At 57.3% G+C, this 51,873-nt stretch carries 51 protein-coding genes and 1 pseudogene; 14 read left to right on the top strand and 38 right to left on the bottom strand.

The window, feature by feature from the left end; all coding sequences use genetic code 11:
* Positions 1 to 137 precede the first annotated feature (137 nt).
* The 4 genes from C0039_RS19175 to C0039_RS19160 all read right to left on the bottom strand — a co-directional run bounded on the left by C0039_RS19175 (position 138) and on the right by C0039_RS19160 (position 3,303).
* Positions 138 to 794: an OmpW/AlkL family protein gene (locus C0039_RS19175; protein WP_101518992.1), complete on the bottom strand. Its 657-nt coding sequence runs from the start codon at positions 792 to 794 to the stop codon at positions 138 to 140.
* A gap of 140 nt (positions 795 to 934) precedes the next feature.
* The gene (locus tag C0039_RS19170) at positions 935 to 1,621 is read right to left on the bottom strand and encodes a COG3650 family protein (protein ID WP_101518991.1); all 687 of its coding nucleotides are present in this window, start codon (positions 1,619 to 1,621) and stop codon (positions 935 to 937) included.
* Positions 1,622 to 1,657: 36 nt separating this feature from the next.
* Complete coding sequence (gene rarD / locus C0039_RS19165) at positions 1,658 to 2,557, bottom strand: EamA family transporter RarD (protein WP_165787194.1); 900 nt, start codon at positions 2,555 to 2,557, stop codon at positions 1,658 to 1,660.
* A 23-nt stretch (positions 2,558 to 2,580) separates the two neighbouring features.
* On the bottom strand, positions 2,581 to 3,303 hold the full coding sequence (locus tag C0039_RS19160; protein ID WP_101518989.1) for a sulfite exporter TauE/SafE family protein: 723 nt from the start codon (positions 3,301 to 3,303) through the stop codon (positions 2,581 to 2,583).
* 80 nt (positions 3,304 to 3,383) lie between these two features.
* Here C0039_RS19160 and C0039_RS19155 point away from each other — a divergent pair, with 80 nt between their 5' ends.
* Entirely contained in the window at positions 3,384 to 4,121 is a 738-nt protein-coding gene (locus C0039_RS19155) for an SDR family NAD(P)-dependent oxidoreductase (protein ID WP_076000729.1), read from the top strand.
* A gap of 76 nt (positions 4,122 to 4,197) precedes the next feature.
* Here the strand turns inward: C0039_RS19155 and C0039_RS19150 are convergent, their stop codons facing one another.
* The 14 genes from C0039_RS19150 to C0039_RS19085 form a co-directional block, all read right to left on the bottom strand.
* Positions 4,198 to 5,469: a DUF1329 domain-containing protein gene (locus C0039_RS19150; protein WP_243391669.1), complete on the bottom strand. Its 1,272-nt coding sequence runs from the start codon at positions 5,467 to 5,469 to the stop codon at positions 4,198 to 4,200.
* 82 nt (positions 5,470 to 5,551) lie between these two features.
* On the bottom strand, positions 5,552 to 6,103 hold the full coding sequence (locus C0039_RS19145) for a putative antibiotic biosynthesis monooxygenase (protein ID WP_076000727.1): 552 nt from the start codon (positions 6,101 to 6,103) through the stop codon (positions 5,552 to 5,554).
* 141 nt (positions 6,104 to 6,244) lie between these two features.
* Positions 6,245 to 7,276, bottom strand: coding sequence for a 4-hydroxy-2-oxovalerate aldolase (gene dmpG, locus C0039_RS19140; RefSeq protein ID WP_076000726.1), 1,032 nt, complete (start codon positions 7,274 to 7,276; stop codon positions 6,245 to 6,247).
* A gap of 153 nt (positions 7,277 to 7,429) precedes the next feature.
* Positions 7,430 to 8,338: an acetaldehyde dehydrogenase (acetylating) gene (locus tag C0039_RS19135; RefSeq protein WP_076000725.1), complete on the bottom strand. Its 909-nt coding sequence runs from the start codon at positions 8,336 to 8,338 to the stop codon at positions 7,430 to 7,432.
* 118 nt (positions 8,339 to 8,456) lie between these two features.
* The gene (locus C0039_RS19130; protein ID WP_279304952.1) at positions 8,457 to 9,248 is read right to left on the bottom strand and encodes a fumarylacetoacetate hydrolase family protein; all 792 of its coding nucleotides are present in this window, start codon (positions 9,246 to 9,248) and stop codon (positions 8,457 to 8,459) included.
* Between the two features lie 74 nt (positions 9,249 to 9,322).
* Complete coding sequence (locus C0039_RS19125; RefSeq protein ID WP_084179703.1) at positions 9,323 to 9,973, bottom strand: glutathione S-transferase family protein; 651 nt, start codon at positions 9,971 to 9,973, stop codon at positions 9,323 to 9,325.
* Positions 9,974 to 10,051: 78 nt separating this feature from the next.
* Positions 10,052 to 10,645 carry a 2-hydroxychromene-2-carboxylate isomerase gene (locus C0039_RS19120; RefSeq protein WP_076002330.1) on the bottom strand — a complete coding sequence of 198 codons (594 nt, stop codon included), beginning with the start codon at positions 10,643 to 10,645 and terminating at the stop codon, positions 10,052 to 10,054.
* 83 nt (positions 10,646 to 10,728) lie between these two features.
* Complete coding sequence (locus C0039_RS19115) at positions 10,729 to 12,039, bottom strand: DUF1329 domain-containing protein (protein ID WP_076000724.1); 1,311 nt, start codon at positions 12,037 to 12,039, stop codon at positions 10,729 to 10,731.
* Positions 12,040 to 12,066: 27 nt separating this feature from the next.
* The gene (locus C0039_RS19110; RefSeq protein ID WP_076000723.1) at positions 12,067 to 14,031 is read right to left on the bottom strand and encodes a DUF1302 family protein; all 1,965 of its coding nucleotides are present in this window, start codon (positions 14,029 to 14,031) and stop codon (positions 12,067 to 12,069) included.
* Positions 14,032 to 14,100: 69 nt separating this feature from the next.
* Positions 14,101 to 16,530 (bottom strand): efflux RND transporter permease subunit, encoded by a 2,430-nt coding sequence (locus C0039_RS19105; RefSeq protein WP_243391668.1) that lies wholly within the window; start codon positions 16,528 to 16,530, stop codon positions 14,101 to 14,103.
* A gap of 24 nt (positions 16,531 to 16,554) precedes the next feature.
* Positions 16,555 to 17,535 (bottom strand): sialidase family protein, encoded by a 981-nt coding sequence (locus C0039_RS19100; protein WP_101518987.1) that lies wholly within the window; start codon positions 17,533 to 17,535, stop codon positions 16,555 to 16,557.
* Between the two features lie 36 nt (positions 17,536 to 17,571).
* Positions 17,572 to 18,363, bottom strand: coding sequence for a 2-oxo-3-hexenedioate decarboxylase (gene dmpH / locus C0039_RS19095; RefSeq protein WP_076000721.1), 792 nt, complete (start codon positions 18,361 to 18,363; stop codon positions 17,572 to 17,574).
* Between the two features lie 20 nt (positions 18,364 to 18,383).
* Positions 18,384 to 19,844 carry a 2-hydroxymuconic semialdehyde dehydrogenase gene (locus tag C0039_RS19090; RefSeq protein ID WP_101518994.1) on the bottom strand — a complete coding sequence of 487 codons (1,461 nt, stop codon included), beginning with the start codon at positions 19,842 to 19,844 and terminating at the stop codon, positions 18,384 to 18,386.
* A gap of 38 nt (positions 19,845 to 19,882) precedes the next feature.
* Positions 19,883 to 20,809: a catechol 2,3-dioxygenase gene (locus tag C0039_RS19085; protein ID WP_101518986.1), complete on the bottom strand. Its 927-nt coding sequence runs from the start codon at positions 20,807 to 20,809 to the stop codon at positions 19,883 to 19,885.
* Between the two features lie 263 nt (positions 20,810 to 21,072).
* Between C0039_RS19085 and C0039_RS19080 the strand changes: the two genes are divergently transcribed.
* From C0039_RS19080 to C0039_RS19065, 4 genes and pseudogenes are all read left to right on the top strand, one after another.
* Positions 21,073 to 21,741 carry a GntR family transcriptional regulator gene (locus C0039_RS19080; RefSeq protein WP_076000719.1) on the top strand — a complete coding sequence of 223 codons (669 nt, stop codon included), beginning with the start codon at positions 21,073 to 21,075 and terminating at the stop codon, positions 21,739 to 21,741.
* Positions 21,734 to 22,655, top strand: a pseudogene (locus C0039_RS19075) (DODA-type extradiol aromatic ring-opening family dioxygenase). The gene C0039_RS19080 and the pseudogene C0039_RS19075 overlap by 8 nt, the downstream one beginning before the upstream one ends.
* The gene (locus C0039_RS19070) at positions 22,652 to 23,464 is read left to right on the top strand and encodes a DODA-type extradiol aromatic ring-opening family dioxygenase (protein WP_101518985.1); all 813 of its coding nucleotides are present in this window, start codon (positions 22,652 to 22,654) and stop codon (positions 23,462 to 23,464) included. Before C0039_RS19075 ends, C0039_RS19070 begins: the two are co-directional and overlap by 4 nt.
* A 90-nt stretch (positions 23,465 to 23,554) precedes the next feature.
* Positions 23,555 to 23,977: a RidA family protein gene (locus tag C0039_RS19065; RefSeq protein ID WP_101518984.1), complete on the top strand. Its 423-nt coding sequence runs from the start codon at positions 23,555 to 23,557 to the stop codon at positions 23,975 to 23,977.
* 40 nt (positions 23,978 to 24,017) lie between these two features.
* Here C0039_RS19065 and C0039_RS19060 read toward each other — a convergent pair whose 3' ends face one another.
* The 9 genes from C0039_RS19060 to C0039_RS19020 all read right to left on the bottom strand — a co-directional run bounded on the left by C0039_RS19060 (position 24,018) and on the right by C0039_RS19020 (position 31,241).
* Entirely contained in the window at positions 24,018 to 24,413 is a 396-nt protein-coding gene (locus C0039_RS19060; protein ID WP_198171616.1) for a GlcG/HbpS family heme-binding protein, read from the bottom strand.
* Between the two features lie 60 nt (positions 24,414 to 24,473).
* A complete protein-coding gene (locus C0039_RS19055; protein WP_076000714.1) occupies positions 24,474 to 24,782 on the bottom strand; it encodes a 2Fe-2S iron-sulfur cluster-binding protein in 309 nt (102 codons plus the stop codon).
* Positions 24,783 to 24,786: 4 nt separating this feature from the next.
* Positions 24,787 to 25,845 carry an NADH:ubiquinone reductase (Na(+)-transporting) subunit F gene (locus C0039_RS19050; protein ID WP_101518983.1) on the bottom strand — a complete coding sequence of 353 codons (1,059 nt, stop codon included), beginning with the start codon at positions 25,843 to 25,845 and terminating at the stop codon, positions 24,787 to 24,789.
* Positions 25,846 to 25,876: 31 nt separating this feature from the next.
* Positions 25,877 to 26,239, bottom strand: a complete 363-nt coding sequence (locus C0039_RS19045) for a phenol hydroxylase subunit P4 (protein ID WP_076000712.1) — start codon at positions 26,237 to 26,239, stop codon at positions 25,877 to 25,879.
* A gap of 26 nt (positions 26,240 to 26,265) precedes the next feature.
* Positions 26,266 to 27,798, bottom strand: a complete 1,533-nt coding sequence (locus C0039_RS19040) for an aromatic/alkene/methane monooxygenase hydroxylase/oxygenase subunit alpha (protein WP_101518982.1) — start codon at positions 27,796 to 27,798, stop codon at positions 26,266 to 26,268.
* 12 nt (positions 27,799 to 27,810) lie between these two features.
* Positions 27,811 to 28,080, bottom strand: coding sequence for an MmoB/DmpM family protein (locus C0039_RS19035; RefSeq protein ID WP_101518981.1), 270 nt, complete (start codon positions 28,078 to 28,080; stop codon positions 27,811 to 27,813).
* Positions 28,081 to 28,095: 15 nt separating this feature from the next.
* Entirely contained in the window at positions 28,096 to 29,076 is a 981-nt protein-coding gene (locus tag C0039_RS19030) for an aromatic/alkene monooxygenase hydroxylase subunit beta (RefSeq protein WP_076000710.1), read from the bottom strand.
* Between the two features lie 27 nt (positions 29,077 to 29,103).
* Positions 29,104 to 29,382, bottom strand: coding sequence for a phenol hydroxylase subunit (locus C0039_RS19025; protein WP_076000709.1), 279 nt, complete (start codon positions 29,380 to 29,382; stop codon positions 29,104 to 29,106).
* Positions 29,383 to 29,582: 200 nt separating this feature from the next.
* Complete coding sequence (locus tag C0039_RS19020) at positions 29,583 to 31,241, bottom strand: sigma-54-dependent Fis family transcriptional regulator (RefSeq protein WP_076000708.1); 1,659 nt, start codon at positions 31,239 to 31,241, stop codon at positions 29,583 to 29,585.
* Between the two features lie 195 nt (positions 31,242 to 31,436).
* Here C0039_RS19020 and C0039_RS19015 point away from each other — a divergent pair, with 195 nt between their 5' ends.
* Positions 31,437 to 33,152 (top strand): FAD-binding protein, encoded by a 1,716-nt coding sequence (locus C0039_RS19015; protein WP_165787193.1) that lies wholly within the window; start codon positions 31,437 to 31,439, stop codon positions 33,150 to 33,152.
* Positions 33,153 to 33,221: 69 nt separating this feature from the next.
* Here C0039_RS19015 and C0039_RS19010 read toward each other — a convergent pair whose 3' ends face one another.
* The 3 genes from C0039_RS19010 to C0039_RS19000 all read right to left on the bottom strand — a co-directional run bounded on the left by C0039_RS19010 (position 33,222) and on the right by C0039_RS19000 (position 36,332).
* Positions 33,222 to 34,055, bottom strand: a complete 834-nt coding sequence (locus C0039_RS19010; protein ID WP_076000707.1) for an alpha/beta fold hydrolase — start codon at positions 34,053 to 34,055, stop codon at positions 33,222 to 33,224.
* 111 nt (positions 34,056 to 34,166) lie between these two features.
* Entirely contained in the window at positions 34,167 to 35,357 is a 1,191-nt protein-coding gene (locus C0039_RS19005; protein ID WP_076000706.1) for an acyl-CoA dehydrogenase family protein, read from the bottom strand.
* A gap of 108 nt (positions 35,358 to 35,465) precedes the next feature.
* The gene (locus C0039_RS19000; protein ID WP_101518979.1) at positions 35,466 to 36,332 is read right to left on the bottom strand and encodes an SDR family NAD(P)-dependent oxidoreductase; all 867 of its coding nucleotides are present in this window, start codon (positions 36,330 to 36,332) and stop codon (positions 35,466 to 35,468) included.
* A 111-nt stretch (positions 36,333 to 36,443) separates the two neighbouring features.
* On the opposite strand from C0039_RS19000, the gene C0039_RS18995 reads away from it, so the two are divergent.
* Complete coding sequence (locus C0039_RS18995) at positions 36,444 to 37,169, top strand: trypsin-like serine peptidase (RefSeq protein ID WP_076000704.1); 726 nt, start codon at positions 36,444 to 36,446, stop codon at positions 37,167 to 37,169.
* Here the strand turns inward: C0039_RS18995 and trhO are convergent.
* The 3 genes from trhO to C0039_RS18980 are packed head-to-tail and all read right to left on the bottom strand — an operon-like array spanning position 37,150 to position 39,513.
* Positions 37,150 to 38,109 carry an oxygen-dependent tRNA uridine(34) hydroxylase TrhO gene (trhO, locus tag C0039_RS18990; RefSeq protein ID WP_101518978.1) on the bottom strand — a complete coding sequence of 320 codons (960 nt, stop codon included), beginning with the start codon at positions 38,107 to 38,109 and terminating at the stop codon, positions 37,150 to 37,152. The genes C0039_RS18995 and trhO overlap by 20 nt on opposite strands.
* A gap of 3 nt (positions 38,110 to 38,112) precedes the next feature.
* Positions 38,113 to 38,436, bottom strand: a complete 324-nt coding sequence (locus C0039_RS18985; protein WP_076000702.1) for a BolA family protein — start codon at positions 38,434 to 38,436, stop codon at positions 38,113 to 38,115.
* 42 nt (positions 38,437 to 38,478) lie between these two features.
* Positions 38,479 to 39,513: an AraC family transcriptional regulator gene (locus C0039_RS18980; RefSeq protein ID WP_243391667.1), complete on the bottom strand. Its 1,035-nt coding sequence runs from the start codon at positions 39,511 to 39,513 to the stop codon at positions 38,479 to 38,481.
* Positions 39,514 to 39,626: 113 nt separating this feature from the next.
* Here C0039_RS18980 and C0039_RS18975 point away from each other — a divergent pair, with 113 nt between their 5' ends.
* Positions 39,627 to 40,433 carry a hypothetical protein gene (locus C0039_RS18975; protein WP_076000700.1) on the top strand — a complete coding sequence of 269 codons (807 nt, stop codon included), beginning with the start codon at positions 39,627 to 39,629 and terminating at the stop codon, positions 40,431 to 40,433.
* Here the strand turns inward: C0039_RS18975 and C0039_RS18970 are convergent.
* Positions 40,430 to 41,800 carry a sensor histidine kinase gene (locus C0039_RS18970; RefSeq protein WP_076000699.1) on the bottom strand — a complete coding sequence of 457 codons (1,371 nt, stop codon included), beginning with the start codon at positions 41,798 to 41,800 and terminating at the stop codon, positions 40,430 to 40,432. The two genes, C0039_RS18975 and C0039_RS18970, sit on opposite strands and share 4 nt — an antisense overlap.
* A 1-nt stretch (position 41,801) precedes the next feature.
* On the bottom strand, positions 41,802 to 42,485 hold the full coding sequence (locus C0039_RS18965) for a response regulator transcription factor (protein WP_101518976.1): 684 nt from the start codon (positions 42,483 to 42,485) through the stop codon (positions 41,802 to 41,804).
* A 123-nt stretch (positions 42,486 to 42,608) separates the two neighbouring features.
* Between C0039_RS18965 and C0039_RS18960 the strand changes: the two genes are divergently transcribed.
* Complete coding sequence (locus tag C0039_RS18960; protein ID WP_101518975.1) at positions 42,609 to 43,073, top strand: RDD family protein; 465 nt, start codon at positions 42,609 to 42,611, stop codon at positions 43,071 to 43,073.
* Between the two features lie 15 nt (positions 43,074 to 43,088).
* On the opposite strand, the gene lptG is transcribed toward C0039_RS18960, so the two are convergent.
* On the bottom strand, positions 43,089 to 44,150 hold the full coding sequence (gene lptG, locus C0039_RS18955) for an LPS export ABC transporter permease LptG (protein ID WP_076000696.1): 1,062 nt from the start codon (positions 44,148 to 44,150) through the stop codon (positions 43,089 to 43,091).
* Entirely contained in the window at positions 44,137 to 45,246 is a 1,110-nt protein-coding gene (gene lptF / locus C0039_RS18950; protein ID WP_076000695.1) for an LPS export ABC transporter permease LptF, read from the bottom strand. The genes lptG and lptF overlap by 14 nt, the downstream gene beginning before the upstream one ends.
* A gap of 91 nt (positions 45,247 to 45,337) precedes the next feature.
* Between lptF and C0039_RS18945 the strand changes: the two genes are divergently transcribed.
* The 5 genes from C0039_RS18945 to C0039_RS21365 all read left to right on the top strand — a co-directional run bounded on the left by C0039_RS18945 (position 45,338) and on the right by C0039_RS21365 (position 51,033).
* Positions 45,338 to 46,822 carry a leucyl aminopeptidase gene (locus C0039_RS18945; protein WP_101518974.1) on the top strand — a complete coding sequence of 495 codons (1,485 nt, stop codon included), beginning with the start codon at positions 45,338 to 45,340 and terminating at the stop codon, positions 46,820 to 46,822.
* On the top strand, positions 46,819 to 47,238 hold the full coding sequence (locus C0039_RS18940) for a DNA polymerase III subunit chi (RefSeq protein ID WP_076000693.1): 420 nt from the start codon (positions 46,819 to 46,821) through the stop codon (positions 47,236 to 47,238). The genes C0039_RS18945 and C0039_RS18940 overlap by 4 nt, the downstream gene beginning before the upstream one ends.
* A gap of 127 nt (positions 47,239 to 47,365) precedes the next feature.
* The gene (locus C0039_RS18935) at positions 47,366 to 50,134 is read left to right on the top strand and encodes a valine--tRNA ligase (protein ID WP_101518973.1); all 2,769 of its coding nucleotides are present in this window, start codon (positions 47,366 to 47,368) and stop codon (positions 50,132 to 50,134) included.
* 90 nt (positions 50,135 to 50,224) lie between these two features.
* A complete protein-coding gene (locus C0039_RS18930) occupies positions 50,225 to 50,437 on the top strand; it encodes a cold-shock protein (protein ID WP_076000691.1) in 213 nt (70 codons plus the stop codon).
* 410 nt (positions 50,438 to 50,847) lie between these two features.
* Positions 50,848 to 51,033, top strand: a complete 186-nt coding sequence (locus C0039_RS21365; protein WP_232334988.1) for a cold-shock protein — start codon at positions 50,848 to 50,850, stop codon at positions 51,031 to 51,033.
* Here the strand turns inward: C0039_RS21365 and C0039_RS18920 are convergent.
* On the bottom strand, positions 51,030 to 51,683 hold the full coding sequence (locus tag C0039_RS18920; RefSeq protein ID WP_076000690.1) for a TetR/AcrR family transcriptional regulator: 654 nt from the start codon (positions 51,681 to 51,683) through the stop codon (positions 51,030 to 51,032). The two genes, C0039_RS21365 and C0039_RS18920, sit on opposite strands and share 4 nt — an antisense overlap.
* Positions 51,684 to 51,873 lie beyond the last annotated feature (190 nt).

Raw genomic sequence — 51,873 nt, 5'->3', positions numbered from 1 at the left:
TCCGCTTTGTTTGAATGCCTCATCGTTTGAATGCCTCATTTCCCGCTAATGTGCGATGAACCATAAAAAAGGCCCCACACTTGCAGTGAGGGGCCAGACGCCATCAGACCGTAGGTGAGCCGGTCGATGGGATTCCGTTAGAACTTGTACGCTATACCGATGTTGTAAACCCAGGGGTCGATATCCACATCGAACTTAACCTTGGCATTACCCGCTTCACGCAGAGTGATTTCAGCAGTGGAATCAATATCGATGTACCAGATGCCAGCGTTGAAAGCCCAGTGATCACCAAAAGGAATATCGACACCAGCAGAAGCGGACAGGCCAAAAGAGTCGTCCAGGTCCAGGTCAGCCTTACCGACAATCCCTTCAAGATCGCTATTGACCTCTTCATCGTAGATGAAAGTGTAGTTCACGCCCAGGCCAAAGTACGGCTGCCAGCCGCTGCTGCCACCACGGGGATACCACTGGATAGACAGGGTGGGAGGCAGGTGCGTAACTTCACCAGCCTGCAGGTCAACTTCCTGCACATCAACATCATGAGTAAAAGGCGTCGCAGCCAGCAGCTCAATACCAAACCGCTCTGTGGCCATGTAAGTACCGATGAGGGACAGCTGGGTGTCGTCATCAATGTCTACCGTTACCCCCAGGCCCGGTACCTGGTCACTGTCAGCATCGGGTGAGATAGTGACGGCGCCAGCACGCAGAATCCAGTCTCCGGCTTCATAAGCGTGGGTCATTGCTGTGCCGCCAGCGAGCGCAGCGGCAACTGCGAGGGTAAGAACTTTCTTCATGATTCACTCCTGTCTTTGGATATTGACGCGGGAGCAACGCCGCTCCCGTATCAGCTGTTGCTATGGTAGGGGGGGGGCCCTTTCGAGGCATTGATGCTAATCAAGAGAAATGTCGTGGGCGGACCAGGACCCTGGTAGTATTACCGTTCCCAGGGGTGATCCAAATCACGCCCGCATCCGCCATAACTGCGATCGTTCAAGTTCACTCTGACAGTGTACGGAAAGGACTCCCCTTTCATGCTGTCTGTGCAAGTCTCCTCAACAGCACTGACGCTGATGTAATCACTCCCCTGGCGTGCTTCGTAAAATCTTTGCGCGCCCTCGTCAGTGCGCGCAACCTCACGAAACAGAAGCGTGGTCGCGCCGTAATCGCCTACAAAAAGCAGGCTTTCACTGCCACGAAGTTCCAGCGACCAACCAGGCTCGTTGCCGGTGGCGCGAAAGTCTATGCCCCTGCGCCGGGCATCTTCCCAGGGTGCGCGCGAAGGGTTCAGTCGACAGTTGTGGTAACTGCGCCCCGCGACCTCCAGCACCACCTCCTCCCCCCTGGCTACCAACACCACATCGCCCTCTTCATAGCGCGTGCCCGAACCGGAACGCACCTGGGATAACACCAGGTAGCGGTCCTCGAACCACAGCGCCATTTCGCCAGGGCCCACCCGGGTGATGAACTCGGCGCCGCCCTCGCATTCATACACCAGGGTCTTCGCCATGGGCCGGCTGTCAGGCCGAAACTCGCCACCTGCACTCGTCGCCTCCGGCTGCGCCTGCCCGGCACACGCCAGCAGCGGCAGCAGCAGAATAAACAGCAACAGCGTATTTCTCATTTCAACAACTCCCTGAATAAACGACTCATAAACGGATCAACCCTCCGCGGACAGTGTCCGCTGACGCCGCAGTTTCCGTGAACGCCGATAATTATCGACCGTAACAAAGGCAAGACCAATCCAGACCAGGACAAAAGCAGCAGCCTGCACGCCAGTAAAGGCTTCTCCGAAAGCAAACACGGCAACCAGCAACTGCGCCGTGGGGCCAATATAGAATACCAATCCCAGCGCAGACAGCGGCAGCAGACGCCCCGCCGCTACATAAGCTATCAGGGGGATGGCGGTAAACGCACCTGCGCCCAGCAGGACGAGGTCAACACCCAGGCCATACTGGCCCAGCCCGGCACCCTCGCGATAGACAATCCAGGCCAGGGCAAAGGGCGACATCACCAGCGTTTCGATAAACAAGCCCTCCAGGGAGCCGACGTTCACCTTTTTACGAATTCCGCCGTACAAGCCAAAACTCAGCGACAGCCCCAATGCCACCAGCGGCAAACCGCCGTGAGAAGACACCTGCAACAGCACCGCAGCAAGCGCAAACCCTACGCCCACCTTCTGCGGCGTGTCGATAGACTCGCGAAAGACGGTCAGGCCGATCACCACGTTAACCAGTGGCAGGAGAAAATAACCAAGAGCCGCCTCGGACGCGCGCTCGTGACTGATGGCCCAGAGAAACACCAGCCAGTTGGTCGCGCCCAGAAGCGCGGACGTTGTCATCATCACCATGGTCCACGGTTGTCGCAGAATCGCCAGGGCGGCACGAAAACGGCCGATAAACAGCAGGCAAAGCAATACAAAAGGCATGGACCAGAAGGCGCGGTGGGCGAGAAGGTCCTGGGCTTTCACCGGTTCAGCCTGAGTCCAGTACAGCGCGGCAAACCCCCAGATAAGATAGGCCGTCACGCCCAATAAAAAACCGCGCCTCTCATCACTCATTGCTGGCTGTTGTGCGACCACGGCTAACTCTCGTAGAACGGCAGCGCGATCATACGCAAGGCCAGCAAAGTCACAAGCACCTTGAAAGCGCGCTGAAAGTCGAGCTCCGGGATGAATCCGCGCAGCAGCGTACCAACCCATGACCCCGCGGTTACCGCCAGCACCATCGCCACGACCAGGTGCCACCAGGGAGCAAAGCTGAAGCCAATGGCGACGAAAGCAGCAACACGCAATATGTGGCTGATGCTCATGTACACCGCGGTGTTGACCACCAGCCAGTCGCGCTGCTGCCGCCTGCGCAACAACACCGCCGCGCCCAGCGGGCCGGTGGCGCCCGCCACCATGCCAAGCCCCGTCTGGTAAAAGCCCAGTGCAAGCAGACTGAACTGACCTCGCCCGGGTAACTGCGGCAGCGGCATCCACGCCAGCAACAGAATCAGTACGCCGACAATGGCTGGCAGCCAATGAAGATTCAGGCTGGCGTACACCTCACCGCCTATCCAGGCGCCCAGCACTGCCCCCAATGTAACCGGAGGAATCATGCTCCACTGTAGGTGTCGCCAACCAAACCCGGCACGTGACAGGTTGCTGGCCAGTTGCGTGCAGGCGTGAATGGGGAATATCGCAGCCACAGGCACCAGTCCGGGCATTGCTGCAATCAGCAATACGCCGCCGCCCATGCCAATGGCCCCGGCGAGAGCCGAGGTCAGGAACGCGATTGGGACCAGCAGGTATTCAACAGGCATGCGCAGGCACAGCTCTCATTGTTGTGGTAGCGTAAAACGCAGTAAGTCTAATTCTCCACAGGTAGAACAGGAAGCGATGCATGTTAGATCTTTCCGGCAAGACGGCACTGGTTACCGGGGCAGGCCGCGGTATAGGTATAGGCATTGCAAGGGTCCTTGGGCAACAGGGCGCGACACTGCTGATCAATGACCTGTTTGAAAATCGCGCTGCAGCGGCCTGCCAGCAACTCCAGCAGGAAGGGCTGGACGCATCCGCCCTGCCCTTTGACGCCACCGACTATGACGCGGTTCACGCTGCGGTGAGCACCTGCGGTGACGTGGACATACTGGTCAACAATGCGGGCATTCCCGGGCACGAGGGTATGCAACTGGAGTCCTTTGCAGACATGTCTCCCGATACCTGGCGTCCCATGATAGACCTGAACCTTTACGGCACACTCAATTGCACGCACGCTGTATTGCCAGGTATGCGTGAGAGAGGCTGGGGGCGCATACTGGTGGTGAGTTCCGATGCCGGCAGAGTAGGCACTAAAGTCGGCGTCAGCATCTACGGTGCGTGCAAGGCAGCCGCGGTGCACTTCATCCGCAATCTGTCACAGGAGGTAGCTGACGCAGGAATCACCGCCAACGCCGTCGCTCTGGGGCCTATGGACAACCTCCCGGAAGAAGTCGTCGAATTCGTTGCCAGGGGGATACCGGTGAAGCGACTGGGCACTGGCGAGGATGTTGGCAACGCCATTGCCTATCTCGCCAGCGAGGAGGCTTCCTGGGTCACCGGGCAGCTATTGCCAGTCAATGGCGGTTTGTCGCCGGCTTGAGCCATTGCTGATGTGAAGGCAAGGCAGACGCTGGCATCGCTAGTCGCCTGGGGTTGTGGTACTGCGAACCCATGCCCTAGCGCCCCATCTGCCGCAGGTATGAGGTGTTGAACGTCTTGTGACGCAGGGGATCCTGCGCCAGCCGGGTATTCATATTGAGCGTAGTGCAGTGCCTGGCCTGCAGATCAATCATCGACACCGCATCAGTAATTACGCCCTGCCAGGGTTTGTTCCCGGGCGTGTGGTAGTCGGAGTGGCTCAGCGCCACCATACCCAGCTTCCACAACTGGCCGCCCCGGTCGTAAATTCGTGTCAGCACCGGGCTGAAGGTAGCAGCATCGATAATGTAATGACGCTTTGATAAAGGATGGCGGCTGTCTCGCGGCACCGCCTGCAGGTGGAAGACCTTGCGTAACTGCCAGGTGACGGCAGGAAAACACGCGCCCGCACCAGCGAAGGGAATATCCCTGTATCCGCCTTCGCTGATTTCCTGCCCGCCCAGGTCCAATTGGCTGTGGGCATACATGGGCAGCAGCAGTTCATTACTACCAAGCAACGTCCACTCCATATCTATTATCCGGCCATTGTAGCCGAGGAAGTCCTCGATCATGATATCGCTGCCGAGGAAGGCGTCGGTCTTTTGTCCAGTGGCAATGCGTTTCACCCGCCGCTGGGTATTGAGATAAAGCCAGGCCTGTTCCGGGGCGCTGTCTTTTAACGCGCGGTGAATCAGTAACTGCGTATTGCGGATATCCAGCGGGCTGTTGACGCGCAGGTACATTGCTGAAAAGAGTTGCGCCGGATTGTCCTCCAGCGCAGGAACGGGATCATGGGAATGTCGGTAGGCGTAACGAAGTATTGCACCGTACATCTTCAGAGTGCGCTCGAGTTTACCACTAGCCATGTCCCGGTAGCGCCAGATAAAGTGTGCCGTCTCGATCTCATCCGGCGCATAAGCATAGCGCATATTCCAGGCCGCCTTGACGCCGGACTGCGGGTCGCTGGCAGTCAGCCCCGGAAAGGGTCGGCCACCCTCGTAGGCCGCCAGTTCACCCGGCTCCGAATCGAGATCGGGTTCACCGGCATGGCGCTCAGTGGCCTGAATATAGCGAGGATGAGTAGGGAACTTCAGGCCCGGCCCCAGCGTTAACTGAAAATCGCCGGCTCGAATTCGCTCGGCAACGACCTCATCCAGCCACGGACTGTATTGATCGACGTTATCGGAACCAACGGTCGCTCCGGATTTAAGCAATGGGCTATCACCGTCTACCAGCACCGGTGAAAACTCCGCTGCCAAAGCCGGCGCTTCCTGCGCTGACGCACCCACCGCACCTGCAAAAACAACCATTGATAGAAGTCTAAAAGCCAGTTTTTGCATGGAGCAGCTCCGATACTTGTGAATCATTCAATCAGTTGCGCTACTGGCACGCTTATCCATACAACCAGGACTTGAGCAGCCGCGTTACCCTCGGCATGACGAAATAGGTCATCAACATGACCTGCAAAAATACGCCAATGAATACCCGTATGGCCATTGGCCAGTCTGACAGCAGCGGCCCCAGCAACAGGTTGATCGCCAATACCAACACGAAGACTACCACCAGCAGTACAAGGGCCATCTTGTGCGGAGAAGGATGGGCCGCGGGGAGTTCGGGAAGGCTGAACCAGAACTCCAGGCCGGTGGCCTTCTCTACGGCGTCTTCTCCCTCGGTGATGCCTGCCAGGCGCGCCAGCCACTCAGCGCGCGTGGCGGACTCCTCCCAGTCTTTGGAGTGTTCATAGGTGTCAAAGCGAAAGATGGTAACGTACTCGGTGGAGGGTGGTGTCGGACGAATAACGTTAACACCCATGTGACCCGGAAATTTAACCGCCTCGGCGGTGATGCCCTGTACCCATTGCTCGTATTCCAGTACTTTCCCCGGGATCACCCGTCGAGAAATCGAGATAGTTACCGGACCGCTGTCTTGATTGGTTTGGCTCATAAACTGGGTCCTTTTGGCAGCAGGCTATGGCCCCGGCGGGCGTTCCGAGAAAAGATTCCGGGCCCGCCGCCACCTGTTACCAGCACGCCCGGTCAATCGGAGCAGACTGTAACCGTCTACCCCTTCACTTCAGCCCACGACTCAGATGGTCCCACGCTCCTTCGCCATATCCAGAGCCAGGTCCTCAATCATGTCTTCCTGGCCACCCACCGTGCGGCGCCGGCCCAGTTCCACCAGGATGTCGCGGCTGGACAGGTTGTACTTCTCGGCACTGCGCTTCGCAAACAGCAGGAAGGAGGAGTAAACGCCCGCATAACCCAGGGTTAGCGCATCCCGGTCAACACGCACCATATGATCCATCATCGGCACGATCAGGTCCTCGGCAATATCCATAGCCTTGAACGTATCAACGCCGGTTTCAATACCCATGCGATCGCAGACAGCAATGAACACTTCCAGCGGCGTATTGCCCGCCCCGGCACCCAGGCCGGCCATCGAACCGTCAATGCGGTTGGCACCCGCCGCTACCGCAGCGACAGAATTGGCCACGCCCATGGCGAGGTTGTGGTGGCCGTGGAAACCCAACTCTGTTTCCGGCTTGAGTTCGGCACGCGCCAGGGCGATGCGCGAGGTCACGTCATCGGGCAGCATGTAACCGGCAGAGTCGGTGATGTAGACGCAGTTGGCGCCGTAGTCTTCCATCAGCTTGAGCTGCACCACCAGCTCTTCGGGCTCGATCATGTGCGCCATCATCAGGAAGCCAACCGTATCAAGACCCTTGATACTGGTCGCCATGGTGATGTGCTGTTCAGACACATCCGCCTCGGTGCAATGGGTGGCCACACGGATGGTGGAGATACCGCAGTCCACCGCCATTTTCAGGTGATCGACCGTACCAATACCGGGCAGCAGCAATGCTGAGACTTTGGCATTTTTCATCTCCTTGCATACCGCACTGAGGTACTCCTCATCGCTGGCGGCGGGGAAGCCATAGTTCACCGAGGTACCACCCAGTCCGTCGCCGTGGGTCACTTCAATCAGCGGCACACCCGCGTCGTCCATCGCCTTGGATATGGTCACCATCTGCTCAACAGTGATCTGGTGCTGTTTCGGGTGCATGCCGTCGCGCAGGCACATATCGTGAACAGTGATTTTCTTTCCTTGCAGATTCATTACGTTAACTCTCTTCGTTTCGCAACAGGCGATGTCACGGTGCTGTAGAGCACGCACCAGGACCCGCCGTAAATACATCCATGTAGGCTTGGGCTCGGCATCCATGCCTCGCACAGTCCTGGTGCATGCTCTACAGCACCACGACTCTAAACATCACGCCGCTACAGGTTTAAAATTCCCGGCCAGTATTTCCTCCGCGTACATTTCCGCAGTACGCAATCCCGCCGCCGTCATAATGTCCAGGTTACCCGCATACTTGGGCAGGAAATCACCCAGGCCTTCCACCTCCATATAAATGGACACCCGCTTGCCGTCGAATACCGGACCGTTCTTCAGCGTATAACCGGGCACATACTTCTGCACCTCGGCGATCATGTCATGTACTGACCGGGTGATGGCTTCCTGATCCGGGTCGTCATGGGTCAGGCAATGCACGGTGTCGCGCATCATCAACGGTGGCTCGGCGGGATTGATAATAATGATCGCCTTGCCGGTGTGAGCGCCGCCCACCTTCTCAATACCGCGAGCAGTGGTGCGGGTAAACTCATCAATATTCTTGCGGGTACCGGGTCCGGCGGACTTGGAGCTGACCGTGGCGACAATTTCGCCGTAGGTCACTTCCTGCACCCGGCTTACCGCTGCCACCATCGGGATGGTAGCCTGGCCACCGCAGGTGACCATGTTGACGTTCATGGCTTGAGCCGCCACGGCGTCGGTAAGGTTAACGGGTGGCACACAAAATGGACCGATGGCGGCAGGCGTGAGGTCGATCATCACCGCGCCCTGCTCGTTGACCTTGCGGCTGTTCTCTGCGTGCACGTATGCGGAGGTGGCGTCGAAGCAGATCTGTACGCCGTCCTCTTTCATGGTAGGCAGCATGCCGTCCACGCCCTCTGACGTGGTTTTAAGCCCCATCTCCGCCGCCCTGGCGAGGCCGGGGGATTCGGGGTCTACACCCACCATCCACACGGGCTCAATGAACTCACTGCGTTTCGCCTTCATCAGCAGGTCGGTGCCGATATTACCGGGGCCGATGATGGCCGCTTTGATTTTGTTGCTCATGTCTTGTCTCTTTGAGTACTTGAAAATTTTCTTGCTGCTTCAATCGCGGTTGCGCTGTGCCGGCCCTCTCATCTGATGGCCGGCGGACCTTCGCAGAGTCAGCCCATATAGCATAGCGCTAGACGAACTTGCAGCTACAGCCACCGATACCCTCGATCTCCAGCGACATTTCATCGCCAGCCACCACCGGAATCAGCGGCACCAGCGAGCCCGAGAGAATCACTTCACCGGCCTTGAAAGGAATACCGAATTCACCCAGCGTATTGGCCAGCCAGGCTACGGCAGTGAGCGGGTTACCCTGCACAGCACTGCCCATACCCTCGGAGTGTACCTCGCCGTTCTTATAAACGGTCATCTTAAGGTTGGGCAGGTCATAGTCGCGAGGGTCTACCTCGTTCTTGCCCAGCACATAGACACCGCAGGAGGCGTTGTCTGCCACGGTATCCTCTATCTTTATTTTCCAGTCATCAATGCGCGAGTCGACGATTTCGAAACAGGGAATAATGGTCTCTGTGGCATCGAGCACATCGGCCTCGGTCACGCCGGGGCCAACCAGGTCCTTTTTCAAGCGAAAGGCGATCTCGCCCTCAGCACGGGGGGCAATAAGGTGGCCTGCGATGGGAATCTCTGCGGCATCCGGATACTCCATGGCGTCAGTGAGGAAACCAAAATCCGGCTGGAACACGCCCAGCATCTCCTGCACCGGCTTGCTGGTCACACCGATTTTCTTGCCGACGATTTTTTCGCCGTCCCGCTCAACCCGGAGGCTGACCATACGCTGGCTGATGTGATAGGCATCCTCGATCTGGATATCACTCTCCCTGTCAGTCAACGGCAACAATGTTGAGCAGCCACGCAGAGCTGCATAGAGTTCGTCCCCGAGGGCATCGATTTTCGACTGTTCCATCATCCTGTTCACTACCTCCTGAAATGCAGGGCGCAATCTTACACGCCCCTGCGGTATTAACCGGTTCAAATAGTTGTCTATTCCCGACTGCCGATAAATGACCTGGGAAAGGCCTGCAACCAGGAGTCCCGGGATTTTATCCGTTCATACCAGCGTAGCAGAGCCGGGTAACTGCCCCCTACCCCTGTGCCATAGGCTTCTGCGACGCCACAGCGGGCGGCCAGCGCGCAATCGGCGGCGCTGTACGCCGGGCCACCAAAAAACACCGAGCTACCCAGCTGTGCTTCCAGATAACCCTGGCACTGCTGCCAACGCTGCTCGCTGTCGGCTATCAACTGGGTATCCCATAGCTCTGCCGGCCGGGAGCGTTTCTCAAACACCAGGTCGCGCAGAGCGGGGCCCACACACTTATCCGAGTAGGCGTGAAGCGAGCGGACATGGGCACCTGCGGCGGGGGAGACTGGCATCAGTTTACTCGCCGGAAACTTCGTGTGCAGGTACTCAAGGATCACACCCGACTCCCAGATCACCACCTCGCCGTCAACCAATACCGGAACGGTTCCAGTCGGGCTCAGCCGCTGCACCTCAGGATGCACTTCACCAAGGCTAGTGTTCACTATCTCATAGGGCACAGACAGCTCCGCTAGTGCCAGGCGGATCTTCCAGCAAAAAGGGCAGTCTGTGCGCTGATACAGGTTAATCATCGCTTCAATGGAGGTGGCGGACAATCTTGCCCCGTCTTTGCCAACACAATACGTACTTTCTGTGCGCAGGGTGACATGGGATGAGTGTAGAGTTCCAGCATCCTAAATTCTGCGCAGGCGCAGCTCATTCAGGTGATCGAGTACATACTCAATGCGATCTGAACCCCAGAACAGTTCCTCGCCTACCTGAAAACTGGGCACGCCGATGAGGCCCAGGTTCTGTGCTTCTGTCCAGTTGCTTTCCAACTGCTGCAGGTAGTCCGGATTAACGAAGGCTTCCTGCAGGCTCGATCGTTCCAAGCCGATCTTTTCCCCCACATCCAACAGCACCTGCTCCTCGCCAATATCCAGGCCCAGCGCCCATTCCGCGCGCATCACTTCAACAATCCATTGGCGCAGCACACCCTGCTCTTCTGCCAACAGGGAGGCGGCACCCGCCAGGGTAGGATCAGTGGTAATGGGCGGTGGATTCATCGGGATGCCCATTTTTTGCGTGATGCGACGAACATCCTGCCGGGTCAGAGGTACTTTTACCTTTGCCCTGTCCGGCGAGGAGCGGCCGGACCATCCTCCCAGCGGACGCCACACCAGCGTGGCGTGATAGTCATCATAAATCTGGAAAAGCGTCTTCGAGGCGATATAGCAATATGGGCTGCGAAAATTGAAAAAGAGTTTTACATCTACTGATTCTGGCATCGAAATATCTACCTTAAAAAAAAGGGCCAGCACTCGCCCCACCAAAACGACAGGGAGAGGCGCTGGCCAACACTCAGAGAGACCTAGCGGCCCTTGGCCCGCATATTCTGGACTGTAAACAACTTGGGCGGATTCAATCCAGGATCGAGTTGCCCCTTGAACTGGCCGGTGGTGCAGTGACCTGCCTGTACATCGACCATAGAGAAAGAGTCGTCAATAGAAACGCCGGTCCCTTTGTTCTTCGCCATGTGATGGTCCGGATGGGCCTGCCCGATTATGAACGATTTCCAGAGGTCGCCCTTGCGGTCGTACACGAGAGTGCGTGGGATGGTGAAAGTCTGGGCGTCGATATAGTGCACTCGTTTGCTGATCGGGTGATTATCGTCGATCGGGTCATTTTCGAGTACGTACACCTTACGCAGTTGCCAGGTGATGTTGGGGTAACAGCCACCCTTGCCCGCAAAATCTACAAACTGGTATCCGTCGCTCTCCACCAGATCGGTAGCCAGCTCAAGATCGTTGTGGTTATAAAATGGCAGCAATACGTTCTTGGTGCCCTTGTAGGTCCAGTTCATATCGGAGATACGCCCGTTGTAACCCTCAAAGTCCTCGATCATCAGGTCCGCACCCAGGAAAGAGTCAGTGATCTGGCCCGAAGCGAGACGGCGCACCCGGCGCTGAAACCCCAGGTAGAGCCAGGTGTTATCGGGTTTGACATCATCAGAGGCGCGTTGAATCAACAGCTGGGTGTTCTTCACATCGAAGGGCTCCAGCACCTGTACATAGATCGCGCGGAACAGGTCGGAAGGGTTGTCGGCGAACTCCGGCACCGGTTCCTGGTTAACGCGATGCTTGTAGTTCAGGAAGTGGAAGCTGAATTTCAGGGTGCGCTCCACCTTACCTGAATCCATGTCGCGGTAGCGCCAGTAGAATGGTGAGATGGCTGCGTTATCGCCCCAGTTGTAGCCGTACTTGTAGTTCCAGGCCAGCTTCTCACCGGCCCGTGGATCATCTGCACTGGGCTCCTCGGGGAAGGGACGGCCTGCCACGAAGCCGTTGATCTGCCCCAGCTTTTCCCCAAGCGTAACCTGCCCCACGCTTTTGCGGGTCGCTTCGACATAGTTAGGGTGCAGGTCGAATGAAGTTGTCTCACCAACCTTCATCTCAAACCAACCATCCTTGATCTGCTCAAACACAGCCTCATCCAGAACATCCTGGAACTGGGCCACATTGCCTGCGTTAATAGTCATACCCACATCAAGCCCTGGCGATGAGGGCCCTCCATCGCGGTAGGGGTAGAACGAGTTTTCGACATCTTCCAGCGTCACAGCGTGAGTAAGGCCTGCCCCTAGGGACGACGCCAACACGATGCTCACAAGTGTTCTTTTCATCATTGTCATATCTCCTGATTGTTATCTTGTTTAGAAGCGGTAGCGCAGTGTGACCTGGAACTCGTCTTCCTCGCTGGCACTACCCAATGGGCCGGAACGGAAGCGCCCAAGGGGTTGAACACCGCTAAGACCCACTGAGCCGGATTGCATAGGATCAGCATGGGCCGGGGTCGCGGTGAAGGGTGGGAAGGGGTTGCAGGTACGACAATCGTCAAACTCCTGGTCACCCATACCATCACCAAACTTGATATTGAAGCCCACTATGAGACGCCAGTTATCATTGATCAACCAATCGACGGATGGCGCGAATGTCCCGGCCTCAGCCTCATAATCATAAGCAACGATGACCTGGGGACTGATGGTGTCAGACTTGTACCAGCCCTTGACCAGCAAAGTCATGATGTAGTTGTCCTCCCAGTCGGGCATACCCACTTCGCCCAGTGGGGCTCTAGCGGTTTCATGATCCAGAAGGTGCTGCCCGAAAACCTGACCGGAAATCAGGAAGGCCCGGTTCTTGTTGAGGAAGGGGATGAACGTATTTCGGTCCACACCCAACACCCAGCGGAACACGTCTGAATCGGAGTACAGGTCCGCTTCCAGGGTGTTGGCGAACTCTTCACCTTGCGTATAGGTCGTCTCGACACGGAACACGGTCTTGATCGAGTCTAGATAGAAGTCCAGTGAACCGCCGATCAGGTCTACTTCCGGGAAGTCGATGTCAAAGGCAATGAGGTGACTCCAGTCGGCAACCTCGCCGGTAAAGGCGTTGGTGGACTGGATGTCACCACGCAGTACCGGCAACTGCTGGTAGTAATGATAGTAGTTGAGCGAGAAGCCCACGCTTTTGTAGACACCCTCCAACTTGATTCCGCCCTGGTCGTGGCCGTCAGGCAGATTCACCTTGCGTATACCGATAACGCCGGGTGCGAAATCTGCGGAGATCAGACCAGGATCGTCCAGACCAATGGCGCCGGCCGGCACGAAGTTTGAAACGGTACAACCGTTTTCCCAACAGTTGTTCATCGCCCGGAAGAAGGAACCCGCATCCAGGATGGAGTACGGCGTACCGCCCTGCCCAAGAGCGTTGGGACGGAACTCATCGAAGTTCCACACCGCTTGCAGGTTGAGGTCCTCAAACATCTCGGTGGCACCCCAACGATACTCCGCTGTAGCTATCCACTGGGGAATACGAATATCTTCCAGTTCGTCGTAGATATTGTGGCGTGAGAAATCCACGGGGTTGATCACGTCAAGCACCCGAAACAGGTCAGTACGGCCCCACACCACCTGTTGCTTACCAACGCGGAAAAACCACTCGGACATGTCGCCCGTGGGTACGCTGCCCTCAACGTACAGTTCGCGAATGAAGTCCAGCTGATCATTGAACTCCGGGAACCGCAAGTCATTGGTGTCGTGGTCCATGTAATCCTTGAGCCCACAACCACGACTGTCTTTATCACAGGGACGCACCGGCACACCGATAGTCACACCACCCATTGGATCGTGCATGTCCTCACCGAGAACCTTCAAACCCTCGTTGGGATTACGACTCACGTCAAACAGGAAACCGGGGGGGACAGCGCCGGGAGGCCCGCCATTTCCCAGAATCGATTGCCCCCAGGGAGAATTACCGTTGCCACCGTAGATAGCCTGCGCGGTGGTGCTACCGAAGTTCTGGAAGCTCCGTGAGCCACCGGCATTTTTTCCGTACTCATCATCGTTGAGGTCATAGACAGCATCGTAGGTAGCCCGCAGGGTGCCGCTGACACGGAAACTATTCATCCCGAACTTTCTGCCGAAATCCTTACTGAATTCAAACTGGCCGGTATTGCGGGATTTCGAGATACCATGGCCGTCGCGGTAGAATGTCGCATTCTCCACAAATCCAGCCGTATCCCATTCCTCGTCCTGCGCATTCGCTACTGTGGCGACACCAAAGCCAGCAACAACAGCGGTACCGCCCAGGGCAGTCAGAATCTTGCTTATACTTCTCATATGATTCCCCTTTTCAGGTGTTAATGTGAAGTCGCCCGGATTCCCCTCTGGACAACTTATTCACGTTTGTTAAGCCCCAACCGGCTTTGCATGAATCTCTTTAATTTCATCATCGAGCAATTCCGCGTCGACAATAAACCCAGGTTTGAATCGAACTATCCAGGCGGGCACCAGGTTTGCAGCAGCCCATGCATTGAGGACAAGCATCACTACCAGAAGCAGTGCCGCATCGGCCTGGAAGCGCAGATCGGAAACAAAGGCCCACATGACAATGCCGCCGATCAAGGCTGTAGCCGTGAAAGCGATGGCCTTGCCAGTAGTGGCAATCGAGTGGCGAATCCCCACGCCGAGATCACCGTCTGCCCTGGCGGTCTCTTCCCGTATCCGATCCATCATGTAAATGGAGTAGTCAATCCCCACACCGATACCCACCGCAATAATCGGTACGGTATTCACGTCGATACCGATGCCGACGATACCCATGTAGGCATAGGTGGCCACGGTGCAGAACGTCATGACCATGAACATCAGCCAACCGGCGTGTAGCGACCAGTAGAAGAGAGTGACGAACAGGAAAATCAGCGCCATGGCCGCGGGAATAATCACTATATTGCTCTGGAATGCCGCCTCATTGATGGCTGCAGTGACCCCGATGGGACCACCGGCCAGGCGCATTTCGAGACCCTCCACCTGATTGGCCGGATCGTCGATCCACTCCTTTGCCATATGGATTGCGCGCCGCAATGTTTCACCCTTGTGATCCTTGTAGAAAAACACCAGGTTCGCGGTCTGGTCATCGGTATCGACAAATTCCTTGAGCGCGCCGGGAATGGGACTGGAGGCCATGAAGGCGAACATCAGGCCACCCACATAGCTCCCCTCATCCGGGATCACTGCCCAGCGCGGATCATCGTTATGGAGGATTCGATTTACCTGCTTCACCAGGTCGGGCATGCCCTTGGTACCGCCCATTGCAGGGTCTTTCAGCATATGGATCTGGAAATCCTGCAGCGCGCGCAATACCTCCGGGCGCTTTATTCCGCCAGGCTCATCCGTATGGGCAACCACATACATTTCCTCCGAACCCGGGAAGTTGGAGTTGATATTCTTGGACGACACGTTGTAGTCGTGATCCGGGTAGAGAATAGGTGAACCCGGCTCTGACTCCCCGATCTGCACGCGAGAGCTGAGTGCACCACCGCCCACATACACCAGCAGCGCCAGCAACAGCACTGCAAGGGATCCCCCACGACTGGTAACGAAGCGCGCCAGTGCCGCGAATATACCCTGCTGTGCGGCATCCGCTGCGTCTCCACTTACTTTACTCAGTGGCAGCAGGGACAGGACCAGCGGCACCGTCATCAACACAGTGATAACCACCGTGCCGGCCCAGATGGACGCGTAGATTCCCAGCTTGACGTTTATCGGCGAGGATCCCAGGGAAATCAGCAGCAGGCCAACCGCGTCGGAAACAATGCCCAGGGTGCCCGGGCGAAACAAGGTCTCGAAGGTTCTGCGTGCCGCATCGTGGTTATCCTTCGCGTGATGCGCTTCGACGTAATAGCGCTCCACCAGCTGGATACCATGGGACATTGCCCGTGCGGTAATCAGGAAGGGAATAACCAGGGTCAGTGGGTCCAGGTTGTATCCCAGCAGCGAGACAATACCCAGGCCCCAGGTAGCGGAAACCAATACCCCGATCAGTGGCAGCAGGATGCCGTAACCTCGTGTGCGGAAGTACGCCACCAGGAGTGCGAGCAGGATAGCCAGCGTCAGGAAGAATATCTGCATAATCTGGCCCAGGTAGCTGTACACCCAACCCATGAGTACCGGCTGCCCCGTGGCATAGATATGAACGGGTGGCGCTGCATCACCTTCGCGCACCTGTTCTACTTCTACTTTTAACTGTCCAAGCTGGCGAAAAATTTCCACATAGTCCAGTTGGCCCTCGTTAAAGGTGCCACGGATAAGCGCAGATTTGAGGTCTGGTGAAACCAGCAGGCCGTAGACGGTGGGATTGGCCATTACGTCCAGGCGCAGCTGTGCGAGCTTCTCCTCACTCATATCCGGATAAAGCGGGTCGTAATAGGCCTGCGAATTCATATTGCCCATTTCGGTCAGCCAGGTCTTGCGGACCGTGCGGTGGGTCAGACTGCGCACCAGGTTATGGTTCACGCCCGGCAGGGAGTCAACACCCAGGGTGAGACTGTGGATGCGCGACAGCGTGTCGGAATTGAATATGTCGCCCTCCTCCACAGATATGGCGATTACCACGTTGTTCGCTCCGCCAAAGGTATCCTTTACGTCATTGTGCAGTTGGATATAGGGGTGCTCCTGGGGCAGCAGGTCTGCAAAGTTGGAATACATTTCCAGGTAGGGAATGCGACTGGCGAAAAAAACGGTTGCCAGCAGAATGACGGAGAGGAAACTCTTGGGGTGATAGAAGACAAAGACCTCTATCATCCTGAAAAACCGACTGAGTACGCTATCTTGTTTCACTTATAGATACCTATATTATCCGTTTCAGGAGTCGCGGCCGGACAGTGGGATCACCGCCAGTGTGCCGCCACCACCCGCAACCAGCAGGGATCCGTCATCAAGCGCATCCAGTCCACGCATGAACGCCAGCACTTCTGGAGCGCCATCAAAGTTCTGCCACCCGCCGTCACGCAACTCCACCAGCTTGGCACTGCCACCCACTGCGAAAACGCCATGCTCATCCGCATGGATGTTATAGATAGGCGCGGACGTTACGGACTGCTGACGCTGCCAGCTGTTGCCACCGTCCAGGGTCTGCCAGATCACGCCATCCAGGCCGCCGGCCCAGCCGGTGTTGATGTCCAGAAAGTCAACAGCCATAGGATAGAATTCGTTGGGAATCGGTTCGCGCTGCTCCCAGGTATCGCCTCCATCCTGCGAGACGATGACCATGCCGAACTCGCCCAATGCGAAGCCGTTCATCTCGTCGAGAAAACGTACTGCGGTAAATTGCAGGTCCTCGTACAGGCTGAATTCGTTCCATTGCTGCATCTCATCCTCTGCCCAGAAAAGCGTGCCGAAGCTGGCCGACACCCACAGTCTGCCGCCTGGCGCGCAATGAATGGACAGGGTGTTTTCTGCTGTATCGATGGAGGAAGACTGCCAATCACCCGCGGCCGACTGACGCCACACACGGCGCTCGGCGTCCAGGGCAAAAAAGTCGCCAGAGGGACAGGCAGTGACGTCGATCAGTGGGGGACGACCCGCTAATTCGCTACGCTGCCAGGTCACCCCGCCATCGGCTGAACTAACAATTGCACCCACTGAACTGACTACGACCACCTGCTCACCACTGTGAGCCGCTGCCTGCAGCATGTCGTAGCGCCGAAAATCACGCGCGTGCTCGGCTTCCACCTGCTCCAGGTCGAGCGGCGCCTCGCAAGCGACAATGAGCGCGGGAAACAGTAAAGCAAGCAGCGCATTGCGCTGCCCGCGGTGAAGCCTTTCGATAACGGTTGTGATCATCGCGATTCCCAACAGGTCGTCAGCAGCGCAGTCACGCTAGACGAACCTCATGCTGATCGATCCCATTTCGTGGTAGCGCACAGTGATGTTGTCACCGGCTTCTACTGCCACCGCGGCTGTCACCCCGCCGGTCATAACGAAGGTGCCGGCCGGAATCTCTTCACCCCGCTCACCCAGCATATTGGCCAGCATGGCGACACTGGCCGCCGGATCGCCCAGCACGGCGGCGCCTACAGACATGTCCACGATCTCGCCATTCTTCTCCAGTATTACGCCGGTTGTGCGCAAATCCATATGATCTATCGGCAGACTGCGACCGCCGGTAACGAAACGCGATGAAGAGCTGTTGTCCGCAACCACGCTCTTGATATCGAACTTGAAGTCGCGATAGCGCGAGTCGATAATTTCCACGGCGGGCAATACGAAGTCGGTAGCGGCGATCACATCCGCCACGTGAATGCCCGGGCCCTTTAGCGGCGCCTTGGTCACAAAGGCGATTTCCGCCTCCACCTTCGGGTGGATCAATTTTGAGGTATCAATAGCGGCGCCATCAGGCGAGCTGAAATAGTCAGCGAGGAACCCGTAGCAGGGTTCTTCAACGCCCATCTGCGCCATTTTTGCCCAGGAAGTGAGGCCCATCTTCATGCCGACAATTTTGTTCCCCCTGGCCTCCTTGCGGCGGCGAATTTCCCACTGGATGTTGTAGGCATCCTCAAAATCCATATCAGGGTGGTCGTCGGTAATTTTGGTGACGTCGCGCGCTTCCAGTTCGGCGTTTTCCAGGTGCTCCGCCAACTGCGCGACAACTTCATTACTCAATGTGCTCATGTTTTTTCCAGGTCCAGTAATTAAATTTTGATGCAGATGTTCTGCAATTCGGTATAGAACTCCAGCGAGTGTTCTCCCCCTTCACGGCCCATACCGGACTCCTTGGCCCCGCCAAATGCGGTACGCAGATCACGCAGGAACCAGCTGTTAACCCAGGCAACACCACAGTTGATCTGCGTGGAAACGCGCAGTGCGCGAGAGGTATTTTCCGTCCATATAGCGGCTGCCAGGCCATAGGCGGTATCGTTCGCCAACCTGATTGCCTCTTCCTCTGTGTCGAAGGGGCGGATATGACAGCAGGGACCAAAAATTTCTTCTTTGATTACCCGTGCATCGTCAGCCAAGCCGGTCCAGATTGTGGGTTGCACCCAGGCGCCGCCAGAAAACTCTTCCGCCATATCGGGAACCCCTCCGCCAAGCACCACATTGGCGCCCTCAGCAACCGCCAAGTCATAGTATGAGAGAACTTTCTTCTGGTGCTCGTGGGAGACCAGTGGCCCCATATCGGTGTTCTTGTCTTCTGGTGGGCCAAGCGTGAATTTCCCTGCTTCCTCCGCAAGCCGTGATACGAACTCGTCGAAGATAGGACGCTCCACGTACACCCGCTCTGTACCCAGGCATACCTGGCCGCAGTTGGCAAAAACTGAACGCAGGGTTCCCTCGATTGCCTTGTCCATGTCGCAGTCGGCGAACACCAGCGCGGGATTCTTACCACCGCACTCCATGGATACATCGCGCAGGCCCTTTGCTGCTGCCCGCACGATAATCTCGCCGGTACGGGTTTCACCGGTGAACGTAATAGCATCGACTTCAGCGTGTTCGGTTAAAAATGCCCCGGCAGACTCCGGGCCGAACCCATTGACCACGTTAAAGACGCCAGGAGGCACGCCGGCCTCATTCATCACTTCACCCAGAAGGGAGGTAGTAGTAGGCGTTTCCTCAGAAGGCTTGACCACAACGGTGTTACCACAGGCCAGTGCCGGCCCGACTTTCCAGGTCATCAGTAGTAGAGGGAGATTCCAGGGACTGATAACGGCAATCACGCCCTTGGGTTTGCGAACCGCCATGTTGAAGGCGCCGTTGCCATCGGGCGTTGCCATCTGAAAGGCTTCGGTTGCAACGTTTTTAACCGCATCCGCAAATACACGGAAATTTGCCGCGCCCCGGGGAACATCAATATGGCTGGCGATATTGAATGGCTTGCCTGTGTCTGCACACTCTGCCGCCAGGAACTCATCAAAGCGCCGATCTATACCATCAGCAATCGCGTGCAGGATCTCGCCGCGTTCGGCGTCGCTCATCTTGCCCCAGGGGCCTGACAAGGCGTCTCTAGCGGCCTGTACCGCAGCGTCCACGTCCTCGTAAGTCGCCTCTTGAACAGTACCAATCAGCGCTCCCGTACAAGGATTGATATTGTCAAAGACCTTGCCGCCAGAGGAGACCCGATACTCCCCATTAATAAAGTTCTTAACGTCACTCATGTCTGCGCCTTCCGTTGTCCTTTGAGCCAGTGCCATCATCAGGTCACTACACCCAGGAAGGCTTCGTTCAGCACCCTATCGTGGTAGAAGATCGCCTTGCCTATCTGCTCTGCATCCCAGGTCACCACGGGATGGTCCGGGTAGGTGTAATCGCCACCACAGAACACCTCGTTGCGGTTGCCGGATGGGTCAAAGAAATAGATGGTCTGACCATGCGTCAGCCCGTGGCGAGTGGGTCCTATGTCCAGCGAAATATCGTGCATGGAGATCAGGTCTGCAGCACGCAACACATCTTCCCAGGTATCGAGCCAGAACGAGGCGTGATGAAACTTGCCCTTCTCAGGGTGGCGCACAAAAGCAATGTCGTGAGCCTTGGTGGACACCGTCAGAAAGGCTGCCACACGGGTGCCGCTCTCCTGGTCGACAACCTGCTCTGACAGCTGGAAACCCAGCACTTTCTGCAGCAGGTCTGCAGTGCCGTCTATATCGTCTCCGTACAGCAGGCAATGGTCGAAGCGAGTGGCCCGCATGCCTTTCAGTTCTTCAGGCCAGGCATCCGGGTTTTTGGGAGAGATACCCCACTTCCCGGGCTGCTCTTTCTCTGCATAGAGCTCGAAGTAGTGCCCGGTGGGCGAATCGAAGCGAATCCGCTCGCCACAGCCATCCAGTTCACCCGCGGGAATGACCTCCACGCTGCAACCGTATTCGATCAGTTCCTGCTTGCGCTCTTCCAGCACATCCGGCGTGGTGACCTTGAAGCCCATGAAGTCCATTCCCGGCTCATCTGCCTCACGCAGCACCACTGAAAACGAATCAATCTCGGTCCAACCCTTGAAGTAGGCCCGGTTCTGGCTATCGCGGTTAACTTCAATCAGTCCCAGGCGATCCCGGTAATGGACTACTGCCTCCTCCATATCCAGTACACGCAGCTGCACATGACCTGGACGCATTACACCTTTTCTCATGGTTATTATCTCCTGCGAGGTTAATCCGGCTTTAGCGGATCTATATGAATTATCTTTTTATCGATATTTGAATGGATTAACGATAGATTATATTTTGATAGCCAACAACTTTTTATCGATATTATTTAGTTTTATATATATTTAGTTTTAATATCGACTAGATCTAAGAAATTTTTAGTAAGTTCTCCAGTTGACCGCTATTCTGACTACTCGCGGTAGTTTGACTTTGCCCTTAGCCCAAAAACCGAACACGAGCACAGCCCATGGAAGCAAAAACGCTAACGGATCAGGCCTATACACGCTTGCGAGAAGACATCGTCCACAGCAAATTCGAACCCGGTGAAAAACTGGGTATAGAGTTACTCAAACGCACCTATGCGGTGGGGGCCACCCCGTTACGGGAGGCCTTATACCGGCTCAGCGCGGATGGCTTCGTTCAGGTCAGGGGGCAACGCGGTTTTCGCGTGGCGGATATGTCGTTGGAAGAACTGAAGGACATTACCAACCTGAGGGTTGTGCTGGAAGGCATGGCCCTTACCGAGAGTATCGAAAACAGCGATGATGCCTGGGAGTCGCGCGTTGTCGCCGCTTTTCACCACCTCACCAAGGCCGAAAACCATGCGGACCCGGATATCCAGGAGTGGGAGTCACGTAACCGGGAGTTCCATCTGGCCCTGGTATCCTGCTGCCGCTCCCCATGGCTGATGCGCTTCCATGAAATCCTTTACGATCAACACAAACGCTATCGCAACATGGCACGCATAGACCGCAGCAATCGCCGCAATGTTCATGAAGAACATATCGCCATTTGCGATGCGGCTCTGGAAAAAGATATTGAGGCTCTCTGTGCGGCCAATGAGCGACATATACGCCGCACTGCTGAAATCACCGGACGGATACTTGCAGAAAACCAGGAGGAGCAGAATGAATAAAGGCCAAATAGTAGCCGGCTATCTCGCACCTCACCCCCCCCCACCTGGTCTATGGGGAGAACCCGCCACAAAATGAAGCGCGTTCGCAGGGCGGCTGGGAGCAGCTGAGATGGGCCTATGAGCGCGCCCGAACCAGCCTGGATGCGCTGAAACCCGATGTACTACTGGTGCATTCGCCGCACTGGATCACGCAGCAAGGACATCATTTTCTTGGCGTACCTCACCTGAGTGGAAAATCCGTTGACCCGATATTTCCCAATCTGTTCCGCTACGCCTTCGAGCTGAATGTAGATATTGAGCTGGCCGAGGCCTGCTGCGACGAAGCGTCACGCATGGGGCTCACCACCAAGATGATGCGCAACCCGAACTTCCGCGTAGACTACGGCACCATCACCACGCTGCATATGATAAGGCCGCAGTGGGATATTCCGGTCGTTGGTATTTCCGCCAATAACTCGCCCTACTACCTCACTACTGAAGAGGGCCTGGAGGAAATGGACGTGCTGGGCAAGGCCACCCTGAATGCAATTGAAAGCACGGGACGCAGGGCAGTGCTACTCGCTTCCAACACGCTTTGCCATCTCCACTTTTCAGAGGAGCCCGTACCCCCCGAAGACATGGCGCAGGAGCACCCGCATGATTACGCTGGCTACCTTTGGGACATGCGCATGATCGACCTGTTGCGGCAGGGCAAAATACAGGAAGTGTTCAGACTACTGCCGCAGTTTATAGACGAGGCGTTTGCGGAGGTTAAATCCGGCGCCTTCACCTGGATGTTCTCCGCCATGGGATACCCGGAAATCCCGGGTGAGCTGCACGGCTACGGCACCGTGATAGGCACCGGGAACGCGGTAATGGAATGGAACCTGATAAAGTCGGGACTGGCTCAGGAAGCCGCAGGAGCCGCGTTATGACAGTCGTATCCTCGTTCCTGGTGCCCGGTTCCCCCCTGCCGCTGGTTGCGCGTCACAACCCTCCCTGGACAGAACTTGCGCAGGCCTTCGAGCGAGCTGGCGAAGCCCTGGCGGCTTCGAAGCCGGATACCATAGTGGTTTATTCCACACAGTGGATCGCCGTTCTCGATCAGCTCTGGCAGGCAAGGCCCCACCTGCGCGATATCCATGTTGACGAGAACTGGCATGAATATGGTGACCTGCAGTTTGATATCACCATCGACGTGGAGTTCGCCGAGGCCGCCATCGCCGCGACGAATGACACCGGGATAAAGTCCAAGGGCGTCAATTACGATAAATTCCCCATCGATACCGGCACGATCGTGGCATCAACAATGCTCAATCCGGCCAACAAGCTTCCGCTGGCAATCACTTCAAACAACGTCTATCACGACTGGTCAATGACAGAGTCATTAGGGCGCATCGCTGCCGACCAGGCCGCAACACTGGGCAGGAGAATTGCCGTTGTCGGCGTGGGTGGCCTGTCCGGTTCTTACTTCCGTCATGACATCGATATCGCAGAAGACAGGATAGCCTCGGAGTCTGAGGATCAGTGGAACCGGAAAATACTTTCACTTATGGAGCAGGGCGACCTCGCAGCTCTGCGTGAGCAGTGTCCGACATATGCCGCGGAAGCCAGGGTCGATATGGGCTTTAAACACTTTGCATTTCTTTTGGGCGCGATGGGAGGCACTTTTTCTTGTGCAGTGGTGCATGGCTACGGCCCACTCTATGGCGCCGGTGGCGCCGTCGTCGAGTTTAAACGCTAAAGCCGCGGTTAAATAAAGACCATCCTGTATAAGCGGCAGTGGCCGACGCACAGGCAGGGCCGGGATTGATGACGAGAGGATTTGCGCAACATGATCAAGAAAGAAACGGCAACTGTGGTGCCAGGCAAAGCTCAACCCCGCGGTACCTTTCCACACCTCAAACGTGCCGGGGACTTCCTGTTCGTATCCGGTACCAGTTCGAGACGGCCAGATAACTCGCTGGCGGGCGCCGAAGTCGATGAGATGGGCACGGTCAACCTGGATATCCGCGTGCAAACCCGGGCAGTCATTGAATATATTCGCGATATCCTGGCAGAGGCCGGGGCAGACCTTGACGACATCGTTGAGATCAGCTCGTTTCTGGTCAACATGAACGACTTCGGTGGATACAACCAGGTTTACAGTGAATATTTTGATTACGACGGACCTAGCCGGACCACCGTAGCGGTGCACCAACTGCCGCACCCGCACTTACTGGTCGAAATCAAAGCGGTTGCTTACAAGCCCTCCTAGCCCTGGCCAAACGGGCTGCGGGTGACCCGCCACCTGGCAGTTAACGCCCGGCCAGTGCGTAGCGGGCTATATCAAGATCCTGTTCCGCGCTACCACCCGAGACGCCGATGGCACCTAACATTATGTCGCCATCCAGTATGGGAAGCCCGCCGTGAAAAGCGGCAAGGCCGCCGTTACTCAATTCCATGCCCGTGAGGCCGTGGTCAACAATGACCTTGCCGAAATCGCCAGTGGGCATCTGGAATAACACCGCTGTGCGGGCTTTGCGCTGGGACACATCCACGGGGCCAAGGCTCGCTCCATCCATTCGCTGAAACGCCAACAGGTGGGCCCCGGCATCGACAATGCTGATGCATGCGGCAACGCCCAGTTCAGACGCCCTGAGCGTTGCACGCAGGATAATCTCGTTTGCATTCGCGCTGGTAATAATCGTCAATTCTGCCTCCATAGTGCATTGTCAGCCGTTTGCTGGACACAGCTAAAGCTCCTTCGGGGCTCATACTGATGTCGATACAGGCAGCACTTCGACCAGCAGGTCGCAGCGCGGAAAGACACGGCAGGCCAGGACAATGCCTGCGGCCTGCTCCGCTTCACTGACATGCTTGCGGCTCATTTTTTTTGCCTCATAGTCACCTTCAACAACCCTGATACGGCAGACACCACAACCACCACCCCGGCAGCCCACCGTAATTGCGTCCAGCATCGGCTTGCCGATCTGGAAGCTCTGCATGCCCTGCAACAGGTGCTGGTCTTCCCGACAGAAAAATGCTTCCCCTGTATCAGCCAGCCTGACGGTATGCTTCATGCAACTATATCTTCTTGAACAGAGCGCTCTTGGTCGTCCCCTCGGCGCCGTCTGCGGCGGTGAGAAAGCGCTCCATATATATGTCCCGCTCAAACAGACGCCCCTGCATAAGGGCGGTGATCGCCGCGTCGATCATGGGCGGCGGACCACATAAGTAGGCCTTGTGCCCGGCAAACTGCCCGCCGAAATGGTCAATTGCGGCCTCGTGCACATAACCGCTGAATCCCTCCCATTGGTCTTCAGGCAACGGGTTGTCCAGAGCGGGCACATAGGTGAAATTCTCATGCTCCTGCGCAAGTTGCTCAAACAGCGCGCGATTGTAAAGCTCAGAAAGGTTGCGAGCGCCCTGCAGCAGGGTAATCTTGCGCGTATCTCCCTGCTCCAGCAATTCCAGAATCATGGACTGGGGGCTGGAGAGCCCGGAACCACCGGCGATAAAGATCAGGTCTTCAGGCGCAGATTTGCGGGTAAAAAACTGGCCATACGGGCCGGACAACAGCAGGGTGTCGCCTACTTTAAGCTGTTCATGAACATAACCCGTGCCCGCTCCTTCGGGGACGCGCCGCACGTGTAATTCCAGCACTGAGGCGTCAGAGGGTTTGTTGGCAATGGAAAACGCCCGCGCGCCCTCCACACCAGGCATATTCAGGTTGATGTACTGACCAGCCTGAAACTCGATTGGGTGATCCAGCTCAAAACGCACCCCCTTGATAGTCGGCGACAGATCATCGATTGCCACCACAGTGGCCTGGAAATCCTCGACGGGAAAGCCCATAAAATCCGGGTCCACATCAATATCAGCCTCGATCACCAGATCACTCTCGGGTATGGCGCAACAGACCAGGATCTTGCCCTCGTCCCGCTCCATGTCCATCAGGGCGAACGGCGAGGCATTGCCAATATCCACTTCACCTTCGACCAGCTGGCACTTACAGGTGGCGCACGTCCCATGCCCGCAGGCGAAGGGAAGCCACACCCCCTGCCGCAGGCTCGCATCGAGTATGGTCTGACCCTCTTCGACTTCTACGACATCACCGGTAGGTTCTACAGTTACTTGATACATATTGTCTGTTTCCTGCTATATAACAGCGACATCAGCTGCCCGAGCCCTTGATACCATCAAGGCCCGGTGTACTGAAGCGAATACTGGACTTGTGGTCCACGCCCTGCTCGATGAGCGACTTGCCCGGTTGAGGCTTGAACTCATCACCGTTCAGGTGCCACTCCACCGCATCCCAGTCCACTGCAGCGAAGTCAGGGTGCTGACTGAAAGCCCCCGGGAGAACGTCTTCCAGCAATGTGCTGAACAGCGTATCCGGCGGCAGTGCAAGTGCCACCGGAGCGCAGAACATCAGGTGTTGGTCCCAGCCAATATATATCACCTGGTTGCCGTGAAAGTTCTCCAGGCGGTCCAGACGCTCGCCCGTATAGTTTTCGGTAATTGCTGCTACTGACATGATTATTTCCTCCTTTAAGCAACCGCTCAGCTGGCCTTCTTGAGTTTGTCTTCAGCCGGCTGAAGGTTGTGCCAGGCGTTCCATCGCGCCTCGTCAGGCGACCCGTGAAAGTCGAGATTGTCTGTTCCGAGATTGATACGGTAGTACTCCCCCAGAACATCTTCCATCTCGGCACCACCGCAGTTGCCCTGGTATATCTGGTGCACGGGCAGCCAGGCCTGCACATACTTTTCCGGTTCGTAATCAAAGATATCCTTGCATCCATTGGAGCAGAAGTTGTAACGCTCGCCGTCATAAACCGACTGGCGATAGGAAGTCATTGTCGGGTTTTCCATGTCCGTGAAGCCCATCGGAATCTGGCAGGTCTGGCACAGCATGGGCAGTGTAGGGTTATAGAATCGCTCCCCGGCCTCCTCCATCTCACGCCATTTTTCATAGCGCGGTCGGTAGTACTTGTCGAAGGTATTGGGATACTTCTCCGACAGCCAGTCCATCTCCTGGTCCGTGGGCATCCAGGTGTGAAAGGCAGCTGCGTGGCCGTAGTTATAGAAGATGCTCCAGGCCTGGTGAGAGAGGTGTTCCTTCTCGGCAATAGCGTCTGCCGCATAGTCGGGCATCTCAATACCGTACCTGGCCAGGTCCTTGAACAGGGAAGTGGCCGCTTCCTCGAAGTAAACTTCAAAGGACTCCTGCCAGGACATCACCTTATTCGGCAACATGTAATCCATCATCATGGCCACCAGGGTCAACACCCGATATCCGCGCCACAGCCACTTATTGATCCAACGCTGCACAATAGGCACATTGTCAGGGTGCTGCTCCAGCAAAAACTTGATAATTTCCAGGCCGAGGGTCATGTGCCTGGCTTCATCAGACTGGGCAGAGAAACCAAAGGTCACCGTCGCCATATCGCCGTTGTACGCAGCGCCGGACATGAACGGCACGAAAAGCAGGTTGGTCAGCACGTACTCAAAGGAAAAACCAATCGCGACCATAAACTCGAAGGGGCCCGCGCTGCGCGCATCGTCAAAGAAGCTCTTGGGCACTGACAGGTACCACACGCGGTCGTGCATGTGGGGGAAGTCCTGGAAGCCGTCGAAATGCTTGTTGTAGTGACTCATGGCGTGAATCTGAGTCTGTACATGGCGCAATTCATCGAGAGCCTGCATTTGGCAGGCTACCCGGGCGCCGACTCCTCCGAACTGGCGGCCGGTATGGGCAAAGCCGTTATACGCCTGGTACTCCAGAGGCGATACGCCGGTGAGGAACAGCTTGATTGCGTTGACGTAGCGGGCATCGGTGACGTTTTGTTGGCCGTTGTTCTGCGCAAAGGCGTCAAAAATCGCATACAGCTTTTTCTCTTTCTCCGCCTGGTACTTCCAGTAGGAATCCATGGTCAGGCGGAAGGGGTCTTCCCACTTACTCCAGTCGGTAATCTTGATACCTTCGAAGGACTCCTGCTTGAAGATCTCCTCGTAATCCCTGTAGCTGTATTCCCACTCCAGGTCCCGCGTGAGGAGACTGTACTTTTCCTTCATATTCAGTTTCTTGGACGTCATGATAATTCCTCCTTAGTTGTTCCAGGTCAGTGAGATCTGGTCATCGTCTTCGTCGACATTCCCACCCAGGGTTATGAGATTCACGTGCAATGCGGGTATCTCCCAGTCCCGACCCATTTTTTCTTCCACTGTTTCACGCTTGATTACCAGGTGGCCTTCACATTCGATACGGATCATGGCCGGTTGGTAAATCACCGTGACGTCCGGGTTGTCTTCCTCAATCGCCTCGACAATATAGTGAGACTCCTCGTTGTCCTGCAGTGCGATGTATACTTTTGACATTATTCCCTCTCCCGATTAAAGGCCGGCCTTGGCCAGTCGCTTGTTCAATACCTCGACGCTGGCGTTGACCGCCTCTTCCCCAACGGCGATCTCGGCCAGCGGGGCCATGTCAGCGACCGCCTTCTCCTGCCAATCCGCTACCCATCGACCTATCAGTTCCTTGTTGTGCTCCGATTCAGCGACTGTGCTCTTAAGGGTCGCGTCCACCCAGCGAGAGTTATCCTTGTGCCACTCCTGCATAAATTCGATAAGCATCGCCAGATCAGAACCCCCTTCCTCGGTAATCTTCTCGTCAAACTGGCGATACATCAGGTCGTAGATCAGGGTATCGAGCACGACATCCTGGGCGATGAATACCTCAAACCAGTCTTCCACCACCAGGGTGTTCTCGGTGTAACGGCGCAAGCCCTGCCAGGCGGAGTCAGTCATCCAGTGCTCCTTGGCTTTCGCCAGGCCATCGGTGGAGTTGCCATCCAGCAGCAGGCCGATGCGGGAAAGGTACTGGGCGATCCCCAGTCGATCCATACCGTTGTAGAGAAAGGCCTGTGTCAGCACAGTGGAGGTGCCATAAGCGCAACACAATACGTTGTTCATATTGGCGCCCAGTTCCATGTGGCGCAGGGGGACGAGGCAGCGGATGATTTTTGCCTTCACCTCGTCGCTCATACGATCCGCGAAGCCTCGCTTGTCAAAGAACGCGTAGTTACTTTCGGTCACTTCCTGCAGTTTGGCCCGCGCCTGTACATAGGTACCGTAGTAATACTGGCGAGGGTCGCGGTACGCGTACCAGTCCTCCATCACAATCGCCGTGCGGCTGCTGTCGTTAAGTAACTTGTCCGGTTGCCACATGGGACGATAGTGAAAGTTCTTCTCCGGAGCGATGTCGTAGCTCGCCTCCTGGTAGCGAGACGCCGGCTTGTCGCCGAAGCGGCGCTTGGTATGCTCGAAGGTGTGCCGGATGGGTTCCAGTGTTGATGTTTTTATCTCAATACTCATTGGATTACCTATTGCTGGGGTTTATTTTCAAGAGGTTGGTTTTTCTTCGCCGTAGCGCCACTTTTCCATATCCGCATCCACTGCGGCGGCCTGCTCTTCGGTCATTATTTCTACTTTGTTATGGCGACAAAAAGCATCAAAAGCGGCCTTGGGCAAGACCAGTTCTACATAGAGGGAGGGGTCGCCGATGGCGAAATCAAATTCGACGAACTTGTCGTCGATGACCTGACGGACGCGCACATAGCGCTTCAGTTCAGCAAAGTTGCCCGCGCCCGTATTGCTGCGGGTGTTCGATTCAGATGCCATGGGTGGCTCCGGGTTGCTTTATACATTATTTGATAAATGTAATAGAGCAATCCGCATGCCAAAAAGGAAAAATATATATATTATAGTGAGTTATATAATTTATGACCTACAGAAGAATGCCCTCCGGGTCCTAATTTTCACTATATGGTGAACCCACCTGAAGACGAATTTCACTATTTAATGAACTTCATCGGTGAAACTCAGCTGGAAGCGGCCTTTTTCAGACGGTAATCAAGTGTCGGCCGGGACAGACCCAGCAACTTCGCCGCCTGGGTAACATTGCCGCCCGTGCGCTCCATGGCACGGGCTATCATCTGTTGTTCAAGCTCGCCCAGCCCACAACCTTCTTCCAGCAGACTGTCAGCGAGCGCACCTAAAGATCGACTCGCCACCTGCGCGTGATTGCCAGCATCCTCTGCCGCTTGCAGGTGAGGAAAAAGGTGCGCACTGCCGATCTCCCCGCCGTGCTCTGCGAGGATCACCCCTCTCTCGATCATATTCGCCAGTTCACGAATATTCCCAGGCCACTGGTAGGCACGCAGTGACGACATGGCGCGGTCAGTCAGGCCGGCCACCTGCTTACCGTGCAGGCCGCAGTACTTATCGATGAAATGGCTTACCAACTCGGGGATATCGTCTATTCGTTCGCGCAACGGCGGCACGGTGACCGAGTAAACGTTCAGCCGGTAAAGCAGGTCTGCCCGAAAGCGTCCCGCCTTCACTGCCGCCTCGAGGTTCTCGTTGGTGGCCGCCACCAACCGCACATCAACCTTGCGAGTGCGTGTATCCCCCACGCGTTCCAGCTCACTCTCCTGCAACACCCGCAGCAAAGCGGCCTGGGCTTGTGGAGAGAGTTCGCCCACCTCATCAAGAAACAGCGTGCCTCCATGGGCGCGCTCAAAACGACCCGGGCGGGACTGGTCGGCGCCGGTATAAGCCCCCTTCTCCACACCGAACAACTCCGCTTCAATCAGGTCCGGGGGAATAGCGGCGCAGTTCACCGCGATGAACGGCTTCTCGGCACGGGGACTCCCCGCGTGCAGCGCTTTGGCGAACATGTCCTTGCCGACACCGGTTTCCCCCAGCAGCAGCACCGTTACCTTGCTCTCCGCGGCGCGGGCCAGTAACTGGCGCACCTCCAGGAAGCAGGGTGAACAGCCGACGAGGTCGCCAAAACTCTGCTCCGCTGTCAGGTTTTCGCGCAGCGCCGACACCTGGGACTGCAGCGAAAACAGCTGATCGGCAATGCGATCCGGCCGGTAATAACGCAGTAGGTCTTCACTGTCGTCCCACTCTTCAACCGGACGCCCTTCGATGCGACAGACCTTCTCGCCACAGCCCATGCAACCCAGCTCGCGGAACAGTATCTGCCTACCGGTAAAGCCAGTGGTAAAACCGCTGGCATAGCCAATCTGGGACCAGCAGACCGGCTCAAAGCTGACACCATACTCGGCGAGAAAGATCTCCGCCTCAAACGAGTGCTGCCATTCGAACACACCGTGATAGGCGTAATTGTCCTCGTCGACATCCAGGGTTACGGGAACAACCTTGACCTGCCCGGTCACCATATGTGCCTGGGGGCCCACAGAGAACACCTCAAACAATGGTGCGTCCGGGCGCAGACGACGCGCAGTATCGGCATCACGCTGACCCGCAACATAGCCCATGCGAATCAGTAGACCCTTCGCCCGGTCGATGCCCAGGGACTCGATCATCTCTTTGCGCAGCGCCTGCATTTCACTACTACGCAGCAGCACCATGCGCTCTTCTTCAAGCCAGATGCGCCCCTCTTCCGGCTCAAAGCGGAGCAGTTTCTGAAGATCGTCTATCGCGGGTAGGTCCGGTAGTTCCTGGCTCATATTATCTTGCTGTCTGTCTAATTATGATTTTCTGCGCAGCGTGGGCTACGGTATGGCCACGCTGAATGCAGCGTCTTCAACTTACACTTACTCACCCATATGACAAAACAGAGGGCGGTGATTGATCTGGAACAGTCACTTTACTCCCCGGCAAGCATAGCATTAAAGACACACGGTATTGCGGGAGACCAGAACATGCTCACAACAGTAAAATCAATGTGGCGCAAGCTGGGCACCGGTGCAGTGGTGGTGAATACGCCGGAGACGGTTGCGACTGCAAAAGAGCTGCGCTGGGACATGATTGTGGATGTAGCGGTAATCGGTTTCGGCGGTGCCGGCGCCGCGGCCGCTATTGAGGCCAGGGACCACGGTGCCGAGGTCGCGGTCATCGACCGCTTTAACGGCGGCGGTTCGACCAGGATTTCCGGCGGCATTTACTACGCCGGCGGCGGCACCCGGATACAACAACAGGCCGGCGTCGAGGACACCCCGGAAAATATGTTCCACTATCTGCGCCACGAAACCGCCGATGCGGTCAGTGAAGAGACCCTGCGCAAATTCTGTGACGACAGCCCTGGGAACCTTTACTGGCTGATGCAACAGGGAGTCCCTTTCAATGCCAGTCAGTGCCCATTCAAGACATCCTACCCGTCCAATCGCTACTACTTGTACTACTCAGGTAACGAGAGCTTCACACCCTATACCAACGATGCCAGCCCTGCCGCCCGCGGCCACCGCGCCCACGGCCCGGGGGTGTCAGGGGCAACGTTTTTCAACCCGCTGGAAAACGCAGCACGCACCCGGGGGGCGAAGATACTCACCCAGCATAAGGCAGTGGGCCTGGTGACAGATCAGGCGGGTCGAACAGTGGGCGTACGCTTGCGCCGCTTTGCGAGCGGCTCCTTTGCCGGCTGGCTACACCGCCAGCTGTACTCAGTATTGATTTTCTCGCGCTACGGGGCAATGTACCTGCCCGCGATCACCTGGTTGCTGCGGGGGGCACTGGAGAAACTGGAGGCCGCCTACACGCAGGGTTTTTCTGTACGCGCGAAGCGCGGCATCGTGATCAGCACCGGAGGCTTCTTCTACAACCGGGATATGGTTACCCGGTTCGCGCCCGAACACCTGCCCGGCATGCCCCTGGGCACGATAGGTGACGACGGCAGTGGCATTCTGATGGGCGAGAGCGCGGGGGGCGCAACAGCGCGTATGGACAATGTCAGTCAGTGGCGGTTTATCAATCCGCCGGAGTCCTTTGTTCGCGGTGTGCTGGTAGGCCGTGACGGCCAGCGCATCTGCAATGAGATGTACTATGGGGCGCAGCTCAACGAACAGATCATGACCCGCGCGGGAGGCGAGGCCTGGCTGATCCTGGATAAATCGCTGTTCGGGCAGGCGCTGCGGGAAATCGGCCCCCGGCGGGCCATGTGGTTCCAGACCGCGTCGGCGCTGGTCTATCTTTTTGTCGCACGGGAAAAAGCGGGCAGCCTGGCTGCACTGGCCAACAAGCTGGGAATACCGGCGGATACCCTGGGACAGACCGTGAGCGATTACAACAGGCTGTCCGCTGAAGGCGCTGAAGACCCATTGGGTAAACCGGCAGATCACCGTGCGGTGCTGGCAAAGGGCCCGTGGTATGCGCTTGATTGTCGTGTGGCCGGGGCGGTTCGCAACCCCTCCATTACCCTGGGTGGGTTATGTGTCAATGAACGGACCGGAGCGGTTCTCGATAAAAATGGCAACGCCATCGCGGGACTCTATGCCGCGGGACGTGCCGCCGAGGGTGTGGCGTCGCATTCCTATGTTAGCGGCCTGTCCATCGCCGACTGCATTTTTGCCGGCCGGCGTGCCGGTCGGCACGCGGCGGGAGGAGATCAGTTCCAGGGGGGGCGGCACCGCGACGAAAAGTAGAGCAGCTGCGAAAAGCGCAGGCTGCGATGTCAGCGATACCGCAAGCCGCGCATCTCCCTGGCAGTGACGCTAGCCGTGCTTCAGGAAATCAACACAGGCCCGGTTGAACATACCCTCGTGCTCCACCATCACCCAGTGCCCGCACTCGTTCACCAGAATGAGGCGCATGTGCTTGATGTTCTTGACCATGCGCATAATGCCGGTCTCGGGCATCATCTGCTCATCCATGCCCCAGAAGCCCAGAACGGGACATTCGATTTTATGCAACTGGTCAACCAGATTGGGAATCTGCATGGTAGCCATGACATGGCCGTTCATGATTTCCATGATCTGCATACGCTCAGCCACCAACTCGTCGGTGGCATGGCTGGGGTCGAACATCAGTCCGGTAGCAAAAAGATCCTTCATCACGGCCGGGGTGACCGGCTCACCAGAACCAAACACCTGGAAAACCTTCTGCATGCCAGGCATGGCCTGGTAGTCAGGCAGGTCGTTAAGGCCGCCCGGGGCCATCAATATGAGCTTCTCGACCAGATCCGGGTGCTCAAGTGTGAGGCCCAAGGCAACCACGCCGCCCAGTGAATTACCGATCAATGTGCACTTGTCCACCCCGGCACTGTCCAGGGTCTGCTTGATGCACTCGACGAAGAAGGACAGTGGGTGGTCCACATCATCGGGCTTGTCGGAGAAACCGTAGCCTATGTGATCAGGAACGATGCACCGGTAACCCGCTTCGACCAGGGCAGGATAATTGCCCTTGAAGTTACTGTAACCACTGGCGCCAGGGCCAGAGCCGTGAAGGAAGACCACGACCTCGCCTTCGCCTTCATCCAGATAATGAATGTTGTAACCGTTGGCGCAGTTGGCGTATTTCCCTTCTGGCAGTAGGCCGATTTTTCCCATTTTTTAGTCCTGTTTTGGTTCCAAGTCTTGTGCATTCCCGCCTGTGTGAGAACCCCGGTCCAGTGGCTTGCCGCTGGACCGGGTGCCCGCACTGCCCGTTCCAGATCGAAACTAGACCGCGAAGTCGACGTTCTCCTCGCCGAACATCACGCCGCCCAGGTTGCTGGCAAAGGGCGCGGAATGGTTGGCGACGTGGGCCTGGCTGCACAGGATATCGAGATGAAAATCGAGCAGTTCGCTGCCGTGTCGGACACCGCCACTACCGGAGGCTTTGAGCATACGGCTGCTGAGCGCGAGGCAGCGATCGGCAACCACGGCCGAGTCGTAGCGGTAACGCACACGGTCCTCTACCGGAATCGGCTCGCCGGAGCGACACTTGTCCATCATCTCATCAAAGTTGCGCAGCATTGTTACCTTCATCTCTTCGATATCTGCACGCGCCTCGGCCGCCAGGCTACGGGCCGCAGGGTCGTCCTTCATCAATTTGGGGCCCACGCGCCGTGTCTTCGCCACCTCGATATAGGCCTGCAGGGCACCTTCGCAGGCGCCCAGGGACGCGGTGCAAACCGCGCGCACGAACACCTGCATAAACGGCATGCGATACAGCGGTGCCGAATTCACGGCATTGCCGGGATTATCACACCTGAACCCGTCCATGGACTTATGCGTTCGGTGCTCTGGCACGAATACATCCTCCACCACGATGTCATGACTACCGGTACCCTGCAGGCCGACCACATCCCAGTTATCGACGATCTCGTAGTCTTCAATCGGCACCAGGAAGGTGCGGTAGTTGGCCATGTCAAAAGGCGCCTCGGGTGTAGGCACTACGGCGCCAAGGAAAGCCCATTTACAGTGCTCCGAACCACTGGAGAAGCTCCAGCGCCCACTGAGGCGGAATCCACCATCAACCACTTTAACCTTGCCCACCGGCGCGTAGGAAGACGAGATCAGCACGCCGGGGTCATCCGCCCAGACATCCTGTGCGGCCTTGTCGTCAAATACTGCGAGTTGCCAGTTATGCACAGCGATCACGCCCAGAATCCAGGCGCTGGAGGGGCAGAATCGGGCAACCTCGAAACCCACCATGTAAAACACCTGGGGGTCCATAGCGTACCCGCCCCACTGTTCCGGCTGCAGAATCTTGAAAAAACCGGCCTTGTGGAAGTCTTCCACCGTGGCATCCGGCACCCGACGCCCCGCCTTGCATTCCGCCCGACGGGCGATGAGATCCGGACCCATGGCGCGGGCTGCGGCAATAAGATCCTGTGCTTTTGAAGACTCCAAACCGTATTCGTTCATATACTCACCTGTTACTTTTATCCGTTTTTATGATTGCCACTGACCTGATGGCAGCCGGCTATTAAAGCGGCAGCGGAGGCAAGTGGCATCCTTCATTTGGGCTATGCGTTACTCTACCACCGCATCGCCGAATGTGGTCGGCTCACCAAAGAAAGCCCGGTGTGAAGGCGGCTGGCCGCCGTCGATATCGGTCACTCCGTACTCCTGGGCCAACTCAGCGCCTATCCACACCTTACCACTGCGCGCCATCAGCGCTGCATCGCCATGCAGCGCATCAATTATCCGGCCGGTGAACTGAGGCGATTCACAGGTTTCGACCAGGTCAGCGTACATCTCTGGCTCGGCGTCGAAAACCCGCTGCGTGCGCTCGGTAAGCAACAGCCCCATCCAGAGAGATACCACAGCTACGCCATGCGGCCTGAAGTCCACCGCCATGTCATGGGCCATTTTATCCACCGCCGCCTTACCGGCGCCGTAAGCCGGCCCGTGCATGTAAATGCGCCCGCCGAAGGACGAGGTATTCACTACCAGTGCGTTTGTGGCGGCCAGCAACAGCGGCGCGGCAAAATATGTGGCGCTGTAGTGGGAGCGCATGCCCACATTCCAGATATTGGTAAGGTCAAGGGGCTTCTGCCAGAACGGGCCCTTCTCGGTAAGCGCGTCGTGAAGGCTGGTGGCATTGTTGACCAGGATATCCACCCTGCCCTGCTCCTGCCGCACCTGCTCAAATAGCGCCGCAACCTGCTGGTCGTCAGCATGGTCGCAGTACACCGGCACACCGACGCCGCCCGCCGCCGTCACTTCACTTGCCGTTGCGGCAACGGTCCCGGGCAACGGCGCATCGCCCTCGTTGCGGGTGCGCCCGGTCACATACACCGTTGCACCCGTGGCGCCCAGGGCCAGTGCAATACCCTTGCCTGCTCCGCGGCTGGCGCCGGTCACAACCACCACCCTGCGCTGGGGATCTGCTGTCATATCTCAATCTTCCTGAAAACGATTGCCCATCCTACGACTGGTGACGTCTGCGGCCAAGGGGATTACCATGCCCACTGGACAATTAGTTAATCCGCATTGGAATTTTGAGCTATGAGACTTGCCGCAGCCGTATCGGTTGCCCTGTGCTGTGCTGCCGGCCCGCTGCAGGCCGAACCCCGTCAGGTCTATCGTGACGACGCACCGGTGTGGCTGCGGGCGGTGGGTAAACTGCACGTACCCGGCGTTCGCTACAGCCAGGGATATGGCAACCATCAACTGGAAAACTGCAGCGGTACGCTGGTGGCCACAGCCAACAGCCAACGCGCGAACACGGTGGTTACAGCCTGGCATTGCCTGGAGTTCTATAATGATCTGTCGCGACCCATCACGTTTACGTTGCTAACGGAAAATGGGGAGTCCCTGAGCCGCGAGGCCTATCGGGTGGCGGACGGGGGAGGAATGCACGCCGATTGGGCGGTGCTGAAGTTATTTCACAGCGTAAATACCGACAGCGTGCCCGCGCTCACGCCGCTCCCGGCAAGTGCCGATGCCACACGCCCGGTGACCATGGCAGGGTATTCGGGCGACCAGGGATTGGGGGATAACGGCAACGTGCTTACCTACCACGCCGATTGCCGTATCACACGACAACAGCTGCGGGAAAGCGCAAGTAACTGCAGCGCCTTCAAGGGCGCATCAGGCGGCGCCGTCATCCAGCTGTCTGCTGAGGGCCGTGCGCAGCTGGGTGGTGTCATCTCGCGCGGGAACAGCGAGAATGTAAGTATCTACGTTCCCATCAGCGGATTCCGGGGGTCGCTCACTCGCTTTCTGAAATAGCCTCAGGATGACGTGCCTGGCGCGCCGGCGGTGGTGCACCGACATGATGTTCACCGCGGGCAGCGGCCAGTTCCATCTGTTTCTGGCGCTCAGTAAAACGCTCAATCTGCTCCGGGCTCAGGCTCCCGTGGCAATGGGGACAGCACACACCCTTGCAGTACTGGTCGGACTGTTTGTCTTCTTCAGTAATGGGCATGCGACAGCCGTAGCACTGGTCATAGTGCCCCTTCTCCAGGCGGTGATTAACGGCAACCCTGTTGTCGAATACGAAGCAGTCACCCTGCCAGATACTCTCCTCTTCCGGTACGTCCTCAAGGTACTTGAGAATGCCCCCCTGCAGGTGATACACCTCCTCAAAGCCCTCCTGCAGCATAAAAGCGGAGGCCTTTTCGCAGCGAATACCGCCGGTGCAAAACATGGCAACTTTTTTCTGTCGCTGCGGATCGAGGTTATCACGCACGTAGGCAGGGAATTCTCGAAAGCTGGTCGTATGTGGGTCCACCGCGCCGCGGAACGTACCGATACTGCACTCGTAGTCGTTACGGGTATCGATCAGCAACACGTCCGGGTCGTTGACCAGTTCATTCCAGTCACCTGGCTTGACGTAGGTGCCCACGACCAGATTAGGGTCAATACCCTCCACGCCCATGGTAACGATTTCCCGCTTGAGCTTTACCTTCATGCGATAGAACGGCATGGACTGGTCGAAGGACTCCTTGTGTTCCAGCGCCGCCAGTCGCGGGTCCTCACGCAGGTAGGCCAGCACCGCGTCAATCCCCTCACGAGGGCCGGCAATAGTGCCATTTATCCCTTCATTGGCCAGCAGCAGCGTACCTTTCACCTGCTGTGAGAGGCACACATCCAGCAACGGCTCGCGCATCTCCCGATAATTATCGAGGGTAACGAAGCGATATAATGCAGCAACAACGATGTCCGACATGGCTTAACCTGCTCCCTGACTGGAGCCGCCCAGACAGTCCGGCGAATCCGGGGCAGGCTGCTGCTTTGCGGACCACTCTTGCGGTGTGTAGGTGTGCAATGCGAGGGCGTGCACCGGTCCCGCCAGCTGTTCGGCCAGCGCCGCATAAACCTGCTGGTGGCGACCAACCTTGCGTTGTCCATCAAATGCCGAGGTCACGACAACCACCTTGAAATGCGTTTCTGAATTGGGTGGAACGCTATGCATATGACTTTCATTGACCACCTCCAACACCTCAGGTTGGAACTGCTGGTCTAGGGTTTGCTGTATTTGTTGCTGAACGAGCATGTAATTACCTCCTGTTCTATGCGGACATTATACGCGAGCATCCTACTCCCGTCGCAACCCTGCGCGGAACTGCCCGGGTGTCTGTCCCGTCCATTTCTTGAATGATCGATGAAAGGCGCTGGGGTCGGTAAAACCCATTTGTAATGCAATGTCGTTTATCGACAGGTCACGGCGATTAAGACAAAGCTTGGCGGCCTCGCAGCGAGCATCATCCTTCAACTGCTGGAACGTTGTACCTTCCCGCTTCAAGCGCCTGCGCAGCGTGGGAGCTGACATATTCAGGGCACTGCTGATCATCTCAAATCCCGGAAACCCCTCGCTGAAATCGTGGCCGATCATCGCCTTCACCTGGGCAGAGAGATTATTACCGTCAGGGGCATTGTCCATGATCAGCATCTGGTAAGGCGCCGTGCGCAGGAATTCCTCCAGTGAGTACTGCGTATGTACGATAGGCCTGGCCAGGCAGGTGCTGTCGAAATAAAGCAGGTCCATGCCCTGGTCAAAGTAAACAGGGCAACGGAACAACGCCTCATACTTCTCAGGGTTCGCCGGCGCCTTGCCGGTGAAATCAACGCGCTTTAGCTCAATGGGCCGCCCGCACAGCCAACCAAAGAAACGGTGCCACAGGGACAAGCCGTAACCATCAGCCACACTCACCTGGGGACGCGCGTTACGGTCTATGGTGCGGTAGCCGACACGGGCGTACTGTTCACTGAAGTTGGCATAGAGCTGGCTGCGCTCATCGAAAAAAGTACGGTAGAACTCGGAGGTACGCTGTATAGCCTGTCCCAGGTTTTCACAGGAAATAACGCAGTAACACATCATGCGGAAAGCCCCCGGGGCCACCAGTTCACTGCCGGTCACCCCGAAGGTCTCATCCTGCAGCAGGCTGAGCACATACTGGTAGACGCGGGAGTACTGCATGGCACTGACCTCAGCGCGATAACCCGGGGATTCAACATCCAATGGGTCAAAGTCCAGGCCGGCATCGGCAAGGATGCCAGAAAAGTCGTAGCCCCGATCCCCCACCATTCGCAACAGGGTTCTCATGAATCGGGTTGGGACGCGGTCACTCATGGCTTATCACTGTACAAAACAGGGGAGGAATAGTAGCAGACACGGCCCGGCAGCGGACAAGACCAGCACAGCCATTGGGCGTATACTGTGAGGGGGAGAAAAGGGAGAGCACCATGGAATCGCGCTATAACATCTATTATGCGGGCGAGATACTGGACGGCCAACAAGCAGAGCAGGTGCGGGAAAAATTGCGCGCCCTGTTCAAAGCAGATGATGCTGCCCTGGATAAATTGTTCAGCGGCACCGAGCAAGTGGTCAAGCGCGAGTGCGACAAAAGCACCGCACTCAAGTACAAGCAGGCCATGGAGCGAGCAGGCGCCAGGCCGGTAATCAAGGTAGTGAGGTCCAGCAATGCGGCTGCAGCACCAGACCCTGCTCCCGAAGCCCCTGCCGCACGTAAACTTACCACCGCGGAGCGCATCGCTGCACTGGCCGCAGCGCCGGATATCAACATTGCCTCCGCAGAGGAGGCGCCGCCCGAGATCGACGAGGAAACCGGCTGGCAACTGGAACCCGTGGGTGCCGACATTCTGCGCCCTGAAGAACGCAGCCAACCGGTGGTGGCAGACATCGATATCTCGGCACTGGATGTCGCAGCCACCATAGAACGGCTCTCACCCCAGCCTCCTACGCCACCGCCTGCACCGGACACCAGCCACCTGGACATGGGCGCAGTGGGCGAAACCATTCCCACACTGCCTGCCACGCAAGCCCCCCTGAACCCGAATACGGACAACCTTGACCTCTCTCCCGAAGGCACTGATTTCAGTGACTGTACGCCACCGCCACCCACGCCGCCGGCTGTGGACCTTTCAGGCATCAACCTGGCATCGGCCGGCAGTGACATGGTGGAGGAGCAGTATCGACAGAAAAGTACGCCCAGGGCACCCGACACCGAACATATTACCCTGCAGGACTAGGGCAGGCTGATCACCACCCGCAGTCCGGGCGCGTTGTCTTCAAGGTCCACGCTGCCGCCGTGATACTGCGCGATCGCCTGCGCCATGCTCAGGCCCAACCCATGTCCCGGTAATGCCGAGCGACTGGGTTCAACCCGGTAAAAACGACGAAACACATCGCGCCAATGCTCAGCGGATATACCCGGGCCACAATCAGCAATGCTTACTCGGTAACCGCTGTCGCCGGAAATGTGATCCAGGCTCACCGAAATGTCCCCTGCCTCGGGCGTATATTTGATGGCATTGTCCAGCACGTTGGCAAATAACTGAAACAGCAGGTCAGCCTCCCCACGACAGTGGGCTCGCGGCAGCGTTGTCATGTGTATGGCAAGGCCCTTTTCCTGGGCCAGGGGTTCGTACAGGTCCACCACGTCACGGAGCACCTGGCCCAGGTCCACCTCCTTGTCACCGCTGTAACAGCTCCCCGCTTCCAGCGCGGAAATCCGCAGCACCGCATTGAAGGACGCCAGCAGCGCATCGCAGTCGGAGATCAGGACCTCCATCGCTTTGCCATTACGCTCCGGCAGATCCTGTTGCAATTGACTCAGTTGATTCCTCAGCCTGGTCAATGGCGTGCGCAGATCGTGGGCAATATTGTCCGACACGCTGCGTACGCCATCCATCAGCGACTCGGTCTGGTCCAGCATGCGGTTGATCACGTGGGCCAGTTCGCGCACCTGGCCTTTCTCTGCGTCAGCATCGAGCCGCTGGGACGGATTGCCGCTCACAATGCGCGACATTTCCCTACCCAACCACTCGAAACGGCGCAGGCTGCGTGCCGCGGCAAAGTACCCTCCAACCAGGCCCAGTACGATGGTCACCAGCATGGTGCGCACCAGGGTATGCAACACCAATCGCCCCTGCGCTACTGCCTCCTGGTAACTGCGCGCGACCAGCACACGGTACTCCTCGCCCAACACCACTTCGCGGGCAAGGAATTCCACGTCAACTGACTCACCCCATTCCAGCAGGGCCAGTTCGAAACCCAGCCAGCCGTCTTCAAACTCGCGATAGGCTGTAGACTCGGGCAGGTCGCCGGCCACCTTATCGCCGCCCAGGTCGCTCACCAGGTAGTAAAAGTGATCGGTGATACGCGTTTCGCCCTGATCACCAACATACCGCTCTATTCCCTCTAACGATTGCCCTTCGTAGATCAGGTTCAGTGTATCCTGCTCCGCGACAATAGTTGCGGAGAGCTCGCTGAAATAGTTGTAGCTGTAAATGGAATACATGCCGATGATCACCAGGAATACCGTCGCACTGAGCACCAGCAGGTAACGCGCTATATACCTGAATGTCAGGCTGCTGACGACCTTCTGCACTTCCATTTCAGTCTTCCTCCAGACCCAGCCGGTAGCCAGCGCCGCGCACGGTGAGCAGGAGTGGCGCGTCAAAATCCTTGTCGATCTTTTGCCGCAGCCGCGACACGTGTACATCAATCACATTGGTTTGCGGATCGAAGTTATAGCCCCAGACGTGCTCCAGCAGCATCGCCCGGGTAACCACCTGTCCGGCATGCCGCATCAGGTATTCCAGTAATTTGTATTCCCGGGGCTGCAGTACAATCACCCGCCCGTCGCGGGTGACCTCCTGTTGCAGCAGGTCCATCCCCAGCCCCGCAACCTGCAGACGGGTGGTGACATCTGCTGTACTGGCAGTGCGTCGGCACAAAACCTGTAGTCGCGCCAGCAACTCGTCCATCGCAAACGGCTTTACCAGATAGTCATCGGCACCGCTGTGCAGACCCTGGACCCTGTCATCCACTTCGCCCAGGGCGCTGAGTACCAGCACCGGGGTAAGATTGCCGGCTGCGCGCAGATCGCGCACCAGGGTGAGGCCGTCACGGCCGGGTAACATACGGTCAATAATGCAGACGTCAAAAACCTGCTCCGAAGCGATGTCGTAGGCCCGGTCTCCATCGCCACAGTGGGTATGGGTGCAGCCGGCGCGCGTCAGTTCCGTACCGATAAATTCGGCAACGGCGGCATCATCTTCTACAAGCAGAATATTCATGGGCTGGTCCTTTTAACCCAAGAATGTAGCACGCGCCCCACGGCGGCTAAAGCACAGCGCTGCAGTACGACGATTTCATTACCAATCATTAATCCGCGGCATTTGGTGGTAAACTCGCCTGCAATGAACGATGCACCAGAGAAACGACCTTCCCCCTCGCTACTGCGCCACCTGGTTTCCATGGTCTATGACGCCCTGCTGGTGATCGCCCTGATATTCGTGGTCTACGCCATTGCCCTGGGCGTGATCGTGCAGCTGAGCGACGGTGAACAAGAGGTACTCAACCCCCACCTGGGACAGGCTCTAGTGGTGTTATCACTGGTGGGCTTTTTCAGCGCATTCTGGCTTAAAAATGGCCAGACACTGGGTATGCAGGCATGGCGAATCAAGCTGGTTGCCATCAATGGCGGCGAGATCACATTCCGTCAAGCGGTGCTGCGCTGCGCTGGCGCCACGCTTTCCGCGGGCTGTCTGGGATTGGGGTACCTGTGGAAACTGGTGGATCGAAACGACCGCTATTGGCACGACTACCTGTCGGGGACCACACTCGAATTGCTGCCCAAAAGTAGCCGCGACAAGTCCCCATGAAGTGCTGGCTCGCTCTCAGCGAGCCCTTGTCAGCAGCAGCATACCGAAAAGGAAACAAATCAGCACCGGCGCCAGCGCCGCGTAAACTGGCGGAAAGCCAAAGACCAGGCTGGCGGGACCCAGCAAGTCCTGGCTGGTGCGGAAAACAATGCCGACGATAACCCCGGCAAAGATGCGAAACCCCAAAGTGCCTTCACGCAGGGGGCCGAAAATAAAAGAAATCGCCACCAGCACCAGGCCACCGATCGCCGCCGGCTGTAACAGCTTACGCCACAAGGCTAACTGGTAGTCTTCCGAATCAAGGCCCTGTAACTGCAGGTAACGGCTGTAGCGATACAGCTCGCTCAAGGGCAGCTGGTCGGGCTCTACCACCACCAGGGTAAGCAGCTCCGGTGTAATACCGGTATCCCAGCGCAGGGTCGGGTAGATTTTACGCGTGGTTTGCCAACTACTGAAGCGCGTCTGCACCACGTCCTCCATGGTCCAGTAATCGCCCTTGTAGGTGGCGAGCCGCGCACGCAGTGAGGAGTCCATTCTCAGTTTGTCATCGAATTGCAACAGCGTAATGCCATGCACGACCCCCGTTTCCTCCAGGGCATTGAAATGCAGGAAAGTATTGCCTTCCCGGTTCCATATTCCATGTCGACCGGCAAAACTCTCCCCGGGGTTCTGAGCCAGGGCGCGCCTGGTCTCGGCCCACTGGTCTGTCTTGGGGGCCACAAACTCACCGAGCAGAAAGCCCATAATAGCGATCAACAGCGCCGGCTTCATCGCTACCCACACCAGCCGCCCGATAGACACACCCGATGCCCGCATCACCACGAGTTCACTGGTTGTTGCGAGCTGGCCAAGACCAAGCATGCAGCCGATCAGGGCGGCGAAGGGAATGTACTCGTAAAACCGCCCCGGGAGCGTAAGCCCTATGTACAGGCTCACCTGCAGGAAGCTGTAGGTCTCGGATATGTCATCGGACTCGTCTATAAAGGCGGCGATGGCGTCGAGGCCCACGATAACCACCAGTACCAGCGCGATCGAGCTGAAGACCGTCCAGCCGACATATCGATCAAGCCTTCGCATTCAGGTACCTCCGATGCTTGATACGCCCGACCAGGGAGGGCCCATAAAGCATCGCCAGGGCCACAGACAGGAACAGCAGGTGCACGCTCCACATCGCCAACGCAGTGCCCTGCCCGTCAGCCATGCCCGAGCGCGCATTGGCCAGCAGCATCAGGTATCCGAGGTAAACGAGAAAGGCAGGCGCCATCTTGATATAGCGCCCTCGCCGATGGTCGGTGCGGCTCATACACATGGCAATGATGGCAAGCACTGGCACCATCAGCGGAATCGACAGGCGCCAGTGCAGGGCCGCGCGATCTTCCGGACTGTCCGATGCCAGCAACTTGAGCGTTGAACGACCATCCACAGGATCGGCGGTGCGGATACCGCCTTCCGGTTCGGGAATCAATTCGCCGAAACGTTCAAACCGCACCATGCGGTAATCCAGGTCACCCGGATAGCCGTCATAGCGAAAGCCGTCGCGTAACTCCAGGTAGCGGGCACCGGTTTCGGTGTTGAACTTTACCTCACCCTCCTGGGCAACGGTCACCTGCATACGCAGTTTTCCATCGTCATCGCGATTACCCTGGGAAAGAAACACCGAGCGCATCACTCCATCGGCACTGATGGTCTGGGCATAGCTAACCGTATTATTGCTGCGCCGGGTCTGGAATCGCCCCGCTGCGACCGCATTGAGACCCTGTGACGATTCCGGGGCATGTAGCAGCGCGTCAGAGCGGGCGGCTCCCAGCGGTGATATCCAGAGACTCAGTGCACCGACCAGCAACATCACCACCGCCGCGGGCACGAGACTGTAGCCGGCCAGTCGCGTGGGACTGAGTCCGGTAGCGGTGAGAATCACCATCTCGCTCTCTACGTACAGGCGGCCATAAGACATGAGGATGCCAATAAACAGGCCCAGCGGCACGATCAACTCAAGAAACCCGGGCAAACGATAGAGCATCACCGGCAGCAGGATGTCCGCGGCGAGGTCACCGACAGCGGCTTCAGCGAGATACTTCACAAAGCGGCCGCTAATAATGATGACCAACAGTACAAAGCTCACCGCCAACATATGCATGAGGACATCGCGGGAGAGATAACCGAGTATTTTCATGCCTGTAGAGCTTTGATTTCGGAGTTTATGGTTGGGTTTGCGTGCGCAACATCATACACTAGCGCGAGCATATACAGCGAGGTTATTCAGCATGAGCGCGATCAAGTTTTCAGCCCGCAAAATCAGTGACGCGGCCAACACCACCAGCCAATGTGCCGTGCTGCCCCTGTTCAGCGACGGCAAACTCCCCGGGGCCGTTGCGGCGCTGGATAAAGCCTCAGGCGGCAGCATCAAGGCAGCCCTTGCCCTGGGTGATTTCGAGGCCAAACGCGGCCAGACGACAACACTACCCGGCGCCGGCAAAGCAAAGCGGCTGTTGTTGGTGGGCTGTGGCGAGAAGAAAAAGTTCGACCGCACGGGCGCCCGCGAAGTGGCCAACGTAATCTACTCCGGCCTCAACGGGACCAGCGCCAAAGACGCCCTGTTGCTGACCGATCACCTGAAGATCAATGACGCCGACGAACAATGGTTTCTGGAGATGCTCGCCCGCGCACTGCAGAGCAGCGCTTATCGCTACACCGAGACGGTGTCCACTCCCAAACCTGCTTTCAAGCTGTCACGGGTCGTGGTCAGCACGGAAAGCAAGGCAGTGGCGCAGCGCGCACTGGACCAGGGTGCCGCCACCGGCCTGGGCGTTAATACCGCCCGCAACCTGGCCAACCTGCCGGGCAACATCTGCACGCCCGGCTACCTGGCACAACAGGCACGTAAGCTGGGTCGTGGCAATAACAAACTCAGCGTACAGATTCTGGAAGAAAAGAAGATGCGCGAGCTGGGCATGCACTCCCTGCTCTCAGTGACCGCCGGCACAGAAGAGCCGGCCAAGCTCATCGTGATGAATTATGCCGGTGGTAAGAAAGGCGACAAACCCTATGTACTGGTAGGAAAAGGTATCACCTTTGACAGCGGCGGCATCTCCCTCAAGCCCGGCGCCAAAATGGACGAGATGAAATACGACATGGGCGGCGCCGCCAGCGTTTTCGGCACCCTGCATGCCATCACTGAAATGGCGCTGCCGCTCAACGTGATTGCCGTGGTGGCCGCCGCAGAAAACATGCCCAGCGGTAAGGCGACCAAGCCCGGTGACGTGGTCACCAGCATGGCCGGTAAAACCATTGAGGTTCTCAATACCGATGCCGAGGGCCGGCTGGTGTTATGTGATGCGCTGACCTATGTGGAGCGCTTCAAGCCTGCTGCGGTCATCGACATTGCCACCCTTACCGGCGCCTGTGTGGTAGCGCTGGGCGCCCACGCCACCGGGCTGTATGCGAACACCGACAAACTGGCCGAACAACTTATTGAAGCGGGCGTGGAAAGCCATGACCGCGCCTGGCGCATGCCCCTCTGGGACGAGTACAGCAAGCAATTGAAGAGCAACTTCGCTGACCTGGCCAATATAGGTGGACCCGGCGGCGGCAGCGTGACCGCGGCATGCTTCCTCAAGGAGTTCGCCGAGGCCTACGACTGGGCGCACCTTGATATTGCCGGCACCGCCTGGGATAGCACGCCCAAGGGCGCTACCGGCCGACCTGTCAGCATGCTGACCCGCTACCTCATGGGTCGCGCCGGCAAGTGACCCGCGTCGGGTTCTACGTGGTTCAGGCCGCCGAGTCCGGGCAGCGACTGCAGGTGGCCGCGAGGCTCGCCGACAAGGCCTATGCACAGGGGCACCAGGTCTATATCAACGCTGTGGACAAAACTCAGGCGCAGGCGCTGGATGCGCTGTTATGGAGTTTCCGCCCCGCCAGCTTCGTCCCGCACGCACTCGCTGGAGATTCGCAAGCGGAGCAGGTCGCCATAGGCTGGGGGCAGGACCCCGGTAAACACTCGGACCTGCTGATCAACCTGCAGTTGGAAATACCGGCTTTTTTCTCCCGCTTCGCCCGGGTGGCCGAAGTCGTCACCCAGGATGAGGCCAGCCTTGCGGCCCTGCGCAACTCCTGGCGCTTCTACAAGGAACGCGGCTACCAGCTGGAAAAGCACGACCTTTAGCCCGGCGATAATATAGTCGCGCACCTGCGCGGCAATCCAGCGAACGGACTCGTCGCGCGCGCCTGTAAAGGCGGCAAGGCTTCGCGTATAATCCCGCCCCTGCATTTACACCCGGACTCCCCGACTGATGGAAAAGACATTCCAACCTGCTGATATTGAAACCCGCTGGTATCAAGAGTGGGAGGCCAGTAACTACTTCGCCCCACAGGGAGGCGAGCAGGCCTACAGCATCATGATTCCGCCGCCCAACGTCACCGGCAGCCTGCACATGGGCCACGGTTTCCAGGAAGCGATCATGGACGCGTTGATTCGCTATCACCGCATGGCCGGGTATAACACGCTGTGGCAGGTGGGCACCGACCACGCGGGAATCGCCACGCAGATGGTTGTCGAACGCCAGCTGGAGGCCGAGGGAATCAGCCGTCATGAGCTGGGCCGGGAGAAATTCATTGAGAAGGTGTGGGAATGGAAGGAGCAATCTGGCGGCACCATCACCCGCCAGCTGCGCCGCCTGGGTTCCTCGCTTGACTGGTCCCGTGAACGATTCACCATGGACGAGGGGCTGTCTGCAGCAGTACAGGAAGTGTTTATACGCCTGTATGAGCAGGGCCTGATCTACCGCGGCAAGCGCCTGGTGAACTGGGACCCGGTTCTACACACAGCCATCTCCGACCTGGAGGTGATCTCCGAGGAAGAGCAGGGGCACCTGTGGCACTTTAACTATCCACTTGCTGGCGGCGAAGGCCACCTCACCGTGGCCACGACTCGCCCTGAAACCATGCTCGGAGATGCTGCAGTCGCGGTGCACCCGAAGGACGAACGCTACGCTCATCTCATCGGCCGCAGCGTCGAGCTGCCCCTCACCGGCCGCCAGATACCGGTGATCGCCGATGATTATGTGGACAGGGAGTTCGGCACAGGCTGTGTAAAGATCACACCCGCCCATGATTTCAATGACTATGAAATGGGCAAGCGTCACGGACTGCCGTTGATCAACATTCTCGACGACGATGCGGCCATCGGTGGCGAAGCGCCTGCGCACTACGTGGGCATGGACCGCTACGAGGCACGCAAGCAGATTGTGGCCGACCTGGACGCACTTGGTCTGCTCGACAAAATAGACGAGCACACGCTCAAGGTACCCCGGGGGGACCGTTCCGGCGTGGTGATAGAGCCCTACCTGACCGATCAGTGGTATGTGGACGCCCGCGAGCTGGCCAAACCGGCAATTGCCGCGGTTGAGAACGGCGATATACAGTTCGTTCCCAAGCAGTGGGAGAACACCTATTTTGCCTGGATGCGCGACATACAGGACTGGTGCATCAGTCGCCAGCTATGGTGGGGACACCGCATTCCGGCCTGGTACGACGACAACGGCAAGGTCTATGTAGGCGAGTCCGAGGCGGCCGTGCGAGCAGAACACCAGCTGGCTGACGAAATGCACCTGCAGCAGGACGATGATGTCCTGGACACCTGGTTCTCCTCTGCGCTGTGGACGTTCTCCACCCTGGGATGGCCGGAAGAGACCGAAGAACTGAAAACCTTTCATCCCAGCTCCGTTCTTGTCACCGGCTTTGACATCATCTTTTTCTGGGTCGCCCGGATGATCATGATGACCCTGCATTTCCGTAAGGAGGTGCCCTTCCACACGGTTTACGTGCACGGATTGGTGCGTGACGGCGAAGGGCAGAAGATGTCCAAGTCAAAGGGCAACGTAATAGACCCCATCGACCTGATCGACGGCATTGAACTGGAAGAACTGGTCAGCAAGCGCACCGCGGGCATGATGCAGCCAAAGCTGGCGGCGAAGATTGAAAAGGCCACCCGTAAACAATTCCCCGAGGGCATAGGCGCATACGGTACTGACGCCCTGCGTTTTACCTACTTCTCGCTGGCATCAACCGGGCGCGACATCAAATTTGATATTGGTCGCATCGAAGGCTTTCGCAACTTCTGCAACAAGATATGGAACGCCGCCCGTTACGTGCTGATGAACTGCGAGGGCGAGGATTGTGGACTGGATGCCGAACTGCCCGTTGCGCTCAGCCTGGCGGACCGCTGGATTGTCAGCAAACTGCAGGAGACCGAGGTGGAGGTAGCGAGGGCCATCGCCGCCTACAGGCTAGACCTGGCATCACAGGCGCTGTACGAGTTTATCTGGAACGAATACTGTGACTGGTACCTGGAACTGTCCAAGCCAGTACTCTGGGACGAACACGCGGATGACGCGGCAAAGCGTGGTACGCGACGCACATTGATCCGCGTGCTGGAGACCTGGCTGAGGTTACTGCACCCGATGATGCCCTTTATCACCGAAGAAATATGGCAAACCGTTGCGCCACTGGCTGGAAAATCAGGGCCTACTATCATGCTCCAGCCCTACCCCGAATCGGACACGGGCGCTATGGACAGCGCCGCGAACGCAGATATAGAATGGCTTAAAGGTGTAATTGTGGGCGTGCGCAACATCCGTGGAGAGATGAACATACCTCCTGGCAAAGCGCTGACCGTGCTGCTGAAAAATGGCAATGAGGAAGATCAGCGAAGGCTGGCGGAAAACGCACCCTACCTGCGCAAGCTGGCGAAGCTGGAAGACATTGCCTGGCTTGAGAAAACGGAGGAAGCACCTGTAGCAGCCACCGCGCTGGTGGGAGAGCTGGAGATTCTCGTGCCCATGGCTGATCTCATAGACAAGGAAGCCGAGCTTGCCCGCCTCGCCAGAGAGATTGAAAAGCTGAGTAACGACTTACAAAGAGTTCAGGGCAAGTTGAACAACAGCGCCTTCGTCGACAAGGCACCCGCAGCCGTAGTGGAGAAGGAGCGGGAGAAACTGCAGGGACTCGAACAGGCCCGGCAAAAGTTACAGGAGCAGGAGCAACGCATCCGCCAGATGTAAAGCCCTCGGCGCCACAGGTTTCACGTCTCCATCGACCACAGAGCCGCTGGAGAATAATAAAAGCAAAATGCTAAAACCGAGGATAGTGGTATGAGTGATCGTGTAAATGGCACGGTGAAATGGTTTAACAATGCAAAAGGATTTGGATTTATTACCCGCGAGGAAGGAGATGATGACATCTTCGTTCACTTCCGCTCCATCCAGGGAGAAGGGTATCGCACCCTGAACGAGGGGCAGCCAGTGGAATTCAACCTGATAGAAGGCCCCAAGGGGCTGCAGGCGGAAGACGTCCACAAGCTATAATCTGTAGCCAACGCCAGGTAAGGTAAGCGGCGCAGGCAAGAACAATCGACACAGCAAAGCTGGAAGCACATTTGGCGCTTCGGCTTTTTTTATTTTCTTACCCGCAAGGGTTAGGTAGTGGCCGGATTTCCATCAATCTCGCCGGGCACGCCATTGACAATGAGGTACCCATGAATCCAGTTGTAAAAATCGTAATCAGCCTGCTCGTCGCCGCCGCCGCCTGGGCCCTACTCCACTTCGTCCCCACCCTGCCACTGCCGCTGGTACTGGTCGCCGCCACCGTTATCACCGCTCTGCTGGTATCTGTTCCCGCGGGCTCAACATCGCCGGTCACTGCCGCCGGGGCTGACCACGACAGCTTTGAAGATGCACCCGCCCCCACTGCAACGGGCCCACGAGATGAGGGTCAGGTGAAATGGTTCAACGTATCGAAAGGGTTCGGCTTTATCACCAAGGACAATGGCGATGAGATTTTCGTGCATTTTCGCTCTATCCGAGGCGAGGGTCGTCGCGGGCTACGCGAGGGTCAGCGGGTGACCTTTGTTGAGTCGCACACAGACAAGGGCCCCCAGGCCGAAGACGTCGAGGGACTTTAAACCAGCGGCAGGCCGGCGCTGCTGCGCCAGTACATCTCCAGCATTCTGGCGCTCTGGCGCAGCACCTTTTCAACCGGAAGGTCGCTGTCTTCCAGGGCCATCTCCACCGCGCTGTAGCCGATATCAACGGAAACACGGGCCTGGAGCAGTAGTTCTTCATCAACTGCCCGATTCAACAGCTTGGCCAGGAACCGTGCGAACTGTTCTGACACCAGGCGATGCGAGGTCAGGCGCACTTCCTGCAGCGGTGAAACCGCCCGCAATGCCTGAACAATCTCGATGCCTCCCACCTGTTCCCTGATGGCGTCGTAATTGGCTTTCAGTACTTCGTAGATGTGCCCCAGCAGTGCCTGCGGCTTGCCTTCCGATAAATAGGTCTCCACCCATTTCTCGAACAGCAGAGCCTGTTGCTCCATCAACTCGACGCCCAGGGCGTTGATCACTGCGTACTTATTGGGGAAATAGCGATACAGCGCGGGCACTGTAATCCCCGCCCGTTCGGCGATTAAATTGGTCGAGATCCGCTCCACACCCACTTCTACCAGAAGTTCGGCTGCTGCGACTAAAATCGATTCGTAAGTCCGCTTGGCACGCTCCTGCCGCGGACGATTCTTCTCCAGCAGTTCCACCTGCCTTCTTGGTCCTGTCATGACTTGCCCTACCTTGTACCCACCAGTCGTTGCCGGTGGTTTTTTTTTAATCGTATACTACCTCGGTGGCTTATACCACCGGTCTGCTAGCGTATTCCACCCCTCCTTTACTGTTGGATAAAAAAAAGGTTCATCGCACATTAGCGGGAAATGAGGCATTCAAACAAAGCGGACACCACGAATGGGGTAA

The organism is Pseudohalioglobus lutimaris (assembly GCF_002866825.1).
GTDB lineage: Bacteria > Pseudomonadota > Gammaproteobacteria > Pseudomonadales > Halieaceae > Halioglobus > Halioglobus lutimaris.
This window is presented reverse-complemented; position numbering and strand designations above follow the sequence as displayed.

What these genes read in the sequence shown, in the direction of transcription:
- C0039_RS19170 (WP_101518991.1), bottom strand. Translation starts at nt 1,621, where the DNA reads ATGAGAAATACGCTGTTGCTGTTTATTCTGCTGCTGCCGCTGCTGGCG.
- C0039_RS19175 (WP_101518992.1), bottom strand. Translation starts at nt 794, where the DNA reads ATGAAGAAAGTTCTTACCCTCGCAGTTGCCGCTGCGCTCGCTGGCGGC.
- C0039_RS19080 (WP_076000719.1), top strand. Translation starts at nt 21,073, where the DNA reads ATGGAAGCAAAAACGCTAACGGATCAGGCCTATACACGCTTGCGAGAA.
- C0039_RS19155 (WP_076000729.1), top strand. Translation starts at nt 3,384, where the DNA reads ATGTTAGATCTTTCCGGCAAGACGGCACTGGTTACCGGGGCAGGCCGC.
- rarD (WP_165787194.1), bottom strand. Translation starts at nt 2,557, where the DNA reads ATGAGTGATGAGAGGCGCGGTTTTTTATTGGGCGTGACGGCCTATCTT.
- C0039_RS19150 (WP_243391669.1), bottom strand. Translation starts at nt 5,469, where the DNA reads ATGGTTGTTTTTGCAGGTGCGGTGGGTGCGTCAGCGCAGGAAGCGCCG.
- C0039_RS19110 (WP_076000723.1), bottom strand. Translation starts at nt 14,031, where the DNA reads ATGAGAAGTATAAGCAAGATTCTGACTGCCCTGGGCGGTACCGCTGTT.
- C0039_RS19055 (WP_076000714.1), bottom strand. Translation starts at nt 24,782, where the DNA reads ATGAAGCATACCGTCAGGCTGGCTGATACAGGGGAAGCATTTTTCTGT.
- C0039_RS19135 (WP_076000725.1), bottom strand. Translation starts at nt 8,338, where the DNA reads ATGAGCAACAAAATCAAAGCGGCCATCATCGGCCCCGGTAATATCGGC.
- C0039_RS18920 (WP_076000690.1), bottom strand. Translation starts at nt 51,683, where the DNA reads ATGACAGGACCAAGAAGGCAGGTGGAACTGCTGGAGAAGAATCGTCCG.
- C0039_RS19120 (WP_076002330.1), bottom strand. Translation starts at nt 10,645, where the DNA reads ATGCCAGAATCAGTAGATGTAAAACTCTTTTTCAATTTTCGCAGCCCA.
- C0039_RS19035 (WP_101518981.1), bottom strand. Translation starts at nt 28,080, where the DNA reads ATGTCAAAAGTATACATCGCACTGCAGGACAACGAGGAGTCTCACTAT.
- C0039_RS19100 (WP_101518987.1), bottom strand. Translation starts at nt 17,535, where the DNA reads ATGATCACAACCGTTATCGAAAGGCTTCACCGCGGGCAGCGCAATGCG.
- C0039_RS18935 (WP_101518973.1), top strand. Translation starts at nt 47,366, where the DNA reads ATGGAAAAGACATTCCAACCTGCTGATATTGAAACCCGCTGGTATCAA.
- C0039_RS19160 (WP_101518989.1), bottom strand. Translation starts at nt 3,303, where the DNA reads ATGCCTGTTGAATACCTGCTGGTCCCAATCGCGTTCCTGACCTCGGCT.
- C0039_RS18970 (WP_076000699.1), bottom strand. Translation starts at nt 41,800, where the DNA reads ATGGAAGTGCAGAAGGTCGTCAGCAGCCTGACATTCAGGTATATAGCG.
- lptF (WP_076000695.1), bottom strand. Translation starts at nt 45,246, where the DNA reads ATGAAAATACTCGGTTATCTCTCCCGCGATGTCCTCATGCATATGTTG.
- C0039_RS19010 (WP_076000707.1), bottom strand. Translation starts at nt 34,055, where the DNA reads ATGGGAAAAATCGGCCTACTGCCAGAAGGGAAATACGCCAACTGCGCC.
- C0039_RS19025 (WP_076000709.1), bottom strand. Translation starts at nt 29,382, where the DNA reads ATGGCATCTGAATCGAACACCCGCAGCAATACGGGCGCGGGCAACTTT.
- dmpG (WP_076000726.1), bottom strand. Translation starts at nt 7,276, where the DNA reads ATGAATCTGCAAGGAAAGAAAATCACTGTTCACGATATGTGCCTGCGC.
- C0039_RS18985 (WP_076000702.1), bottom strand. Translation starts at nt 38,436, where the DNA reads ATGCTCGTTCAGCAACAAATACAGCAAACCCTAGACCAGCAGTTCCAA.
- C0039_RS19000 (WP_101518979.1), bottom strand. Translation starts at nt 36,332, where the DNA reads ATGACAGCAGATCCCCAGCGCAGGGTGGTGGTTGTGACCGGCGCCAGC.
- C0039_RS19015 (WP_165787193.1), top strand. Translation starts at nt 31,437, where the DNA reads ATGCTCACAACAGTAAAATCAATGTGGCGCAAGCTGGGCACCGGTGCA.
- C0039_RS18975 (WP_076000700.1), top strand. Translation starts at nt 39,627, where the DNA reads ATGGAATCGCGCTATAACATCTATTATGCGGGCGAGATACTGGACGGC.
- C0039_RS19065 (WP_101518984.1), top strand. Translation starts at nt 23,555, where the DNA reads ATGATCAAGAAAGAAACGGCAACTGTGGTGCCAGGCAAAGCTCAACCC.
- C0039_RS19030 (WP_076000710.1), bottom strand. Translation starts at nt 29,076, where the DNA reads ATGAGTATTGAGATAAAAACATCAACACTGGAACCCATCCGGCACACC.
- C0039_RS18995 (WP_076000704.1), top strand. Translation starts at nt 36,444, where the DNA reads ATGAGACTTGCCGCAGCCGTATCGGTTGCCCTGTGCTGTGCTGCCGGC.
- C0039_RS19040 (WP_101518982.1), bottom strand. Translation starts at nt 27,798, where the DNA reads ATGACGTCCAAGAAACTGAATATGAAGGAAAAGTACAGTCTCCTCACG.
- C0039_RS19115 (WP_076000724.1), bottom strand. Translation starts at nt 12,039, where the DNA reads ATGATGAAAAGAACACTTGTGAGCATCGTGTTGGCGTCGTCCCTAGGG.
- lptG (WP_076000696.1), bottom strand. Translation starts at nt 44,150, where the DNA reads ATGCGAAGGCTTGATCGATATGTCGGCTGGACGGTCTTCAGCTCGATC.
- C0039_RS19005 (WP_076000706.1), bottom strand. Translation starts at nt 35,357, where the DNA reads ATGAACGAATACGGTTTGGAGTCTTCAAAAGCACAGGATCTTATTGCC.
- C0039_RS19070 (WP_101518985.1), top strand. Translation starts at nt 22,652, where the DNA reads ATGACAGTCGTATCCTCGTTCCTGGTGCCCGGTTCCCCCCTGCCGCTG.
- C0039_RS18945 (WP_101518974.1), top strand. Translation starts at nt 45,338, where the DNA reads ATGAGCGCGATCAAGTTTTCAGCCCGCAAAATCAGTGACGCGGCCAAC.
- C0039_RS18965 (WP_101518976.1), bottom strand. Translation starts at nt 42,485, where the DNA reads ATGAATATTCTGCTTGTAGAAGATGATGCCGCCGTTGCCGAATTTATC.
- C0039_RS19045 (WP_076000712.1), bottom strand. Translation starts at nt 26,239, where the DNA reads ATGTCAGTAGCAGCAATTACCGAAAACTATACGGGCGAGCGTCTGGAC.
- C0039_RS19145 (WP_076000727.1), bottom strand. Translation starts at nt 6,103, where the DNA reads ATGAGCCAAACCAATCAAGACAGCGGTCCGGTAACTATCTCGATTTCT.
- C0039_RS18930 (WP_076000691.1), top strand. Translation starts at nt 50,225, where the DNA reads ATGAGTGATCGTGTAAATGGCACGGTGAAATGGTTTAACAATGCAAAA.
- C0039_RS19090 (WP_101518994.1), bottom strand. Translation starts at nt 19,844, where the DNA reads ATGAGTGACGTTAAGAACTTTATTAATGGGGAGTATCGGGTCTCCTCT.
- C0039_RS18960 (WP_101518975.1), top strand. Translation starts at nt 42,609, where the DNA reads ATGAACGATGCACCAGAGAAACGACCTTCCCCCTCGCTACTGCGCCAC.
- dmpH (WP_076000721.1), bottom strand. Translation starts at nt 18,363, where the DNA reads ATGAGCACATTGAGTAATGAAGTTGTCGCGCAGTTGGCGGAGCACCTG.
- trhO (WP_101518978.1), bottom strand. Translation starts at nt 38,109, where the DNA reads ATGTCGGACATCGTTGTTGCTGCATTATATCGCTTCGTTACCCTCGAT.
- C0039_RS19020 (WP_076000708.1), bottom strand. Translation starts at nt 31,241, where the DNA reads ATGAGCCAGGAACTACCGGACCTACCCGCGATAGACGATCTTCAGAAA.
- C0039_RS18980 (WP_243391667.1), bottom strand. Translation starts at nt 39,513, where the DNA reads ATGAGTGACCGCGTCCCAACCCGATTCATGAGAACCCTGTTGCGAATG.
- C0039_RS19050 (WP_101518983.1), bottom strand. Translation starts at nt 25,845, where the DNA reads ATGTATCAAGTAACTGTAGAACCTACCGGTGATGTCGTAGAAGTCGAA.
- C0039_RS19085 (WP_101518986.1), bottom strand. Translation starts at nt 20,809, where the DNA reads ATGAGAAAAGGTGTAATGCGTCCAGGTCATGTGCAGCTGCGTGTACTG.
- C0039_RS19130 (WP_279304952.1), bottom strand. Translation starts at nt 9,248, where the DNA reads ATGATGGAACAGTCGAAAATCGATGCCCTCGGGGACGAACTCTATGCA.